The 55,868-nt window shown below is 60.5% G+C and carries 56 protein-coding genes and 1 pseudogene; 39 read left to right on the top strand and 18 right to left on the bottom strand.

The window, feature by feature from the left end:
- Positions 1 to 71: 71 nt before the first annotated feature.
- The 9 genes from phoR to ycaO form a co-directional block, all read right to left on the bottom strand.
- Positions 72 to 1,376, bottom strand: a complete 1,305-nt coding sequence (gene phoR, locus M3P88_RS08265; RefSeq protein WP_249615581.1) for a phosphate regulon sensor histidine kinase PhoR — start codon at positions 1,374 to 1,376, stop codon at positions 72 to 74.
- 7 nt (positions 1,377 to 1,383) lie between these two features.
- Positions 1,384 to 2,073, bottom strand: a complete 690-nt coding sequence (gene phoB / locus M3P88_RS08260) for a phosphate regulon transcriptional regulator PhoB (RefSeq protein ID WP_249615580.1) — start codon at positions 2,071 to 2,073, stop codon at positions 1,384 to 1,386.
- 218 nt (positions 2,074 to 2,291) lie between these two features.
- A complete protein-coding gene (locus M3P88_RS08255) occupies positions 2,292 to 3,716 on the bottom strand; it encodes a gamma-aminobutyraldehyde dehydrogenase (protein WP_249615579.1) in 1,425 nt (474 codons plus the stop codon).
- An 11-nt stretch (positions 3,717 to 3,727) separates the two neighbouring features.
- Positions 3,728 to 4,534, bottom strand: coding sequence for an ABC transporter permease (locus M3P88_RS08250; protein WP_249615578.1), 807 nt, complete (start codon positions 4,532 to 4,534; stop codon positions 3,728 to 3,730).
- On the bottom strand, positions 4,524 to 5,477 hold the full coding sequence (locus M3P88_RS08245) for an ABC transporter permease (protein WP_249615577.1): 954 nt from the start codon (positions 5,475 to 5,477) through the stop codon (positions 4,524 to 4,526). The genes M3P88_RS08250 and M3P88_RS08245 overlap by 11 nt, the downstream gene beginning before the upstream one ends.
- A complete protein-coding gene (locus M3P88_RS08240) occupies positions 5,474 to 6,490 on the bottom strand; it encodes an ABC transporter ATP-binding protein (protein ID WP_249615576.1) in 1,017 nt (338 codons plus the stop codon). Before M3P88_RS08240 ends, M3P88_RS08245 begins: the two co-directional genes overlap by 4 nt.
- A gap of 335 nt (positions 6,491 to 6,825) precedes the next feature.
- Positions 6,826 to 7,974 (bottom strand): ABC transporter substrate-binding protein, encoded by a 1,149-nt coding sequence (locus tag M3P88_RS08235; protein WP_249615575.1) that lies wholly within the window; start codon positions 7,972 to 7,974, stop codon positions 6,826 to 6,828.
- 245 nt (positions 7,975 to 8,219) lie between these two features.
- A complete protein-coding gene (gene kup, locus M3P88_RS08230) occupies positions 8,220 to 10,088 on the bottom strand; it encodes a low affinity potassium transporter Kup (RefSeq protein WP_249615574.1) in 1,869 nt (622 codons plus the stop codon).
- Between the two features lie 176 nt (positions 10,089 to 10,264).
- The gene (gene ycaO / locus M3P88_RS08225; protein ID WP_249615573.1) at positions 10,265 to 11,968 is read right to left on the bottom strand and encodes a 30S ribosomal protein S12 methylthiotransferase accessory factor YcaO; all 1,704 of its coding nucleotides are present in this window, start codon (positions 11,966 to 11,968) and stop codon (positions 10,265 to 10,267) included.
- Positions 11,969 to 12,142: 174 nt separating this feature from the next.
- Here ycaO and M3P88_RS08220 point away from each other — a divergent pair, with 174 nt between their 5' ends.
- The 3 genes from M3P88_RS08220 (at position 12,143) to M3P88_RS08210 (ending at position 16,300) form a co-directional block, all read left to right on the top strand.
- Positions 12,143 to 13,858 (top strand): proline--tRNA ligase, encoded by a 1,716-nt coding sequence (locus M3P88_RS08220; RefSeq protein WP_249615572.1) that lies wholly within the window; start codon positions 12,143 to 12,145, stop codon positions 13,856 to 13,858.
- On the top strand, positions 13,858 to 14,481 hold the full coding sequence (locus M3P88_RS08215; RefSeq protein ID WP_249615571.1) for a lytic transglycosylase domain-containing protein: 624 nt from the start codon (positions 13,858 to 13,860) through the stop codon (positions 14,479 to 14,481). Before M3P88_RS08220 ends, M3P88_RS08215 begins: the two co-directional genes overlap by 1 nt.
- 172 nt (positions 14,482 to 14,653) lie before the next feature.
- Positions 14,654 to 16,300 carry a methyl-accepting chemotaxis protein gene (locus tag M3P88_RS08210; protein WP_249615570.1) on the top strand — a complete coding sequence of 549 codons (1,647 nt, stop codon included), beginning with the start codon at positions 14,654 to 14,656 and terminating at the stop codon, positions 16,298 to 16,300.
- Positions 16,301 to 16,334: 34 nt separating this feature from the next.
- On the opposite strand, the gene M3P88_RS08205 is transcribed toward M3P88_RS08210, so the two are convergent.
- Positions 16,335 to 16,835: a MarR family winged helix-turn-helix transcriptional regulator gene (locus tag M3P88_RS08205; protein ID WP_249615569.1), complete on the bottom strand. Its 501-nt coding sequence runs from the start codon at positions 16,833 to 16,835 to the stop codon at positions 16,335 to 16,337.
- A 111-nt stretch (positions 16,836 to 16,946) separates the two neighbouring features.
- On the opposite strand from M3P88_RS08205, the gene guaD reads away from it, so the two are divergent.
- Complete coding sequence (gene guaD, locus M3P88_RS08200) at positions 16,947 to 18,245, top strand: guanine deaminase (protein ID WP_249615568.1); 1,299 nt, start codon at positions 16,947 to 16,949, stop codon at positions 18,243 to 18,245.
- A 70-nt stretch (positions 18,246 to 18,315) separates the two neighbouring features.
- Here the strand turns inward: guaD and M3P88_RS08195 are convergent, their stop codons facing one another.
- The 4 genes from M3P88_RS08195 to M3P88_RS08180 form a co-directional block, all read right to left on the bottom strand.
- Positions 18,316 to 19,605 carry an NCS2 family permease gene (locus M3P88_RS08195; protein ID WP_249615567.1) on the bottom strand — a complete coding sequence of 430 codons (1,290 nt, stop codon included), beginning with the start codon at positions 19,603 to 19,605 and terminating at the stop codon, positions 18,316 to 18,318.
- Positions 19,606 to 19,764: 159 nt separating this feature from the next.
- A complete protein-coding gene (locus tag M3P88_RS08190) occupies positions 19,765 to 20,268 on the bottom strand; it encodes an RDD family protein (RefSeq protein WP_249615566.1) in 504 nt (167 codons plus the stop codon).
- Between the two features lie 62 nt (positions 20,269 to 20,330).
- Positions 20,331 to 20,696 (bottom strand): DUF3106 domain-containing protein, encoded by a 366-nt coding sequence (locus tag M3P88_RS08185; RefSeq protein ID WP_249615565.1) that lies wholly within the window; start codon positions 20,694 to 20,696, stop codon positions 20,331 to 20,333.
- A complete protein-coding gene (locus tag M3P88_RS08180; RefSeq protein ID WP_249615564.1) occupies positions 20,689 to 21,543 on the bottom strand; it encodes a sigma factor-like helix-turn-helix DNA-binding protein in 855 nt (284 codons plus the stop codon). The genes M3P88_RS08185 and M3P88_RS08180 overlap by 8 nt, the downstream gene beginning before the upstream one ends.
- 192 nt (positions 21,544 to 21,735) lie before the next feature.
- Here M3P88_RS08180 and ilvB point away from each other — a divergent pair, with 192 nt between their 5' ends.
- The 3 genes from ilvB (at position 21,736) to ilvC (ending at position 25,101) form a co-directional block, all read left to right on the top strand.
- Positions 21,736 to 23,496 (top strand): biosynthetic-type acetolactate synthase large subunit, encoded by a 1,761-nt coding sequence (gene ilvB, locus M3P88_RS08175; protein ID WP_249615563.1) that lies wholly within the window; start codon positions 21,736 to 21,738, stop codon positions 23,494 to 23,496.
- 14 nt (positions 23,497 to 23,510) lie between these two features.
- Entirely contained in the window at positions 23,511 to 24,002 is a 492-nt protein-coding gene (gene ilvN, locus M3P88_RS08170; protein WP_124735081.1) for an acetolactate synthase small subunit, read from the top strand.
- A gap of 82 nt (positions 24,003 to 24,084) precedes the next feature.
- Positions 24,085 to 25,101, top strand: coding sequence for a ketol-acid reductoisomerase (gene ilvC, locus M3P88_RS08165; protein ID WP_124735082.1), 1,017 nt, complete (start codon positions 24,085 to 24,087; stop codon positions 25,099 to 25,101).
- A 63-nt stretch (positions 25,102 to 25,164) separates the two neighbouring features.
- Here ilvC and asd read toward each other — a convergent pair whose 3' ends face one another.
- Positions 25,165 to 26,004, bottom strand: coding sequence for an archaetidylserine decarboxylase (gene asd / locus M3P88_RS08160; RefSeq protein ID WP_249615562.1), 840 nt, complete (start codon positions 26,002 to 26,004; stop codon positions 25,165 to 25,167).
- Positions 26,005 to 26,238: 234 nt separating this feature from the next.
- On the opposite strand from asd, the gene M3P88_RS08155 reads away from it, so the two are divergent.
- Positions 26,239 to 28,032, top strand: coding sequence for a 2-isopropylmalate synthase (locus M3P88_RS08155; RefSeq protein WP_249615561.1), 1,794 nt, complete (start codon positions 26,239 to 26,241; stop codon positions 28,030 to 28,032).
- A gap of 240 nt (positions 28,033 to 28,272) precedes the next feature.
- Here the strand turns inward: M3P88_RS08155 and M3P88_RS08150 are convergent, their stop codons facing one another.
- Positions 28,273 to 28,965, bottom strand: a complete 693-nt coding sequence (locus M3P88_RS08150; RefSeq protein ID WP_249615560.1) for a PEP-CTERM sorting domain-containing protein — start codon at positions 28,963 to 28,965, stop codon at positions 28,273 to 28,275.
- Between the two features lie 284 nt (positions 28,966 to 29,249).
- Between M3P88_RS08150 and M3P88_RS08145 the strand changes: the two genes are divergently transcribed.
- Both M3P88_RS08145 and M3P88_RS08140 read left to right on the top strand, forming a co-directional pair.
- Positions 29,250 to 29,825: a xanthine phosphoribosyltransferase gene (locus M3P88_RS08145; RefSeq protein ID WP_249615559.1), complete on the top strand. Its 576-nt coding sequence runs from the start codon at positions 29,250 to 29,252 to the stop codon at positions 29,823 to 29,825.
- Positions 29,826 to 30,040: 215 nt separating this feature from the next.
- Positions 30,041 to 31,339, top strand: a complete 1,299-nt coding sequence (locus M3P88_RS08140) for an anaerobic C4-dicarboxylate transporter (RefSeq protein WP_249615558.1) — start codon at positions 30,041 to 30,043, stop codon at positions 31,337 to 31,339.
- Positions 31,340 to 31,401: 62 nt separating this feature from the next.
- Here M3P88_RS08140 and M3P88_RS08135 read toward each other — a convergent pair whose 3' ends face one another.
- Entirely contained in the window at positions 31,402 to 31,719 is a 318-nt protein-coding gene (locus M3P88_RS08135; RefSeq protein WP_249615557.1) for a hypothetical protein, read from the bottom strand.
- Positions 31,720 to 31,919: 200 nt separating this feature from the next.
- Here M3P88_RS08135 and coxB point away from each other — a divergent pair, with 200 nt between their 5' ends.
- From coxB to M3P88_RS08110, 5 genes are read left to right on the top strand one after another with little or no spacing between them, the layout of a single operon-like run.
- Positions 31,920 to 33,032, top strand: coding sequence for a cytochrome c oxidase subunit II (gene coxB, locus M3P88_RS08130; RefSeq protein WP_249615556.1), 1,113 nt, complete (start codon positions 31,920 to 31,922; stop codon positions 33,030 to 33,032).
- Between the two features lie 9 nt (positions 33,033 to 33,041).
- Positions 33,042 to 34,673 (top strand): cytochrome c oxidase subunit I, encoded by a 1,632-nt coding sequence (gene ctaD, locus M3P88_RS08125; RefSeq protein ID WP_249615555.1) that lies wholly within the window; start codon positions 33,042 to 33,044, stop codon positions 34,671 to 34,673.
- A gap of 11 nt (positions 34,674 to 34,684) precedes the next feature.
- A complete protein-coding gene (locus M3P88_RS08120; RefSeq protein WP_249615554.1) occupies positions 34,685 to 35,212 on the top strand; it encodes a cytochrome c oxidase assembly protein in 528 nt (175 codons plus the stop codon).
- Positions 35,209 to 35,397, top strand: coding sequence for a DUF2970 domain-containing protein (locus tag M3P88_RS08115; protein ID WP_249615553.1), 189 nt, complete (start codon positions 35,209 to 35,211; stop codon positions 35,395 to 35,397). Before M3P88_RS08120 ends, M3P88_RS08115 begins: the two co-directional genes overlap by 4 nt.
- A gap of 1 nt (position 35,398) precedes the next feature.
- Positions 35,399 to 36,283 (top strand): cytochrome c oxidase subunit 3, encoded by an 885-nt coding sequence (locus M3P88_RS08110; RefSeq protein ID WP_249615552.1) that lies wholly within the window; start codon positions 35,399 to 35,401, stop codon positions 36,281 to 36,283.
- 10 nt (positions 36,284 to 36,293) lie between these two features.
- On the opposite strand, the gene M3P88_RS08105 is transcribed toward M3P88_RS08110, so the two are convergent.
- Positions 36,294 to 36,485, bottom strand: a complete 192-nt coding sequence (locus M3P88_RS08105) for a twin transmembrane helix small protein (protein WP_249615551.1) — start codon at positions 36,483 to 36,485, stop codon at positions 36,294 to 36,296.
- Between M3P88_RS08105 and M3P88_RS08100 the strand changes: the two genes are divergently transcribed.
- The 24 genes and pseudogenes from M3P88_RS08100 to M3P88_RS07985 form a co-directional block, all read left to right on the top strand.
- A complete protein-coding gene (locus M3P88_RS08100; protein ID WP_249615550.1) occupies positions 36,484 to 37,185 on the top strand; it encodes an SURF1 family cytochrome oxidase biogenesis protein in 702 nt (233 codons plus the stop codon). The two genes, M3P88_RS08105 and M3P88_RS08100, sit on opposite strands and share 2 nt — an antisense overlap.
- Positions 37,182 to 37,667 carry a redox-active disulfide-containing membrane protein gene (locus tag M3P88_RS08095; RefSeq protein WP_249615549.1) on the top strand — a complete coding sequence of 162 codons (486 nt, stop codon included), beginning with the start codon at positions 37,182 to 37,184 and terminating at the stop codon, positions 37,665 to 37,667. Before M3P88_RS08100 ends, M3P88_RS08095 begins: the two co-directional genes overlap by 4 nt.
- Before the next feature lie 39 nt (positions 37,668 to 37,706).
- Complete coding sequence (locus M3P88_RS08090) at positions 37,707 to 38,750, top strand: COX15/CtaA family protein (protein WP_249615548.1); 1,044 nt, start codon at positions 37,707 to 37,709, stop codon at positions 38,748 to 38,750.
- Positions 38,747 to 39,646 (top strand): heme o synthase, encoded by a 900-nt coding sequence (gene cyoE, locus M3P88_RS08085; protein ID WP_249615547.1) that lies wholly within the window; start codon positions 38,747 to 38,749, stop codon positions 39,644 to 39,646. Before M3P88_RS08090 ends, cyoE begins: the two co-directional genes overlap by 4 nt.
- The gene (locus tag M3P88_RS08080; protein ID WP_249615546.1) at positions 39,646 to 40,224 is read left to right on the top strand and encodes an SCO family protein; all 579 of its coding nucleotides are present in this window, start codon (positions 39,646 to 39,648) and stop codon (positions 40,222 to 40,224) included. Before cyoE ends, M3P88_RS08080 begins: the two co-directional genes overlap by 1 nt.
- A 41-nt stretch (positions 40,225 to 40,265) precedes the next feature.
- On the top strand, positions 40,266 to 41,027 hold the full coding sequence (locus M3P88_RS08075) for a flagellar brake protein (protein ID WP_249615545.1): 762 nt from the start codon (positions 40,266 to 40,268) through the stop codon (positions 41,025 to 41,027).
- A 21-nt stretch (positions 41,028 to 41,048) separates the two neighbouring features.
- Entirely contained in the window at positions 41,049 to 41,690 is a 642-nt protein-coding gene (gene hisG, locus M3P88_RS08070) for an ATP phosphoribosyltransferase (RefSeq protein ID WP_249615544.1), read from the top strand.
- 9 nt (positions 41,691 to 41,699) lie between these two features.
- Entirely contained in the window at positions 41,700 to 42,998 is a 1,299-nt protein-coding gene (gene hisD, locus M3P88_RS08065) for a histidinol dehydrogenase (protein ID WP_249615543.1), read from the top strand.
- An 84-nt stretch (positions 42,999 to 43,082) separates the two neighbouring features.
- Positions 43,083 to 44,153: a histidinol-phosphate transaminase gene (gene hisC / locus M3P88_RS08060; RefSeq protein ID WP_249615542.1), complete on the top strand. Its 1,071-nt coding sequence runs from the start codon at positions 43,083 to 43,085 to the stop codon at positions 44,151 to 44,153.
- Between the two features lie 3 nt (positions 44,154 to 44,156).
- Positions 44,157 to 44,750, top strand: a complete 594-nt coding sequence (gene hisB, locus M3P88_RS08055) for an imidazoleglycerol-phosphate dehydratase HisB (RefSeq protein ID WP_249615541.1) — start codon at positions 44,157 to 44,159, stop codon at positions 44,748 to 44,750.
- Complete coding sequence (gene hisH, locus M3P88_RS08050; RefSeq protein WP_249615540.1) at positions 44,747 to 45,388, top strand: imidazole glycerol phosphate synthase subunit HisH; 642 nt, start codon at positions 44,747 to 44,749, stop codon at positions 45,386 to 45,388. Before hisB ends, hisH begins: the two co-directional genes overlap by 4 nt.
- A gap of 21 nt (positions 45,389 to 45,409) precedes the next feature.
- Entirely contained in the window at positions 45,410 to 46,150 is a 741-nt protein-coding gene (gene hisA, locus M3P88_RS08045) for a 1-(5-phosphoribosyl)-5-[(5-phosphoribosylamino)methylideneamino]imidazole-4-carboxamide isomerase (RefSeq protein WP_249615539.1), read from the top strand.
- Between the two features lie 219 nt (positions 46,151 to 46,369).
- Positions 46,370 to 47,134, top strand: coding sequence for an imidazole glycerol phosphate synthase subunit HisF (hisF, locus tag M3P88_RS08040; protein WP_249615538.1), 765 nt, complete (start codon positions 46,370 to 46,372; stop codon positions 47,132 to 47,134).
- Between the two features lie 87 nt (positions 47,135 to 47,221).
- Positions 47,222 to 47,623, top strand: coding sequence for a phosphoribosyl-AMP cyclohydrolase (gene hisI, locus M3P88_RS08035; protein ID WP_249615537.1), 402 nt, complete (start codon positions 47,222 to 47,224; stop codon positions 47,621 to 47,623).
- 107 nt (positions 47,624 to 47,730) lie between these two features.
- Positions 47,731 to 48,060 (top strand): phosphoribosyl-ATP diphosphatase, encoded by a 330-nt coding sequence (locus tag M3P88_RS08030; RefSeq protein WP_220789313.1) that lies wholly within the window; start codon positions 47,731 to 47,733, stop codon positions 48,058 to 48,060.
- Between the two features lie 17 nt (positions 48,061 to 48,077).
- Positions 48,078 to 48,401 carry a histidine triad nucleotide-binding protein gene (locus M3P88_RS08025; protein WP_249615536.1) on the top strand — a complete coding sequence of 108 codons (324 nt, stop codon included), beginning with the start codon at positions 48,078 to 48,080 and terminating at the stop codon, positions 48,399 to 48,401.
- 65 nt (positions 48,402 to 48,466) lie between these two features.
- Positions 48,467 to 48,673: a Sec-independent protein translocase subunit TatA gene (gene tatA / locus M3P88_RS08020; RefSeq protein WP_249615535.1), complete on the top strand. Its 207-nt coding sequence runs from the start codon at positions 48,467 to 48,469 to the stop codon at positions 48,671 to 48,673.
- A gap of 12 nt (positions 48,674 to 48,685) precedes the next feature.
- Positions 48,686 to 48,830, top strand: a pseudogene (locus tag M3P88_RS16075) (Sec-independent protein translocase subunit TatA/TatB); the annotation flags it as partial.
- Between the two features lie 368 nt (positions 48,831 to 49,198).
- The gene (tatC, locus tag M3P88_RS08010) at positions 49,199 to 49,936 is read left to right on the top strand and encodes a twin-arginine translocase subunit TatC (RefSeq protein ID WP_249615533.1); all 738 of its coding nucleotides are present in this window, start codon (positions 49,199 to 49,201) and stop codon (positions 49,934 to 49,936) included.
- The gene (locus M3P88_RS08005) at positions 49,933 to 50,292 is read left to right on the top strand and encodes a DUF2069 domain-containing protein (RefSeq protein ID WP_249615532.1); all 360 of its coding nucleotides are present in this window, start codon (positions 49,933 to 49,935) and stop codon (positions 50,290 to 50,292) included. The genes tatC and M3P88_RS08005 overlap by 4 nt, the downstream gene beginning before the upstream one ends.
- A 229-nt stretch (positions 50,293 to 50,521) precedes the next feature.
- Entirely contained in the window at positions 50,522 to 52,690 is a 2,169-nt protein-coding gene (locus M3P88_RS08000; protein WP_249615531.1) for a type I secretion system permease/ATPase, read from the top strand.
- Positions 52,690 to 54,093, top strand: a complete 1,404-nt coding sequence (locus tag M3P88_RS07995) for an HlyD family type I secretion periplasmic adaptor subunit (RefSeq protein WP_249615530.1) — start codon at positions 52,690 to 52,692, stop codon at positions 54,091 to 54,093. The genes M3P88_RS08000 and M3P88_RS07995 overlap by 1 nt, the downstream gene beginning before the upstream one ends.
- Before the next feature lie 3 nt (positions 54,094 to 54,096).
- Complete coding sequence (locus M3P88_RS07990) at positions 54,097 to 54,690, top strand: helix-turn-helix transcriptional regulator (protein ID WP_249615529.1); 594 nt, start codon at positions 54,097 to 54,099, stop codon at positions 54,688 to 54,690.
- A 191-nt stretch (positions 54,691 to 54,881) separates the two neighbouring features.
- A partial coding sequence (locus M3P88_RS07985) for a retention module-containing protein (RefSeq protein ID WP_249615528.1) occupies positions 54,882 to 55,868 on the top strand: 987 nt, incomplete at its 3' end.

Genomic DNA, 55,868 nt, shown 5'->3' with positions numbered 1-55,868 from the left:
TGGCTGTGGCGTAAATCCCCATTGGCATCAATGTTTGCTGTTTTAAATGCCAAAAGCCAGGCGTGAAGCACTTAGTCAGTGGCGGTGGCGATATGCTCGCGTCCGAAGTTCACGCTGAAGGTGCTGCCCTGTTCGGGCAGGCTATGCACTTCAAGGCGGGCGCGGTGGCGGGCAACGACATGCTTGACGATGGCAAGGCCAAGACCGGTGCCGCCGCTGGAGCGCGAGCGACCCCGGTCGACGCGGTAAAAGCGCTCGGTCAGGCGCGGGATATGCTCGCGCGGAATGCCGATGCCGGTATCGCTGACGCTGAAGCGCGCGCCATCGGCATCGGTCTGCCAGGCCAGCGTGATGCTGCCGCCTTCGGGGGTGTAGCGTACGGCATTGGACACCAGATTGCCGAAGGCCGAGTGCAGCTCCTGAGTATTGCCCCACAGCCAGTCGGGGCTGCGCTGGGCCAGCGTAATCTGGTGACGGCCGTGGGACAGTCCTTCGGCCTCGACCAGCAGGGTGTCCAGCAGCATATTCATGTCGACCTTGTCGAATTCGATTGCTTTGGGTTCGTTTTCCAGCCGGGACAGAACCAGTAGGTCTTCCACCAGCCGCTGCATGCGGCGCGACTGCTCCATCATCATCGGCAGGAAGTGCTTGAGGGTGGCGTGGTCGACCTCTTCCATATCCGACAGCGTTTCGATAAAGCCGCCGACAACGGTGAGCGGTGTTCGGAGTTCGTGCGACACATTGGCGACGAAATCGCGGTGTACGGTCTGCACCCGCTCAAGCGAGGTGATATCGCGCGACAGCAACATTTTGTGCGAGAGATCAAATGGCACCAGCTGGATGGACAGCACGCGTTCGCGCGCATGGCCCGTCACCATGGTCAGCGGCTGGCTGAAGCTGCCGGCTGCCATATAGCTGTGAAAAGCGGGGTGGCGGATCAGGTTAAGCAGCTGGCTGCCGACATCCCGCTCGCGCTCCAGCGCAAAATGCTCGACCGCCATCGGGTTCATCCAGTCGATGCGGTCATGGCCGTTCAGTACGATCACCCCGTCCGGCATGGCTTCGCCGGCACTGGTAAAGCGCTCCAGCGCCGAGGCCAGGCGTTTGCGGCTTTCATCCTGTTTGCGCGACTGGCGGTAAAGCGCCATGAAGATGCCGGACCATGAGCCATAGCCTTCCGGAATGTGGCGGCTGCTGGGGTGGTGCAGCCAGGCGGTGAGCCTTGCCACATGCCACAGATGAAAAAACAGCCAGAAACCGAGCAGGATCAGCGCGCAGATCAGCGCGGCGGTGAGCCCCAGCAGCAGGGTGCACGCCAGAGACAGGATGGTGATCAGGGCCGCGTAAAGCAGCGAGCGTTGCAGGAATTCGCGCAAAACAGTCTCACATCTGGGTAGAGAAACGGTAGCCGGTGCCGCGCACAGTCTGGATCAGCGCATCGTGGCCAGTCGCCTCCAGCGCACTTCTGAGGCGGCGGATATGCACATCGACGGTGCGCTCTTCGACAAACACATGGTCGCCCCAGACCTGATCCAGCAACTGGGTACGCGAATGCACGCGCTCGGCATGGGTCATAAAGAAGTGCAGCAGGCGGAATTCGGTCGGCCCCAGATCCTGCGGCTTGCCGGCAATGGTAATGCGGTGGGTGACCGGGTCCAGACGCAGACCGTTGACTTCGATGGCGTCATCGGTCATTTGCGGTGCACGCCGGCGCAGCAGCGCCTTGATGCGCGCCAAGAGTTCGCGCGGCGAGAACGGCTTGGTGATGTAGTCGTCAGCGCCGGTTTCCAGCCCGGCGACCTTGTCCTGCTCGTCCGAGCGAGCGGTGAGCATGATGATGGGGATGGTGCGGGTGCGCTCCTCGGCGCGCAAGCGCCGGGCGATATCGACGCCGGAGGCGCCGGGCAGCATCCAGTCCAGCAGCACCAGATCGGGCAGTGCCTGCCGGATCATGGCATGGGCGGTTTCGGCGTTATCGGCGCGCAACACATGATGGCCGGCCTGGGTCAGGTTGAAGGCGATCAGTTCCTGAATGGCGGGCTCATCTTCGACGAGCAGGATAGTAGCAGGCATAAATAGGCGTCCCCAATCTCTGTTCGGCACAAGGATAGGGGGAAAGCATGACATCAATATGACAGTTTGACGCAAAAGCGGGGAATGGGGAATGGCTGATGGGGAATAGGAGACAGGGAGTGGAGAGTAGGGAGTAGGGAGTAGGGAGTAGGGAGTAGGGAGTAGGGAGTAGGGAGTAGGGGGGGGACTCACTACTCCCCACTCCCTATCCCCGTCGTTTAATGCTTGATCATCACATGCCGTACCACGCTGTAGTCTTCCAGCGCATAGACCGACATGTCCTTGCCGTAACCCGACTGTTTCAGCCCGCCATGCGGCATTTCGCTTGCCAGCATAAAGTGGGTGTTGACCCAGGTGCAGCCATATTGCAGGCGGGCGCTGGCATCCATTGCGCGGCCGATGTCACGCGTCCATATGCTGGAGGCGAGGCCGTAGTCGGAGTCGTTGGCCCAGGCGATTACATCATCGTTGTCATCGAACGGGGTCATGCTGACCACCGGCCCGAACACTTCGCGGCGAACGATTTCATCGTGCGGGTGCGCGCCGGCCAGCAGCGTGGGCTGGAAAAAGTTGCCCGGCCCGCTGATGCGGTTGCCGCCGGTCAGGCATTCGATATGGCGGTTGGCGCGGGCGCGCTCGACATAGCCTTCGATGCGGTCCAGATGCTCGGCGCTAATCACCGGCCCCATTTCCACCCCTTGTTCGCGCGGGGTACCAACCTTGATGCCGGCGACGGCATCGGCCAGATCGGCAGCGAAATGCTCGTATACCTTTTTATGCACATACAGGCGACAGGCGGCGGTGCAGTCTTGGCCGGCGTTATAGAAGCCGAAGGCGCGCACCGCTTCTATCGCCGCGTCCAGATCGGCATCGGCGTGGATGATCACCGGCGCCTTGCCGCCCAGTTCGAGGTGGGTGCGCTTGATGCCGTGCTGGGCGGCGGCCAGCACATGGTGGCCGGTGGCGATGCTGCCGGTGACCGAGACCATGCGTACGCGTGCATCGGAAATCAGCGGGCTGCCGACTTCGGCGCCGCGGCCAAACACCACATTGACCACGCCGGGCGGAAAAATATCGGCAAGAAGGTCGCATAGCCTGAGCGTGGTCAGCGGCGTCAGCTCGGAGGGCTTAAGCACGACGGTGTTGCCGGCGGCCAGTGCCGGCGCCAGTTTCCACGCGGCCATCATCAGCGGGTAGTTCCACGGTGCAATCGAGGCCACCACGCCGATGGCGTCGCGGCGAAGATAACTGGTATGGCCGGGCAAATACTCGCCGGCCGCCGTGGCGTTCAGGTTGCGGCAAGCGCCGGCAAAATAGCGGAAGACATCGATAATGGCCGGAATCTCGTCGGCCAGCACCGCGGCGTAGGGCTTGCCGCAGTTGGCCGACTCCAGCATGGCCAGCTCTTCGCCGTGGGTGAGCAGCTTGTCGGCCAGGGCCAGCAGGCGTTCGCTGCGCTCTTTCGGCGCGGTGGCGCGCCAGACCGGGAAGGCCTGTTCGGCGGCCGCGACCGCCGCTTCGACCTGCTCGGCGCTCGCTTCGGAGATATGGGTCAGTACTTCCCCGCTTGCCGGCGAGCATACTGCCAGCGATTCCCCCTGTCCGGCAACGCGTTCGCCGGCTATCAGCATTCTGGTTTGCATGGTGTCTCCTGTTATTTCCCGCCGCCGGCGGTATCGCTTGTGTCTCGGGTCAGATACCACGCGCCCAGAATCGGCAAGGTGGTAATCAGCATTACAGTCATGGCCACCACATTGGTGATCGGTACATCACGCGGCCGCCCCAGCTGGTTGAGCAGCCAGATCGGCAGCGTCACTTCCGCGCCTGCGGTAAAGGTGGTGACGATGATTTCGTCGAAAGACAGGGCAAAGGCCAGCATGCCGCCGGCCAGCAAGGAGGTAGCCAGACCCGGCAGCACGATATGGCGGAAGGTCTGCCAGCTGTCCGCCCCCAGATCCATTGAGGCTTCGATGTGCGACATCGGCATGCGCCGCAGTCGCGCCACCACATTGTTGTAGACCACCACCACGCAGAAGGTGGCGTGGCCCACGATAATGGTGAGCAGGCCGGGGTTGATGTCGGCCACTTTAAATGCCGTCAACAGCGAGATGCCGGTGATGATGCCGGGTAGGGCGATGGGTAGCACCAACAGCAAGGTGATGGCGTTTTTGCCGAAGAAGGGGCGTCGTGACAGCGCCATGGCCGCCAGCGTACCCAGGGCCAGTGCCAGCACGGTTGCGGCGCTGGCGACCTTTAGCGACAGCACGATGGCGGCAAAAATATCCGGCCGCGCCCAGGCATCGCTAAACCAGTGCAGGGTAAAGCCCTGCAGCGGGAAGGAGAATGCACTCTCTTCGGTGTTGAAGGCATAGGCAAAAATCACCAGCAGCGGGAAGTGCAGGAAGGCGAGCCCGCCATAGGCGGCCAGGCGCAAGGCCCAGGGTGTGCGCTCAGAGTGCATCGAAAGCCCCCAGTCGTTTCGAGATCGCCAGATAAATGCTGATCAGCACAATGGGCACCACGGTGAAGGCCGCCGCCATCGGCATATTGCCGATCGAGCCTTGCATGGTGTAGACCATATTGCCGATATAAAGGCCTGATGGGCCGATCAGCTGCGGGATGATGAAGTCGCCCAGCGTCAGCGAGAAAGTGAAGATGGAGCCGGCAATCACGCCCGGTATCGCCATGGGCAGGATGACGTAGCTGAAGGTCTGCCACGGGCGTGCGCCCAGATCGCTGGAGGCGGCGATCAGGTTGTCCGGTACCCGCTCCAGCGCCGCCTGTATCGGCAAAATCATAAACGGCAGCCAGATATAGACGAACACCCAGAAACGACCGAAGTTGGAGGTCGCCAGTGTGGTACCGCCCACATGCGGCAGCGCAAGCATCCACTCGTAAGCCGGGGTTATGCCCAGCTTTTCGATCAGCCACCAGCTGATGCCGCCCTTGGCCAAAAGCACGGTCCAGGCATAGACCTTGACGATATAGCTGGCCCACATCGGCAGCATCACCGCCACATAGAAAAAGGCCTTTTCGGCCCCGCGCGCATGGCGCGCCATATAGTAGGCCAGCGGAAATGCCAGTAGCGCGCTCATTAATGACACCGCCAGCGCCATCAACAGCGTGCGCAGGATGATGTCGAGGTTGGTGCTATCGAAGAGCGCCTGGTAGTTGGCCAGCGTCCAGACCGGCGTCACCTGCATGGTGAAGTCGTCGAAGGTGTAGCCGCTTTGCAGCACCAGTGCAAACAGGGAACCCAGATAAACCACGCCGAACCACAATAGCGGCGGGGTCAGCAGCAGTAGCAGGGTCAGCACCGGCTTGCGGTAGAGCAAGGCCGAGATCCGCCGCCCTAGCCCGTTTTTTGCCGCAGTGTCGTTTCGGGTGATGGCCATGCTGCTCATGCCGCCTCCGTGATCCAGTGCATGGCGTCCTCGCGCCATGCCAGCTCGACTTCGCTGCCGATCAGGGGTAGCGCGCTGCCGAAGCTGGGCGTCAGTGCGGTGAGTACGGCCTTGTCCGCCAGCTCGACTTCGACGCGGTTGACCGCGCCGAGAAAGGCAATGTCGCGCACCACGCCTTTGGTGCGTACGGCAGATTCTGTCGTGACGGCTTCGCCTCCGAGCCGGATGCGTTCGGGGCGGATGGCAAATACGCGGCGCTGGCCGGTCAGGCTGTGCGCCAAAGGCGCATCGACCACATTGCTGGTGCCGACAAAATCGGCGACGAAGCGGCTGGCCGGCTTGTCGTACAGATCTTGTGGCGTGGCGATCTGCTCGATGCGGCCCTTGGCGAAAACGGCCACGCGGTCCGACATCGACAGCGCTTCGGACTGGTCGTGGGTGACAAAGACAAAGGTAATGCCCAGCTTGCGCTGCAGGCTCTTGAGCTCGCTTTGCATCTGTTCGCGCAGCTTAAGGTCGAGCGCACCCAAGGGTTCGTCCAGCAGCAGGACGCGCGGGCGGCCGACCAGCGCACGCGCCAGGGCCACGCGCTGGCGCTGGCCACCGGATAGTTCGCCCGGCTTGCGGCTGCCATAGTCGGCCAGCGCCACCATGGACAAGGCCTCTTCGGCGCGCGCCAGACGCTCTTTCTTGGCTACACCCTTGACCATCAGGCCATAGGCGACGTTATTCAGTACATCCATGGTGGGAAAGAGCGCGTAGTCCTGAAATACGGTATTCACATCGCGCTCGAAAGGCGCCAGCGCACTGGCGTCCTGGTCGGCGATCAGGATGCGGCCCGAGCTTGGCAACTCGAAGCCGGCAATCAGGCGCAAGCAGGTGGTCTTGCCCGAGCCGGAGGGGCCGAGCATGGAGAAAAACTCGCCTTCATTAATGGTGAGCGAGACATTGTCGACGGCACGCATCTGGCCGAACAGGCGGCTGACGTGGTCGAAGGTGACGGCGTGGGGCATGGTAGAGCCTCATGGTGCGCTTTTTATGTACATCAACCCAGATGTAAAGCAGCAGGCGTTATACGTTTCACCGCTGTTGCCGCCAGCCACCTGTCCCGTAGGCGCGAGCCGGGCAAAAGTTTGGCCCCAAGGTTTTAAGCCGCCTTTTGTTTGAGCGATTTGCGGTAGCAAATCGCGAGTTTGGCGGCGCCTTGGGGGCGAATTTTTGCCCGGGGTTTCGAGTGGCTTCGGGTCGCCTTTTCCTTGGTTTCTTCCTTTTGGCGAGACAAAAGGAAGAAACCCGTCCGCCGCGCGGAAGCGGCAAGTAAAAAAACATCCGCGCAGCGGATACATACTTATTTGCCACCCATCACGCCGATATAGTCGCGCGTCCAGGTGCTGTAGGGTACGCAGCTGCCTTGCGAAGCGCACTTGGCTTGCGGCGTTTTCCAGAAATGCACCTTGTCGAAGCGATCGAAGCCGTTGGTCTTGCAGACATCGCTGCCGCCCGGGGTTTTTTCCTTGCACGCCGCCGGGGTGACCGGGTTGGAGCCGAACCATTCGGCCAGAGCCGATTGCAGCTTGGGATTCAGCGAGTATTCCATCCACTGGTAGGCGCAGGACGGGTGTTTGGCCTCGGCGTGCAGCATGGTGGTATCGGCCCAGCCGGTCACGCCTTCTTTGGGAATGGTCGATGCGATAGGCTGCTTCTCGCCCTTGAGCGCATTGACCTGATAGCCCCACGAGCCCGAAGCGGCCACGCCCTCGTTTTTGAAGTCGCTCATCTGCACGGTCGCGTCATGCCAGTAGCGGTGCTTGAGCAGGTTTTGCTGTTTCAGCAGCTTGATCACTTCGGCGTACTGCTTTTCGTTCAGCTCGTACGGATCTTTGATGCCGAGGTCCGGGCGTTTGTTTTTCAGATAGAGTGCGGCATCGGCGATATAGATCGGGCCATCGTAGGCTTGGATACGGCCCTTGTTCGGCTTGCCGTCGGGCAGGTTTTGCGGCTCGAACACCACGGCCCAGGAGGAGGGCGGCGTCTTGAATACCTTGGTGTTATACATCAGCACATTCGGGCCCCACTGATAGGGCACGCCATAAGTCTGACCGGCCACCGTGTACCACGGCGCACCCTGCAGGCGCTTGTCGACCTGTTTGTAGCTTGGAATCAGTGCGAGATTGATCGGCTGCACCTTCTTGCCGTATACCAGACGCAGACTGGCATCGCCGGAGGCGGTGACCAGATCGTAGCCGCCTTTATTCATCAGGCTGACCATCTCGTCCGAGGTGGCGGCCGTCTTGACGTTGACCTTGCAGCCGGTGGCCTTTTCGAATGGCGTCACCCAGTCATAGCTCTTGTCGGTTTCGCCGCGCTCCAGATAGCCGGGCCAGGCGATGATGTCGAGCCGGCCTTCGCCTTTGCCGATCTGGCTGAGGGGGGCGGCGATGGCGGTGAGTGTGGTGGCGGCCAGTGTCAGGCCGATCAGCTGCGAAGTCGCTTTCATTAATTTCTTCTCCGATTTTTTTAAGGCAAAGGCAAGCATGCCTACGCATCTTTGTGCGCATGTCATGTGTTTAATTTATCGGGCACAGCAGACGAAAAAGAAAGTTTCTTGTGGATTTTTTTTGTGTGGCCAGGTGCGGGTGGGGGGCGGGCTGTTGAATTCTTGCATCAAAAAAGCACGCCACACCCTGCAAAAGGATGTGGCGTGCCTGATGGGAAAGCGGCTGTTTAAAAAATCGACCGCAATTAAAGCTCGACCTGGGCGCCCAGTTCCACCACGCGGTTGGTGGGGATCTGGAAGAAGTCGGTGGCCTTGAGCGCATTGCGGCTCATGCCGACAAACAGTTTTTCGCGCCAGCGTGCCATGCCCGGACGGTCGGTCGAAATCAGCGTTTCGCGCGACAGGAAGAAGGAGGTATCCATCACCTCGAAAGCCAGGCCCTGTACCTCACACTGCGCGAGGATGGCGTTGACGTCGGGCGTCTCCTTATAGCCGTAGTCGGCCAGCACCTGCCAGAACGAATCCGACAGCCGGGTGATGGCCAGGCGCTCTTCCGGATCGACATAGGGCTCGTCCTTGGTGCGTATCGTCAGCAGCACCACGCGCTCATGCAGCACCTTGTTGTGCTTGAGGTTGTGCAACATGGCATGCGGTACGCCATAGCTGGAGCTGGTCATGAATACCGCGGTGCCGGCTACGCGCGTTGGCGGGTAGGCTTCCATATTCTCGATAAAGCTATCCAGCGGAATGGCCTGCTCGTCCAGCCTTTCTGCCAGCAGGCTGCGGCCGCGCTTCCAGGTGGTCATCAGGATAAACATGACTGCGCCTATCACCAGCGGCAGCCAGCCGCCGGCGCTGATCTTGTGGATATTGGCGGCAAATAGCGGCACATCGATAAACAGGAAGAGCGCCGTGGCCGGTGCGACCGCCCACAGTGGCCAGCGCCAGTTACGGCGGGCGACGGTGGCGGCAAGCAAGGTGGTAATCACCATGGTGCCGGTCACCGCGATGCCGTAGGCCGCCGCGAGGTTGCTCGAGCTGCCGAAGGCCACCACCACCACAATCACGGCCGCCAGCAGCGCCCAGTTGATCATCGGGATATAGATCTGGCCGATTTCTTTTTCCGAGGTGTGCAGGATAGAGAGGCGCGGAATATAGCCCAGCTGTACCGCCTGGCGCGTCAGCGAGAAGACGCCGGAAATCACCGCCTGCGACGCGATCACCGTGGCGAAGGTTGCCAGACCCACCAGCGGATACATGGCCCAGTCCGGCGCCAGATTGAAGAAGGGGTTTTTCACCGCGGCCGGCTCGGCCAGAATCAGTGCGCCCTGACCGAAATAGTTGAGCACCAGTGCCGGCAGCACCAGCGCAAACCAGGCACGGCGGATCGGGCTTTTGCCGAAGTGGCCCATATCGGCATACAGCGCCTCGGTGCCGGTAATGGCCAGCACCACCGAGCCCAGCGTCAGAAAGGCGATCATGCCGTTATCCAGCATAAAGCGCACGCCCCAGACCGGGTTGAGTGCGCCCAGTACCTCGGGGTTATCCATGATGCCGCCCACGCCCAGCGTGGCCAGCGTCAAAAACCAGATGCCCATTACCGGTCCGAACAGGGTGCCGACACGGGCGGTGCCGTGTTTCTGAATCAGGAATAAGCCGCTTAATACCGACAGCGAAATGGGCAGGATATAGGGGGTAAAGGCCGGGGTAATGACCTCCAGACCCTCGACCGCCGACAGCACCGACATGGCCGGGGTGATGATGACTTCGCCGTAGAAGAAGCCGGCCCCCATGATGCCCAATATCATCAACAGCCAGCCCGGCGTGCCGCGCACCTTGCGCTTGGACAGTGCCATCAGCGTCAGGATGCCGCCTTCGCCGCGGTTGTCGGCCTTGAGCACAAAGCTCAGATACTTGATCGAGACCACCAGAATCAGTTCCCAGAACACCAGGGACAGCACGCCCAGCACATTGTCGTGGGTAGGCAGCAAGCCGTAGTGGCCGGAAAAACATTCTTTCAGGGTGTAGAGCGGGCTGGTGCCGATGTCGCCATAGACGACGCCCAGTGCGGCCAGCGTGATGCCGGCCATGGCTTTATTGTTGTGAACCTGCATAGTAACCAGACTTGATCGTGGTTGAGAAGGTTGCAATGCAGCAACCCATAATGAATAGCGCGCAGCTTACTCTCAAGCATTCTGTGCGCCAAGCATCGCCTGCAGCGTAGCAGAAAATTTCCCCCGCCCTATGGACGGGGGGCTTGTACCCCTGTCGCAGGGGCAGGGCGGGCGGATCAGAACAGCTTGTCGTAAGCCTGCAACAGGCGCTGGTGCAGTTCCAGCCCTTCGAGCGCCAACCCCGGCGCGGACAGGCCGAAGAAGCGCTCGCGTCGTGCCAGCAGGTCTTCGGCCAGTGCCAGCGTGTCGGCGCCATACAACAGCGCCAGCGCAGGACGGAAGTCGCCTTCGCCGTCCAGATCGAGCAGGGTCTCGATGCAGCGGTAAACGTGATAGCGTGTGTCGGCAATCTGGCGGAAGTGGTGTATCCATTCCAGCCCTTCGCGGATGGCCGCCTTATCACCGCAAGCCAGTGCCAGCAGGGTTTTCAGCTCGCCCATGCGCAGGGTTTTCCAGGCTGAACCTTCCGGCACGGCCAGCCCCAGAATCTCCCACAGCGAACGGTGGTCGGCCAATCCCAGCACCTGCAGTTCGCGCAGCAGCCCGGCACAGCCCGCCTCGTCCAGCGCATGCAGGTTCAGGATGGCAGGGCGGACGCTATTGCCCACGCTATTGTTTTCCCACTCCAGATCGTCGACCTGATAGATCTCGGACATGCCCGGCACTAGAATGCGGCAGGCGTAGACGCCCAGTTCGGTGAAGTCGGAGACATAGATCTCGAATTCGTCCTCGTGGATGATGGCGCACAGGCGTTCGTAGTCCTCGCGGGTGCTGCCCTTGAAGTCCCAGTCGGCGAAGGCGAAATCGGGCTGGGCGGCCAGGAAGGGCCAGCCTATGATGCCGGCCGAGTCGACAAAGTGGGTTTCCAGATTGGACGGGCTGGCGACCTCGTCCATATCCATGCCCGCCTCGGGGAAGCCGGCCAGCGCATCCAGCGCGCGGCCTTGCAACAGCTCGGTCAGGGCGCGCTCCAGCGCCACTTCAAAGCTCGGATGCGCGCCAAAGCTGGCGAATACACCCTGATCGTGCGGGTGCAGCATGGTGACGTTCATCACCGGGTAACGCCCGCCCAGCGAGGCGTCTTTTACCAGAATGCCGAAACCTGCGTCGCGCAAGCCCTGAATGCCGGCGGCGATGCGCGGGTAGCGGGCAATCACCGCCTCCGGTACCTCCGGCAGGCAGATGCCTTCGGCGATGATGCGGAACTTGATATGGCGCTCGATGATTTCCGACAGCGCCTGGGTGCGCGCCTCCGGCTGGGTATTACCGGCAGACATACCGTTGCTGACATACAGGTTGCCGATGATATTGACCGGTATCCAGCTTTGCGCGCCGTCCGATACGCGGGTGTAAGGCAGGGCGCAGATGCCGCGCTCGCCATTGCCCGAGTTCAGGTCCACCAGCGTCGCCGCATCGATGGCGTCGTCCGGATTGTAGAAGGCCAGCAGGTCCTGGTTCAGCAGGCCCTCGGGCCAGCTGCCATCTGCTGGCAGCGCAAACCAGCGCTCTTGCGGGTAATGGACGAAGGGGCGCTTGGCACGTGTTTCACCCAGATAGAAGTGAGTCCAGAAATAATGGCAGGACAGGCGCTCGAACATCTCGCCCAGAGCGCTGGCGCGTGCCGCCAGCTCGCTGGCGCCCTTGCCGTTGGTGAACAGCAAGGGGCAATCGCGGTCGCGGATATGTACCGACCAGCAGTTGTCGACCGGATTGAGCCAGGATACTTCCTCGATATTGAAGCCGCGCGCAGCCAGTTTGGCCTGCATGGTGGCGATGGAGTCTTCGAGGGCGGCGTCTTTGCCGGGGATGAAATGTTGCATGATCGGTACTTCCTGCGCAGGAGATGCTTAAATGGTCGCGCAGCTTAGCACGCAGGCCGCCAGGCAGGGAAACCGGATGGCACCGGCCGGCTTAGGCGCACGCCCGGCTTCCACCTTGCACCCCGCCGGCGCTACAATCGCGCCATCTAAGCCATTTCTAAGGACGTTTTCACCATGCGCGCTTCGCAGTTTTTCATCTCTACCCTTAAGGAAGCTCCGGCCGACGCCGATATCGTCAGCCAGAAACTGATGCTGCGCGCGGGCATGATACGCAAGGTCGCTGCCGGCGTTTACAGCTGGATGCCTATGGGGCTGCGCGCTTTGCGCAAGGTCGAGGCCATCGTGCGCGAGGAAATGAACCGCGCCGGTGCCATCGAAATTGCCATGCCGGTGGTACAGCCGGCCGCGCTGTGGCAGGAAACCGGGCGCTGGGACAAGATGGGCGAGGAGCTGCTGCGCTTCAAGGACCGCCATGATCGCGACTTCGTGATCCAGCCGACCTCGGAAGAGGTGGTGACCGACATCGTGCGCGGCGAACTGAAAAGCTACCGCCAGCTGCCGAAGAATTTCTACCAGATCCAGACCAAATTCCGCGACGAGCGCCGTCCGCGTTTCGGCGTGATGCGTGGCCGCGAGTTCACCATGAAGGACGCCTACTCCTTTGACCGCAGCGCCGAAGATGCGCTCAAGAGCTACGACAATATGTTCGCCGCCTACCAGCGCGTGTTTGACCGCATGGGCCTGAGCTATCGCGCAGTGGCGGCCGACACCGGCGCCATTGGCGGCGACCGCTCGCACGAGTTTCAGGTCATTGCCGATACCGGCGAAGACGCCATCGTTTACTGCCCGGATTCCGACTACGCCGCCAATATCGAATTGGCCGAGGCGGTGGCCCCGGCCTGCACGCGTCCGGCGCCAGGCGCTGCGCTGCAGAGGGTCTCCACACCCGGCGTGAAAACCATAGACGAGCTGGTGGCTTTCCTGTCCTGCGACATCAAGCAGACAGTCAAGGCGGTGGTGGTAGAGGGGGATGGCGAAGACAAACTGCCGGTGCTGCTCCTGGTGCGCGGCGATCATGAGCTGAATGAAATCAAGGGCGAGAAGCTTGCCGGTGTGGCCAAGCCGCTGACTTTTGCCGCGCCCGAATCCATCGTGGCTGCCTTTGGTGCCAATCCGGGCTCTTTAGGCCCGGTCGGCTTCAAGGGCAAGATCTACGCCGACCGCAGTGTGGCGGTGATGGCCGATATGGTGGTCGGCGGCAACGAGAATGATGTGCATCTGACCGGGGTGAATTTCGGTCGCGACCTGCCCGAGCCGGAAGTTGCCGATATCCGCAATGTACTGGAAGGCGATGCCTCGCCGGACGGCAAGGGCGTGCTGGCGATCCAGCGCGGCATCGAAGTGGGTCATGTGTTCTATCTGGGCAATAAATACTCCAAGGAAATGAACGCGACCTTCCTCGACATGGACGGCAAGCCCAAGCATTTCGAGATGGGCTGCTACGGTATTGGCGTGTCGCGCATTCTGGGTGCCGCCATCGAGCAGAACCACGATGAGCGCGGCATTATCTGGACCGATGCGCTGGCACCATTTAGCGTGGTGATCGTGCCTATGGGCATGAAGCGCAGCGAAGCCGTGGCCGAAGCGGCCGAGGCGCTGTATCAGGGCCTGCTGGCCCAGGGTGTGGATGTCTTGCTGGACGACCGCGACGAGCGCCCGGGCGTGTTGCTGGCCGACTCCGAGCTGATCGGCATCCCGCACCGCGTGGTGATTGGCGAGCGCAGCCTGAAGGAAGGCAAGGTCGAGTACCAGCATCGCCGTGATGCCGACAAGACCGAGCTGGCTGCCGATAATGTGCTCGCCTTCGTGCTTGGCAAACTGAGCGCCTGATGCATCGCGCCGCGATAGCCTTGCTGCTCGCTACGCTGGCTTTGCCTGCGTGGGCGGGCGCGCAGCGCGAAGAAGATCTGTCGCACACCGTCGCTTCGGCCCTGCGCCGCAGCGTCGGTGATGTCAATGCGCCACGGCTGGTGTTTGATAGTCCGCAGGAAGGGCAGGCGTGGCTGGCGGAAATGTCGCGGCGGCTGGAAAAACGCATACCGGACGCGTGGACGCGCGAGCGCCTGCTGACCGCCATCCATTACGAGGCGACCCGTGCCGGACTGGACCCGCAAATGGTGCTGGGGCTGATTCAGGTGGAGAGCGGCTTCAAGAAATATGCGGTCTCCAGTGCCGACGCGCGCGGCCTGATGCAGGTGATGCCGTTCTGGACACGCAGCATCGGGACGCCGGAGCACAATCTGTTCGACCTGACCACCAATCTGCGCTACGGCTGCGCCATTCTGCGCCACTATATCGACCGCGAACGCGGCAACCTGTTTCTGGCGCTGGGGCGCTACAACGGTAGTCGCGGCCGCGCCGAATATCCGGATCTGGTGCGTGGCGCCTGGCAGAAGCACTGGGCATGGACACCGCCTGCCGGCTTGCAAAAAGCCGCGTCTATCCGCCCCTGATCCCCACGTCTAATTACGCTGTTTTTTAGCAGGCCCGCCATCGTGCGGGCTTTGTCTTTAATAAATAACGAACTCTAAATATATATTTTATCTATATGGATTGATTTGATGGCATGATTCGCAAATGGCGCTTTGCGCCAAAGCATCACGTTTGGCCGAGTCAGGAGAGAACATGCTGGAAAGAATGCGTATAGGGCAAAGAGTGGCCTTGCTGGCCGCTTGTTTGTTGCTGTTTGTCGGAATGGTGGGCGGGGTCGGCTGGTACGCTTTTCGCGTGGTGGATGCCAACCTGGAAGACTTGTTGGCCGGTGATGTGGCATTCAGCCAGCAGATGCATAGGGTTGAAGCCAGCTTGTTGAGCGTGCGGCAGTATGAAAAGGATATCTTTCTGAGCATCGGCAACCCGGCCGATGCGGAAAAAAACCTGCAAAGTAGCAAGCAGAAATTCGACAAGCATGTGACCGAGCTTGCCGCCTTGCTGCAGGCGTCCAAGAGTCAGCCGCGCGCGGCTGGCAGGCAAGCGGAGTTTGATGTCTTGCAGGGCAAGCTGGAGGTCTATCGCAAGGGAATGGATGCGCTATTTGCGCGTATCGTTTCTGGTGAGATCGCGGCTGCCAATATGGCCGATGCCGCCATTATGCCTTTCAAGTCCGAGCTGTATGCCCTGCGTGACCAGATTGAGAATATGAATCAGCAGGCCAATGCGGATATTGAATCGGCGGATCAGCGGCAAGAAGCCATGCTGGCACAGATGCGCAATTTGCTGCTGGTGGCGGTACTGGCCGCGCTGTTGTCTGGTGCCTTGCTGTCCATCCTGATTGCGCGTTCGATTACCCGTCCGCTATCCCTGTTGCAGGCCCGTATGCGCCATACGGCGGAAAATAATGATCTGACGAGGGGGGCGCAGGTAACCGGCAAGGATGAGGTCAGCGAGACGGCGCGTGCACTCACGGATTTGCTGGGTAATCTGGCCGCCTTTATCGAACGCACCCGTGAAGACTCGCAGCGTGTCAGCGCGACCTCGCATGCCATGTCGCAAGTTGCATCGCGCATTACCGAGGCTTCGCGTGCCCAGGCTGATGCCTCTTCGTCGACGGCGGCGGTGGTCGAGCAGATGACTTCCGGTATCAGCCGTGTGGCCGAGCATGCGTCACAGATGGCGGATGAAGCCCGTTCCAGTATGGAAATGTCGGTTCAGGGTAGTCAGGTAGCGGGGCAGGCTGCCGGGGAAATGTCGGAAATTGCTCAGGTGATCCAGGCTTCCGAGCGTAGCATTGCCACCCTGAGCCAGCGCTCCAGCGAGATTGGCAGCATCGTCGGCGTGATCCGCGAGATTGCCGAGCAGACCAATTTATTGGCGCTGAATGCTGCGATCGAGGCCGCTCGTGCCGGTGAAAGCGGACGTGGTTTTGCCGTCGTCGCGGATGAGGTGCGCAAGCTGGCCGAGCGTACGGCACAGGCGACCAACGAGATTTCCTCCAAGATTTCGCAGGTGCAGGGCGAGACCCAGACTGCGGTTGCCAGTATGCAGCAGGCGGCCGGGCGCATGAGTAGCGGGGTCGAGTTGAGCCAGGCCGTTGCAAAAACGCTGGAAAACATACGCAGCTTGTCGGCCCAGGTGCTGGGCAAGACGGATGAGATTGCCGCTGCCATGCGTGAACAAAGTCATGCCAGCCGCGAAGCGGCCGGTAATGTAGAGCGCATTGCCGAGATGAGCTCAAGCAATAACCAGGCGGTGGTCGAGTCGGCCGCCATGGCCGGCGAGTTGTCTAAACTGTCCAGCGAGCTGGATCTGGAAATCGGCCGTTTCCGTACCTGAGCCTGTCCCTGAAGCGGCCGGCTTGCCCGGCCACTTAATCCTTTTGCGCCAGCAGTAGCTTCTTCAATAGCGCCGCCAGTTGCACGCGTTCGGCTTGATCCAGCGGCGTCAAAAGCTCCGCCTCGGCGGCCAGATGATGGCTGACCGCATCCTCGATCACCATCAGTCCCTTGTCGGTCAGCGTGACTATCACGCCGCGCCTGTCGTTCGGATCGGTGCGGCGTGTCACCAGTTCTGCCTTTTCCAGCCGGTTGATACGGTTGGTCAGCGCGCCGGACGAAATCAGTACCATATTCTGCAATTGTCCCGGTGACAGCTGGAACGGCGCCCCCGAGCGTCTGAGCGCGGCCAGCACATCGAATTCGCCGACATTGATGGCGTGTAGCGCCAGATCCTGCAGCACGCGCCGGGTAATGAAATATTCCATGCGTGCAATGCGGCCGATAACTTCGGTCGATGAGGGATCAAGGTCGGGGCGAACCGCGCGCCACAGGGCAACGATCTGGTCTATCTGATCGGGAGAGGAGACGCTCATACAGGCAGGCTTAGGATGGATTAATAATGTCGTAAGCTTAACACGAGAGGGTTTTTTTGCGTCTGTTGAAGAATTTTGATAGAAAGATTCTTTGCTTGAAGATATGTAACGATGAAAACAGCCATTCGCGGCGCACTCTTGACCTTTAAGGACGACCCGTTCGTGCGCGAACTGCAGGACTGCATGGTGTATGAAGAGGATGCCATCGTAGTGATGGAAGATGGCAAGATCGCCGCCGTCGGCCCCGCCTCCACGCTCCTGCCTACCCTGCCCGAAGGGCTTGAAGTTACGCGCTACACCGACGGCGTGATCTTGCCCGGCTTTATCGACAGCCACGTGCACTACCCGCAGACCGAGATGATCGCCGCTTACGGCGAACAGCTGATCGACTGGCTGAACAACTACACCTTTATCACCGAGCAGGGTTTTGCCGATAAGGCGCACGCCGCCGAAGTCGCGGCGCTGTTCCTCAAAGAGCAGCACAAGAACGGCGTCACCAGCTCCTGTGTGTTTGGTACGGTATTTCCGCAGTCGGTCGATGCGCTGTTTGAAGAGGCCGCCCGCTACGATATGCGCATCATGGCCGGCAAGGTGTGCATGGATAGAAATGCGCCCGCAGCCTTGCTCGACACGCCGCAGCGCGCTTACGACGAATCCAAGGTGCTGATTGAGCGCTGGCACGGCAAGGGCCGCGCCGAATATGTCATCACGCCGCGTTTTGCCCCGACCTCCAGCCACGAGCAGCTGGAAATGGTCGGTGCTTTGGCGGGCGAATTCCCGACCACGCTGATCCAGTCGCACCTGTCGGAGAATCGTGGTGAAGTGGAATGGGTGAAGTCGCTATTTCCCGCATGCCGCGACTATACCGACGTCTATCACCGCTATGGTCTGCTGCGTGAGCGCGCCATTTACGGCCATGGCATCCATCTGTCCGAAGCCGAACTCGAGGTGCTGTCCGGCACCGGCACCGCGATTGCGCACTGCCCGACTTCCAACTTCTTTCTTGGCTCCGGCTACTTCAATGTGAAGCAGGCGCGCGCTGCGCATCGCCCGGTCAAGGTCGGCCTAGCGACCGATCTGGGGGCCGGCACCAGCTTTTCCATGCTGCAGACCATGAACGAAGCCTACAAGGCGGCGCAATTGAACGGCTACGCGCTGTCTGCTGCGCATGCCTTCTACCTCGCCAGCCGCGGCACGGCCGAGGCCTTGGGTTTGCAGGACAAAATCGGCAGCGTCGAAGCGGGTAAGGAAGCCGACTTGTGCGTGCTGAACCTCAAATCGACACCGATCATCGAGTACCGCATGCGCTACGCGCGCGACATTCACGAGGCCTTGTTCATCCAGATGACCTTGGGCGACGACCGCGCCATCGCGGCGACCTATATCGCCGGACGCAAGGTGCATGGCTGAGGCTGGGGAGTAGGGAGTAGGGAGTAGGGAGTGGGGATACTCCCCATTCACTACTCCCTACTCCCTGTTTTTACAGGAACAGATAGCGCGCGATAAACAGGGCGGCGATCACCACGATAGGCAGCGACAGCTGTTTGCCTTGGCCGGTAGCCAGCTTGGTGATCACATAGGTGATGGCACCAAAGGCGATGCCGTCGGCGATGGAGAAGGTGAAGGCCATGGTGCTGATGCAGGCGATGGCCGGTGCGGTTTCGGTCAGCTCGTCCCACTCCAGATGGGTCAGACTCCTGAGCATCAGGATGGCAACGTAAAGCAGTGCCGGTGCGGTGGCGTAGCCCGGCACCATCGCCGCCAGCGGCGCGAAGACCAGCGCGGCGATAAACAGGCCGGCAATCACCACGGCGGTAAGACCGGTACGGCCGCCGGCGGCGATGCCAGTGGTCGATTCGATATAGCTGGTGGTGCTGGAGGTGCCCAATAGCGCGCCGGCGCTGATCGCGGTCGAGTCGGCCAGCAGCGCGCGCTTGAGGCGCGGCAGGTGGCCGTCCTTGTCGAGGAAGTTTCCGCGCTCGGCGATGGCGATCAGCGTGCCCGAGGTTTCAAACAGGCTCATCAAAAAGAAGGACAGCACTACGCCCAGCACCGCCGGGTGCAAAGCGGCGAGGATGTCGGCCTTGAGGAAGGTCGGCGCCAGCGAAGGCGGCGCCGAGACGATGCCGCCATACGGGGTGTAACCCAAGCCAACCGAGATCGCGGTCACCGCAAGAATGCCGATGATGATGGCGCCAGGCACGCCGCGGCGGTCGAGTACCACCATCAGCAAAAAGCCAAATGCAGCCAGCAGCACCGATGGGGTGCCCAGCGGCCCCAGCGCCAGCATGGTGTCCGGGCTGGCCACGACGATACCGGCCTGTTGCAGCGCAATCAGCGAGATAAACAGGCCGACGCCGGCCGAGATCGAGTGTTTGAGGCAGGCGGGAATCGCGTTGACGAACCATTCGCGTACCTTGAACAGGCTCACCAGAATAAACAGGATGCCGGACAAAAATACGGCACCCAGTGCCGTTTCCCACGGCAGGCCCATGCCCTTGACCAGGCCGAAGGCGAAGAAGGCGTTGATGCCCATGCCCGGCCCCTGGCCGATCGGGTAGTTGGCGAGCAAGCCCATCAGCAGGCAGCCAATGGCACCGGCGAGGCAAGTGGCGACGAACACGGCGCCATGGTCCATGCCGGCGGCGGCGAGGATGTCCGGGTTGACGAACAAAATGGCCGACATGGTGAGGAAGGTGGTGAAACCGGCGAGGATTTCGGTGCGCACGGACGAGCCTTGCGCACGGATGTGGAACAGTTTTTCCAGCATGCGTGATTCCGGAGAGAGTTTGCAGGAACCCGGAGACAACCGGGCGCTAGGCGGGCAGCCGGCAGATATCCGGCGCCCGCTCCGTCGGGCGAAGTATAGAGGAGATGGGGGGCAGGGAACAGGGAGTGGGGAGTGGCAGGCCGTGCCCGCCAGCGGGTATTACTTCTTGCCCAGCCACAGCACGCGGGTGCCGGCCAGCCTATCGTGCAGGCTGCGTTTTTCCGGATCGATGCCGCGGGCGATAAAGGGGAGCGGCAACCAGACCAGGGCGAGCCAGAAGGGCGCGCTTTCTCCCAGACTGCGGCTCCAGCCGGCATAGGCCAGCGCCGGCACGCCGACAAACAGCGCCAGTGCAATCAGGTAGCGGCGCAAGGCCAGCGGCCAGTCTAGCGCCGCGCCATCGGCACGCACCAGCTTCAGGCGCCAGGTTTTCATCGCCAGCGTCTGCCCGCCCTTGACCCAGCACCAGCCGTAATAGGCAAACAGCAGGCCGGCCAGCAAAAGACGGAACAGCAGCTCGGCCAGCGGGCTTGCACCCAGTACGGCCTTGAGGGGGGTTAACAGGGTGGCGATCGCCAATAGTACGGCGGCGGTGAGCAGCACTTCATACAGTAAGGCGGCCAGCGTGCGACGGGCGCTGGGTGAAGTGGGGTGGGCGGGCATGCAGTATCCGGGCGCAAGAGTGAGGACGATATTCTACCTGAATGATGGCGGGGTACGCAGGCTCAGCGTGGTGCCAGTGAACCCGGTGAGTGTTGTTGGCGCCAGTATTGTTGTTGTGCGGGCGGCATCGCCTGCAATTTGTGCCAGTTCTGTCTTGCCAGCTGGCGCTGTGCCGGCGTGAGCTCGGCCCAGCGTTTAAGCCTGCTTTGCAAGCGGGTCCGCTTGGCGGGGGGGAGTGCGTTGCCATTCGGAACCAGAGCCAGCATGTCCTGTTTTTTGGGGGCGGAGTAGCGGTTCCAGTCGCGGGCCAGAGGGGCAAGCAATTGGCGCTCGTGTTCGGCCAGCTCGTTCCAGTCGGGTGAAGCGGGCGTGCCGGCACTGGCTTGCAGGGTATACAGGCAGATACACACAAGCAGGCATCTAGTCATGATTTTGTTCCAGGGCCGGATCGAGCAGGGTGTCTAGTGACCAGGTATCGGCGAGCAAGGCGGTGTCGTCCGGGCTGTCGGTCTGCGTTTGCCATGGCATTTGCGGCAGGCTGGTGCTGATCAGGACGAGCAGCAATAAGGTGAATGCCGCGCGGCGCAGGGGCTGCAGATGGAGCGTCAGCCAAGGGCGCAGACGGGCAAGCCGGCGCGGGCCTTGCCGTTCGGCGGCATCCAGCGCAGCGAGGCACACAGCAGGTAGCTGAGTCTCATTCTTGGGCAGGGCCGCCGTCAATACTGCGCAGATGGCAGCATCCAGGCTGGTGTAGCCTGCAGGCAGGCTTAAGCCTTTTAGTGACAGCAGGGTATGCAGGGCATGACGGCCAGCGTGCTCATGCCGGGCAAGGGCTCGGGACGAAAGCGCCATGCTTTGTGCCGCTTGCTGTGGGCTGAACCCCAGCCAGTGGCGCAATAGATAAGCTTGCCGGTCGGTGTCGGGCAATAAGGCCAGTGCGGCATGGATGAGTGCGGGCGCTTCGCTGCTCGCTGGCCAGTGCTGTTCCGGCGTGGGAGTGGCCAGCATTTCCAGCAGGATGGGCGCATCCGCATCCTCTAGTACCGGTTGGCGCCAGGGGGGCCGCGCGCGGCGGCAGGCTTGTGCCAGCATGCGCTGGAATAGCAGCGGTAGCTGCTCGGGCCTTGCCACGCCATGACGGGTGATGGTGAGCAGCACGGCGCGCGTCAGCGCCTGCTGGGCCGTCTGCGTGTCCGGCAGCACCAGCATGGCTTGATACAGGGCTTTGGGCATGGCCGAAACCAGAAAACCGGACAGTTGCTTGCGGGTCGCCATCAATAGTATGGAATAAGGGTAAGACGCTATCTTAACAAAGCGCAGTCCATCAGGGTATGTATGCAGCAAAGGCCGGTTTTTCCAGCCTGTCCATGCCTTGTGCGGCCGCACAAAAGCGCTTGACCGTGTTTTGGCAGATACGCTATGGTCATTAACTGCAACGGGACGCAATAGAGATAAGTAGAGGCCAAGATGCAAATATCGGGCGCGGAAATACTGGTCCGCAGCCTGCAGGAAGAAGGTGCCGAGTATATTTTCGGCTACCCCGGCGGCGCGGTTCTAGAAATATACGATGCTATCTTCAAGCAGAACCAGTTCAAGCATGTACTGGTGCGGCATGAGCAGGCAGCCATCCATGCGGCGGACGCGTATTCGCGTTCCAGCGACAAGGTCGGCATTGCGCTGGTGACCTCCGGTCCCGGCGCGACCAATGCCGTGACCGGTATTGCGACCGCTTACATGGATTCGATTCCGCTGGTGGTGATTTCCGGTCAGGTCGCGACGCCGGCCATCGGCATGGACGCTTTCCAGGAAGTCGACATGGTGGGCATCACCCGCCCGTGCGTGAAGCACAACTTCCTGGTCAAGGACATCAAGGATCTGGCCGAGACCATCAAGAAGGCGTTTTATATCGCCAGAACCGGCCGTCCAGGACCGGTGGTGGTGGATATTCCCAAGGATGTGACTCAGGCGGTGGCCGAGTTTAGCTATCCGGACAGCGTGCATATCCGCTCCTATCTGCCGGTGACACGCGGCCATCCAGGGCAGATCAAGAAGGCTGTCGGCCTGTTGATGGGTGCCAAGCGTCCGTTTGTCTATGTGGGTGGCGGGGCGGTACAAGGTGGCGCGGCCGCAGAAGTGACCGAACTGGTGCGTGCTTTGGGCCTGCCTTGCACCAATACCCTGATGGGGCTGGGTGCCTATCCGGGCTCGGATCCGCAGTTCCTCGGCATGCTGGGCATGCACGGCACTTACGAAGCCAATATGGCGATGCAGAACTGCGACGTGCTGATTGCTATCGGCGCGCGCTTTGATGATCGCGTAATCAGCGTGCCCGAGCATTTCCTGTCATCCCCGAAAAAGATTGTGCATATCGACGTCGACCCAAGCTCGATCGCCAAGCGGGTCAAGGTGGACGTGCCTATCGTCGGCGACGTCAAGCATGTGCTCAAAGAGATGCTGGAGCTGATTCGCGCTTCCGGCGAGCGCCCGGACGCCGCAGCGCTGGCCGAGTGGTGGCAGCAGATCGAAGCCTGGCGTTCCCGCGACTGCCTGCTGTACAAGCCGTCCAACGAATTCATTAAGCCGCAGTCCGTGGTGCAGGCGCTGTACGAGATTACCGGTGGCAACGCCATCGTGACCTCCGATGTGGGGCAGCACCAAATGTGGGCGGCGCAGTACTACAAGTTCGATCGACCCAAGCAGTGGCTGAACTCGGGGGGGCTTGGCACCATGGGCTTTGGCTTGCCGGCCGCCATGGGGGCGCAGCTGGCTAACCCGGATGCCACCGTCGCCTGTATTACCGGCGAAGGCTCGATCCAGATGAATATTCAGGAGCTGTCGACCTGCAAGCAGTATCACACGCCGGTCAAGGTGATCTCGCTCAACAACCGTTATCTGGGCATGGTGCGCCAGTGGCAGGAGTTCTTCTACGGCACGCGTTATTCCGAGTCGTATATGGATGCGCTGCCCGATTTCGTGAAGATTGCCGAGGCCTATGGTCACGTCGGCATGAAGATCGAAAGCCCATCCGATGTCGAGCCGGCACTGCGCGAGGCGTTCAGTGCCAAGCTCAAAGAGCGGCTGGTGTTCATGGATTTCCGTACCGACCAGTCGGAAAACGTGTTCCCGATGATACGCAACGGCAAGGGTCTGGATCAGATGGATCTGCCGCCGCATATGCGCGAAGACGATGCGCCGCCGGCCAATCGTGACTACGGCAACCTATGCTGAGCGGAGAGATCACTATGAAACACATTCTTTCCATTTTGCTGGAAAACGAAGCCGGTGCCTTGTCCCGCGTAGTGGGGCTGTTTTCGGCACGCGGCTACAATATTGATTCGTTGACGGTATCGACCACCGAAGACCCGACGCTGTCGCGCATGACCATTGTGACGCACGGGTCCGATGACGTGATCGAACAGATTACCAAGCAGCTCAACAAGCTGATCGAGGTAGTCAAGGTGATCGACCTGAACGAGTCCGAACACATCGAGCGCGAGCTGATGCTGATCAAGGTGCGTGCGACCGGCAAGGAGCGCGAGGAGATGAAGCGGATGGCGGATATTTTCCGTGGCCGCATTATCGACGTCACCGAAAAGACTTACACCATAGAACTGACCGGAACCACGGAAAAGCTCGGTGCCTTTATCGAGGCCATAGACCGTGCGGTGATTCTGGAAACGGTCAGAACCGGTGCCTCCGGCATCGGTCGTGGTGAACGCATTCTGAAGATTTAACGGGGGCCGGCAGACGCGCCGGGGAGCGCTAGCGGCGCTCCGCTTTCCTCATCCATAGCATAACGACACAAGGAAAAACAAAATGAAGGTTTATTACGATAAAGACGCCGACCTCTCCATCATCAAAGACAAGCGCGTTGCCATCATCGGCTACGGCTCGCAGGGTCACGCCCATGCTCAGAACCTGAAGGAGTCCGGCGTCGAGGTGGTGGTGGGTTTGCGCAAGGATGGCGCATCGTGGGCCAAGGCCGAAGCTGCCGGTCACAAGGTGAAAGAAGTCGCCGAAGCGGTGAAAAAGGCCGATGTGGTGATGATTCTGCTGCCGGACGAGAGCCAGCCTGACGTCTACGCCAAGGACATCGCGCCTAACCTGAAAAAAGGCGCGGCACTGGCCTTCGCTCACGGCTTTAACATCCATTACAACCAGATCGTACCGGCTGCCGATATCGACGTGATCATGGTTGCCCCTAAAGGCCCTGGCCACACCGTGCGTTCCGAGTATGTGAAGGGCGGCGGCGTACCGACCCTGATCGCCGTTTATCAGGATAACTCCGGCAAGGCGCGCGACATCGCGCTGTCCTATGCCGCAGCCAACGGCGGTACCAAGGGCGGCGTGATCGAGACCAATTTCCGCGAAGAAACCGAAACCGACCTGTTCGGCGAGCAGGCCGTACTGTGCGGTGGTGCCGTCGAGCTGGTAAAAGCCGGTTTCGAGACGCTGACCGAAGCCGGTTACGCACCGGAAATGGCCTACTTCGAGTGCCTGCACGAACTGAAGCTGATCGTTGACCTGATGTACGAAGGCGGCATCGCCAATATGAACTACTCGATCTCGAACAACGCCGAGTACGGCGAGTACGTGACCGGGCCGGAAGTGGTGACCTCCGCCACCAAGGAAGCGATGAAGAAGGCGCTGTACCGCATCCAGTCGGGCGAATACGCCAAGATGTTCATCCTGGAAGGCAAGACCAACTACCCATCGATGACCGCGCGCCGCCGTCTGAACGCCGATCATCCGATTGAAAAAGTAGGTGCCGAACTGCGCGCGATGATGCCGTGGATCGCCAAGAACAAGCTGGTTGACCAGTCCAAAAACTAAGCCTGTTTAGTGCATGAAAAAAGCCGGGATGCATGCCCGGCTTTTTTGCGTCTGGCGGCAGGCTTAATCCGCCATCGCCTCGCCCATGCGCACCGCGCGCGCCGGCGCCCATTCGGGCTTGAAGGCACACTGGCCTTCGGGAAAGAGCAGCACTACGGTCGAACCCAGCAGGAAGCGGCCCATCTCCTCGCCCTTTTTCAGACGGATATCCTGATCACGGTAGTCCCAGTGGCGCACATCCTTGCTGCGCGGCGGGTTGACCACGCCATGCCATACGGTGGCCATGCTGCCGACAATGGTGGCGCCGACCAGTACCAGTACGAACTCACCCTCGGGGCCGTCGAAGACGCACACCACCCGCTCGTTGCGGGCGAATAGCGCATCGACGCCGCGTGCGGTGGCCGGGTTGACCGAGAACAACTCGCCCGGCACATAGCTCATGGAGCGCAGGCGGCCATCGCATGGCATATGGATGCGGTGGTAGTCGCGCGGGCTCAGGTAGATGGTGGCGAACTGGCCGTGCTCGAAGCGCTTGGCCAGCGCGGCGTCGCCGGCGAGCAAGGCGGTGGCGCTGTAAGACTTGCCCTTGGCCTGAAAGATCTGGCCGGATTCGATGCGGCCAAACTGGCTGATGGCGCCGTCAACCGGGCAGACGAGCGCGCTATCGGCCAAGGGCCGTACGCCGGGCTTGAGTGCACGGGTAAAGAATTCGTTGAAGCTTGGGTAGGCGGCGGGGTCCGACTGCGCTGCCTCGGCCATATTGACCTGATAGCGGGCAATAAAGTCGCGGATCAGTTTCTGGGTCAGGCTGCCTGCTTGGCACCCGGCAATAAAACCGGACAGGCGGGTAATGGCCAGCTTGGGCAGTGCATGCTGCAGCAGCACGAATAGGCGCTCGGACAAGGGCAATCCCCGAAAGTCAAAAGGAGTGAATTATATCCTATCTGCTTGTTTGGGGTGGCTGACATGACTTTACCGGGTAGTTTCCATGCATAAAAAAGGCATAAAATCGGACTAAATGTCTAATTTGCCTTATTGGACACAGTTTTTTGTGAACATTTGAAATTCTTTGGCATATTATTTGACGTTGTGTCTTTTTCTTTCTAATCTATGACAAACAGTCAGCAGGAGAGCGCAATGCAGTTGGACATCGAACGATTGATCGCCGATTTCGGCGGTCCCGGAATCATCGCCGAGGCCTTGAGCCTGGCTTTTCCGGATGAGCCGGTGTCGCGGGCCGCAATCTATAAGTGGCGCGAGCGGGGCAGTTTGCCGCTGGCGCAACTGAACAAGCTGGCGCAACTGGCAGCAAGCCAGGGCAGGAGATTTGACTACAGCGACTATCTGGTTGGCGTAAAGCTGACTGGCGGACAGAGGAGAGCACTCGATATGGGCGACCGTTTGATCATTTTTGATACCACCTTGCGTGATGGCGAGCAGTCGCCGGGTGCATCCATGACCCGCGAAGAGAAGCTGCGTATTGCACGCCAGCTCGAGCGCTTGGGCGTCGATGTGATCGAGGCCGGCTTTGCCGCGGCCAGTGCCGGGGATGCCGAATCCATCCGCAGCATTGCCGAAGCCATTCGCGAGTCGACCGTGTGCTCGTTGGCGCGTGCCAATGAACGCGACATCCGCGCCGCAGGCGAGGCCATTACGCCGGCCGCGCGTGGCCGCATCCACACCTTTATCGCCACCAGCCCCATCCATATGGAGAAGAAGCTGCGCATGAGCCCGGACGAGGTGATCGAGGCCGCGGTGAAGGCAGTGAAGCTGGCGCGCGAATATACCGATGATGTCGAATTCTCGGCCGAGGATGCGCTGCGCTCCGATCCTACCTTTCTGGCCCGTATTTTCGGCGAGGTGATCGCGGCAGGGGCGTCCACCATCAATGTGCCCGATACCGTCGGCTATGCGGTTCCGCGCGTGACCGAAGCCTTTTTCCGCGATCTGATCGGCGCCACGGTGGGCGGTCAGCGCGTGGTGTGGTCGGCGCATTGTCACAACGATCTGGGCATGGCGGTCGCCAACAGCCTGGCGGCGGTGCTGGGCGGGGCGCGTCAGGTCGAGTGCACCATTAACGGCCTGGGCGAGCGTGCCGGCAATGCCGCACTGGAAGAAATCGTCATGGCGGTCAAAACGCGGCGCGATGTCTTTAATCTGGACACCCGTATCGATACCTGCCAGATCGTGCCGGCCTCGCGTCTGGTGTCGACCATTACCGGCTATCCGGTGCAGCCGAACAAGGCGATTGTCGGTGCCAATGCCTTTGCTCACGAGTCCGGCATTCATCAGGATGGCGTGCTCAAGCATCGTGAAACCTATGAAATCATGTCGGCCGAGTCGGTTGGCTGGAGCGCCAACCGCCTGACGCTGGGCAAGTTGTCCGGACGCAATGCCTTCAAGACCAAGCTGGCGGCGCTGGGCATCATTATCGATAGCGAAGAAGCGCTGAATGCCGCCTTTACCCGCTTTAAAGAGTTGGCCGACAAAAAGCGCGAGATTTTCGACGAAGACCTGCATGCACTGGTATCGGATGAACTGGTTGCCATCGAGCAGGAAGACTACAAATTCGTTTCGCTGAAAGTCGCGACCGAAACCGGCGAGCCGCCGCTGGCATCCATTGTGTTTGCCCAGCATGGGGCGGAGCAGCGTGCCGAATCCAGTGGTTCCGGCCCGGTAGATGCCGCCTTCAAGGCGATAGAGAGCGTGGTGAACAGCGGGGCGGAGCTTGAGTTGTATTCGGTCAATGCCATTACCAAGGGGACCGAGTCGCAGGGCGAAGTGACTGTGCGTCTGGAAAAGGAAGGGCGCATCGTCAACGGCCAGGGGGCCGACACCGACATTATCGTGGCCAGCGCCAAAGCCTATCTGTCGGCACTGAACAAGCTGTCGCACAAGGACGAGCGCTTGAAGGCACAAGGAGACGTTTGATTCTGCTGATTTTTTAATCCGGTACGCCGTTGCCGGACACTGTGGGGTTCCCGACCCTTTCCGTCCCGTTGCAAGTTCGGATAACACGGTGTTTAGCGCGGCAAGCCACAAGGTTTCATTACACCCTTTTGATTGAAACCCCAGGCCCACAAGGCCGCCCCACAAGCACACCGGCTCATAAGGCGCGGACGCAAGACAAACCGACCCAGGAGGTCGGCTTTGTCGCGTCGGTTAATGGTGCTAGCTCAGAATAATGCCGCTTTTTTTGCCAGCATTTTTGTTGCGGCGGCGCGTGATAGCCGCCATCAGTCCCAGTCCGGCCAGCATCATGGCATAGGTTTCCGGTTCGGGAACTTGTGCGGCGAGCACATAATCCTGGTAATTGCCATTGGTTAGCTTCTGGGTGGACCAGGTGATTTTGGATGCATCCAGACTCTTGGCCTCGGCCAGCCATTGGTTGGCGCTCTGGTAGGCCGATTGGTGGGTGCTGGACAAATTGGCTGCACCAAACTGGCCGGAAGCTCCCGGTGCATACTTGACCTGGAAATTGTCTTTGGCTTCATTGACGATTTCCCATACTGCCAGCTGGAAGGCAAGGCCTGAGGTCAGGTCGGTCACCTTATGGTTAGCGACGGTATATAGCCGGTTGAGCATGTCTCCATCGGCCGGCGAGAAGCTGGCCAGCGAATATTTTTGCGCGCTCCAGCTTAGCGGCTGGTTCAGCTCGACGCAGTAGGTTGAGAACGATTTGCCATCCAGCGTACCGTTTAAGGTGCCGGCTCCGACATTCTGCCAGCTCCAGCCGGCATTTTGGGTGATGGAAGCATTGGCGAGCGGGGTCTTGCTCTGATTCAGATCCAGCGTCATATTGGCCTGCGCTGCCAAGGGCAGGCAGAGCATGACGGCTGCGCCAGCTCTAAAGAGATGTTTCATGGGTTTCTCCTGCTACAGTTTCTATGGTTTATGCTGTGTGGGGGAATGAACACCTCTTCAGGTCTCCCCGCTGCTAATATCTAGCCGGTCATTTTTATTTAGTCAACGTGTGTTTAAATTGTTTAAATGGTTGTATTTGTCCTGCCATTATTTGAATAGCCGATGATGATGCTTGAGTCGTAACCGTATTGAACTCTTCATTAGCATATGTAATGGCTCTGACATTGCATGCGTGTGCAGTGTTACAATGGCGCGCATTTTCATGCACCCGCCTCCTTCACACCATGCAGCTACTCAAAGATAAAATCCTCAGCGACGGCCGTCTGCTCGATGGTTATGTACTCAAGGTCGACAATTTCCTTAATCACCAGCTGGATGTGGCTTTGCTGGATGCGATGGGTGCCGAGTTCGCCCGGCGCTTTGCCGGGGTTAAGGTCGACAAAATCCTGACGGTTGAAGCCTCGGGGATTGCTGTCGCCGTGATGGCGGCACGTCATTTCGGCAATGTACCGGTCGTGTTCGCCAAAAAGACCGAGAGCCTGACGCTGGATCAGGATGCCTACGAGAGTGATGTGTATTCGTTTACCAAGCAGAAGACATATCGCGTGCGTGTCTCGCGTCGTTATCTCGCGCCGGGCGAGAACGTGCTGGTACTGGACGACTTCCTGGCCAACGGCCATGCGGCCTGTGGTCTGATCGACATCGTGCATCAGGCTCAGGCCGAGGTGGTGGGGGTGGGTATCGTGATCGAGAAGGGCTTCCAGAGCGGGCGCAAGCTGATAGAAGAAGCCGGTGTGACACGGGTCGAGTCGCTGGCTATTCTGAGCAGCATTGCGGATGGCAAGATCGCGTTTGCCTGAGTCTTATCCCCGCGTCTGAGGGCGTGCCTGACGCGCTTGATATGGGTCTGCCGCATGGTGCGGCAGGCCCATTTTACTTTTTCCTGCCTTTTCAATGCGTAAAGCATTACTTGTCTGCGCCAAATCAAAAAAAAATCTGCCTATTACCATAGGATGGCAAGCAATGCATTTATCGGGTGCAAGTGGTTTCTATTTGCAATAAAGGGAAGTCAATAATGATAGGGCTAGAATTAGCAATTGTGCTGGGTGCCATCTTTTTGGGTGCCAGACTGGGCGGGATAGGCATTGGTTTTGCCGGCGGGCTGGGGGTGGTGGCTCTGGCCGTGCTGGGGGTGGCGCCGGGGAATATCCCATGGGATGTGATTCTGATCATCATGTCGGTGATTGCCGCCATTGGCGCCATGCAGGTCGCCGGCGGGATGGATTATCTGGTGGGACAGGCGGAAAGGCTGCTGCGCAAACATCCGAAGTACATCACTTACCTTGCGCCTGTGGTGACCTACTTTATGACGCTGATGGCCGGCACCGGCCACACCGCGTTTTCCACCTTGCCGGTGATTGCCGAAGTGGCGAAGGAGCAAGGCATACGGCCGTCACGCCCATTGTCCATTTCGGTGGTGTCTTCGCAGATTGCGATTACCGCCTCGCCTATTTCTGCTGCGGTGATTTTTGTCTCCGGCATTCTCGAGCCGCTGGGCGTGGGCTATTTGCAGCTGCTGGCCATCACGATACCGACTTCGCTGGCGGCGGTATTGCTCACCTCGGTGGTGGCCAACCGTCTGGGTTGCGAGCTTAAGGATGACCCGGTCTATCAGGAGCGTCTGGCCAAGGGGCAGGTGACGATACGCGGCGAGCAGAAGCTGGAAATTCTGCCGCATGCCAAGCTGTCGGTCGGGTTATTCCTGATCGCCATCGTGGCGGTGATGCTGTACGCGACCGCCATTTCGCCGACCGTGGGCCTGATTGAAAAGCCGGTGATGCCGCGTAACGACGCGATTATGGCGATCATGCTGTCGGCAGCAACCGTGATTACCCTGTTGTGCAAGGTGGATACCGGCAAGGTATTGAATGCAGCGACCTTCAAGTCCGGCATGTCGGCCTGTGTCTGTGTCATGGGGGTGGCCTGGTTGGGGGACACCTTTGTTGCCGCCCATATCGACGGCATCAAGGAAACCGCCAGCACCTTGCTCGACAGCTATCCGTGGATGCTGGCCGTGGTGCTGTTTTTTGCCTCCATGCTGCTTTATTCGCAAGCCGCCACGGCCAAGGCCTTGCTGCCTGCCGCCTTGTTGCTGGGGGTCAGCCCGCTGACGGTGATTGCCTCGTTTGCGGCGGTGTCGGCCCTGTTTGTGCTGCCGACTTACCCTACGCTGCTGGCCGCGGTGGAGATGGATGAAACCGGCTCGACCCGTATCGGCAAGGCCGTATTCAACCATCCGTTTATTATTCCGGGTGTGTTGGCCATCAGCCTGTCGGTATTGTTCGGCTTCTTGCTGGGTGGGCTGGTGCTGTAAGCGCGCGGCTATCAAGCAAAAAAGGCACCTCGTGGTGCCTTTTTTGCGTCTATGGCCGGGACTCAGGGCATATTGGCGGTAAATACGCGGTTGCCACCGACGGTACCGATGAAGGGGGCGCCGGCATTTTCAGCCGAGGGAATGACGCCGCTCATGGTGGCGGCTTTACCGCTGGCGGTGGTGCCCTGACAAACCAGCGTATTGGTATTGCCTGCATTTTCGCACGCCAGCGGACCGGCCAGCGGGTGGCCGGCATCGGCAAACCATTGCGTGCCGTAGGCGGCAACATTATTGCGTACGGTTGGCGCCATCATGGTCTGGCAGGCGGATAGCAGCAGGGTGGCCAGTAGCAGGCTGGTCAGGCGTGAGGTTTTTTTCATTTTGAACTCCATGGCAGGATGAATGCGCCACCCCTGAACAGAGTGGCTACCATTCCATTTTATGTTAAGCGCAATGCAACATCGGTAATTCTTGCGCACACCGGATTCTGTCCTAGCATCAGTGAATCAACCGTCATTTTAAGGGTTGTGTTTGCATCCATTAGGCCTGATTGGGCCAGGGTTTATGCTGAGGGGACATCATGCTGCCATTGCGCCTAGCCTTGATCGTGTCTGCGCTGTCGCCGGGCGTGGTGCTGGCGGCCGAGCTTAACTTGCAGCCGCCGGTAACCAGCGTGGCGCGCAGCATTTACGATCTGCATACACTGCTGCTGTATATCACGGTCGCCATCGTCGTCATCGTCTTTAGCGTGATGTTTTACGCCATCATCCGCCACCGCAAATCGGCGGGGCGCAGCGCCAAGCAATTTCACGAAAACACCACGGTCGAGATTATCTGGACGGCCATTCCCTTGCTGATTCTGGTCGGCATGGCATGGCCGGCCACGCAAGCCATTCTGGCGCAAAAAAGCACGCGCGGCGAAGACATGACGGTCAAGGTGACCGGCTACCAGTGGAAGTGGCAGTACGACTATCTGGATGATGGCGTGGCTTTTATGAGCCATCTGACGACGCCGCGCGACGGCACGCTCAAAACTGCTGGCGGGCCGTATTTGCTGGAAGTCGACGAGCCGCTGGTGGTGCCGACCGGCAAGAAAGTCAGGCTGCTGCTGACTGCCAATGATGTGATCCATTCATGGTGGGTGCCGGCGCTGGGGGTGAAGCAGGATGCGATCCCGGGCTATGTGCGCGATACCTGGTTCAAGGTAGACAAGCCCGGTGTTTACCGTGGCCAGTGTGCCGAATTGTGCGGCAAAGATCATGGCTTTATGCCCATTGTGGTCGATGCGCGTAGCCCGGAAGACTACCAGCAGTGGCTGGCGGCGAAAAAAGTAGCGGCTGCGGCCAAGGCGGAAGACCCGAACAAGGTCTGGACCCTGCCTGACCTGATGGCGCGCGGCGAGAAGGTTTACCAGCAGAACTGTGTCGCTTGCCATCAGGCAAACGGCAGCGGTGTGCCCGGTACCTTCCCGGCGCTGGCCGGCTCCAAGATGGCAACCACGGACAAGGCCGGCCATATCGATATCGTGCTGAACGGCAGCAAGAAAAATGCGGCGATGGCGGCCTGGGGCAAGCAGTTGTCCGATACCGAGATTGCGGCGGTCATCAGCTACGAGCGCAATGCCTGGGGCAATAACACCGGCGATGCGGTTCAGCCCAAAGATATCAAGGCCGCGCGCGGCGGCAAGGTTTAAGGAGGCAGTATGAATATCGCCGATGGCGCCCAGGTCGCCTCCCATATCCAGCACGACAAGCCGCGCGGTCTTGCCCGCTGGCTGTTCGCCACCAACCACAAGGATATCGGCACGCTGTATCTGTGGTTTTCCTTCGCCATGTTTATCTCCGGCGGAGTGATGGCACTGGGCATACGCGCCGAGCTGTTCAGTCCGGGGCTGCAGTTCTGGCAGCCCGAACTTTTTAACCAGCTCACCACCCTGCACGGTCTGGTGATGGTGTTCGGTGCCATCATGCCGGCCTTCACCGGCCTGGCCAACTGGATGCTGCCCTTGATGATAGGCGCGCCGGACATGGCATTTGCGCGCATGAATAACTGGAGTTTCTGGCTGTTGCCGCCAGCGGCACTGTTGCTGATGATCTCGTTCTGGGTACCCGGTGGTGCGGCCGCAGCCGGCTGGACGCTGTACGCCCCCTTGTCCACTCAGGGCGGCATGGGCACCGACCTGACCATTTTCGCCATCCATATTCTCGGGGTGAGTTCGATTATGGGCGCGATCAATATTGTGGTGACGGTATTGAACCTGCGCGCGCCGGGCATGACGCTGATGAAGATGCCGATGTTTGCCTGGGCCAGCCTGATCACGGCCTATCTGATCATCGCCGTGATGCCGGTGCTGGCCGGGGTGGTGACCATGGTGCTGACCGACCGCCATTTCGGTACCCACTTTTTCAATGCCGCCGGCGGCGGCGACCCGGTGATGTACCAGCATATCTTCTGGTTCTTCGGCCACCCCGAGGTTTATATCATGGCGCTGCCAGCGTTCGGCATCGTCAGCCAGGTGATTCCGACCTTCGCCCGCAAGCCCTTGTTCGGCTACACCTCCATGGTGTATGCCACTTCCAGCATTGCCATCCTCAGCTTTATGGTGTGGGCACACCATATGTTCACCACCGGCATGCCGGCCACCGCCCAGCTGTTCTTTATGTACGCGACCATGCTGATTGCGGTGCCGACCGGGGTAAAGGTGTTCAACTGGGTGGCCACCATGTGGGAAGGGGCGATGACCTTTGAAACGCCGATGCTGTTTGCCATCGGTTTCGTGATGCTGTTCACCATAGGCGGCCTGTCCGGCGTGATCCTGTCGGTGGCGGCGGTCGATATCCAGTTGCAGGACACGTATTACGTGGTGGCGCATTTCCACTATGTACTGGTGGCCGGAGCGCTGTTCAGCCTGTTTTCCGCCGTTTATTACTGGTTCCCCAAGATGACCGGCAAGATGTATTCGGAGAAGTTGGGCCAGCTGCATTTCTGGTGGTCGCTCTTGTGGTTCAACATCACCTTCTTCCCGATGCACTTTCTCGGTCTGGCCGGCATGCCGCGCCGCATCCCCGATTACGCCCTGCAGTTCACCGACTTTAACGCCATCGCCAGCGTCGGTGCCTTTATGTTCGGCTTCGGCCAGCTGATCTTCTTTTACAACATGGTGCGCTCCATCCGCCATGGTAAGGAGGCAGCGCAAAAGCCATGGGAAGGCGCCAATACGCTGGAGTGGGCGATTGCCACGCCGGCGCCGTATCACAGCTTTGTGGTCGCGCCGCAGCTCAAGGTGGGCGACAACGGCGTGATTCTTGAGATGAAGGGCGGCGAGCACCATTGAGGGTGAGGGCCATGCACGACAACCGCATCCTGTTGAAAAAGCTGCTGCTGATTGCCTGTCTGATGTTCGGCTTTGCCTGGGCGCTGATTCCCATGTACCGGGTGATCTGCGAAGTCACCGGCATCAACCGCGTGGTCAAGGCCGATGAGGCGCCGGCAGCCGCCAGCAGCATCACGCCGGGCGTGCCGGTCAGGCTGGTATTCGATGCCAATGTCCAGGCGGGTTTGCCGTGGCAGGTCAAGCCGCTCGTGCGTAGCGTGATGGCGCGTACCGGCGAGTTTGTCCGCGTCGACTACGAAATCACCAATGCCAGCACGCGGCGCGTGGTCGGCCAGGCCATTCCGCGTTATCTGCCGGCCGCTGCGGGGCCTTATGTGCACAAGCTCGATTGCTTTTGTTTCAAGGAGCAGGCTTTTGCGCCGGGCGAGACGCGGCGCTTTCCGGTGGTGTTCGTGGTGTCGCGTGATTTGCCGGCCGAGCTGAGCGAGTTGACGCTGGCCTACACCGTGTTCGATGTGCCGGGCAAGGTGGCGCCATGAGGTTGTGGGCCGCACTCGTGGCGGTGCTGTCGGCCTTTGGCGGGGTGAGAAAAAGGCAGGCGGCCGAGTCTGACCGGCGCTTGAAAGCGTATGAAATCATTGCCGCCGCCTTATTGTTGGCGCTGCTGTTGATCGTATTTTTACTGTGGGTTGTGCGCCGGGTGATACATGGCGCGGGAGGCTGAGATGCAAGGACATGGCACAGCGGCAGGCGAGGAATCGGCCGCACAGCAAACACGCTATTTTGTTCCGCCACCATCGCGCTGGCCGCTCATCGGCGCGGTGGCCTTGTTCTGTATCGGGCTGGGGGCGGCCTTTGCGCTAAACGGCATGTTGCTGGGGCCCTTATCGCTGGGGGCCGGGGTTGCCATTCTGGTGTGGATGCTGGTGGGCTGGTTTCGCGACGTGATACGCGAGAGCCGTGCCGGCAGCTATCGCGCGCGCGAAGACATGTCGTTCCGCTGGGGCATGGGCTGGTTCATTTTTTCCGAAGTCATGTTTTTTGCCGCCTTCTTTGGTGCGCTCTACTACGTGCGTGTGATTGCCCTGCCCGAACTGGGGGACGAGACGCACAAATTGCTATGGCCCGATTTCAACCCGGCCTGGCCCTTGCAGACCGCACCCGGCATCGATGCCGTTTATCAGGCGATGGGTGCATGGGGCTTGCCGGCCATCAACACCGCCATTTTGTTGAGTTCGGGTGGCACGCTGACCTGGGCGCACTGGGGCATGATCGAAGGCAAGCGTAGCCAGCTAGCCTGGGGGCTGGGCATCACCGTGCTGCTGGGCATGTTGTTTCTCAGCCTGCAAGCCTATGAATACCACCATGCCCTGAGCGAGCTGGGGCTGTCCTTTGCTTCCGGCGCTTATGGCATGACTTTCTACATGATGACCGGCTTTCACGGCATGCATGTGCTGGTCGGGACGCTGATTCTGGCGGTGATCTGGGTGCGCGTATTGCGCGGCCATTTTAGCGAGCACAACCACTTTGCCTTCGAAGCGGCCGCCTGGTACTGGCACTTTGTCGATGTGGTGTGGCTGCTGCTGTTTGTCTTTGTGTATTGGCTGTGATCAGGGCGGGCTAATGGCTGCCCCAGACGCCGAGCAGACGCGAGGCGATGAGTAGCAAAAACAGGCCGATGGATAGCGCAATGCGCAAGGTGAGGGCGCGTACCGTACGGGTTCGCTCAGCCCCAGGGCGCAGCAGGCCAAACAGCGCGGAAAACAGCGCCAGCACAATGGCCAGCAAGGCCAGGAGGATAAGGGTTTTCATGAGATTTGCGCTCAACAGTCTGTCTTTGAAGACTAGTGTCATTATCGGCTGCTGTCTGCTGCCGTTTGTGCTTAGCCTGTGGCAGTGGCAGCGCGGCATCACGCGCAGTGCCGAGCTGGCTGCGGTCGAGGCGGCGGCCTTGCAGTCGCCGCAGGCCATGACGACGGCGGATCCGCTGGCGACAGCGGACAGGCGCCGGGTTCGGGTCGAAGGGCGGGTGGTGGGCGATGTGTTGCTATGGCAGGGCACGGGTCTGGGCGGGCGGCCGGACTACCGCGTATGGCTGCCAGTGAGTCTGAGCGATGGCAGCATGGTGATGGTGGATGCGGGACGCGTCGCGCCTGACGGTCGCTTGCCGGTGCTGCCGCAGCATGTGTATGGCAACGGGCGCTGGCAGCCATGGCCACAGCTGCTGACCCTGTCCGGTGCGCGTTTGGGGCATCAGGGCGTGGTCGATGCGCCTTCGCGCGAGGTGTTGGTGTCCCGTTATGGCACCAGCCTGCGTGCCGGTGTGGTGGTGCTGGAAGTCCCGCTAGCCGGTTTGCTGGCTTCGCCATTCAAGCCAGCATTCGATCCGCAGCGCCATTTTGCCTATGCCTTGCAATGGCTGTTGCTGGGGGTGTTGCTACTGGCACCCGCGTGGCGTTTGCTTAAACCCGGTATGCGCGCGCATACGCTGGCGATGGAGGAAGTGCAATGAAAGCGCGTAGCAAGTTGTGGCTGATTCTGGGCATGTGTGTGGCACCGGTATTGGCGTCCACCCTGACTTACTTTGCCGCTCCGCCTGACGGCGGCAAGAGCTACGGCACATTATTGGCGACGCAGACGCTGGCGGTCAGCCGGCAAGCGGGTTGGCCCAAGGGCAAGTGGGTGCTGCTCAATGCCGCGCGTGCGCCCTGTGATGCCGAGTGTAGCCGCCAGCGTTTCAATCTTGGCCAGATTCAGCTGGCGCAGGGCGAGGCGGGCGAGCGGCTGGTGTCCTTGACGCTGTTTGATGCCGCTGCGCCGGTGGATACGCGCCAAGTCGCGATGCTGATCGGGCAAGAGCCGACCTTGCTGAGCGGCCTGACCCTGGTCGACCCCTTGGGCAATCAGGTGCTGAATTATCCGCCGGGAGCAGAGCCGACCCGCATCATCCGTGAAGTGGCCAAGGTGATGAAAACCAATAACGGTCTGGGCTGAGCGGGCGCTGGCGGCGCATCGATACCGGGAGGGGGGAGCATGAAACCATTACCGCGCAGCATCCAGCGCCTGCTGATGCTGGCTCTGCTGATTGCCTGTGTCGTGGTGCCCTTGGGCGCTTTTGTTCGCCTGTCCGATGCCGGGCTGGGGTGTCCGGACTGGCCGGGTTGTTACGGACAGCTGTCGCCGGCCCATGCGCGGGATGTGATTGTCGACATTCACAGCGCAGACCCATACGGGCCGGTCAGCATGGCCAAGGCGTGGAAGGAGATGATACACCGCTATCTGGCTGCCGGCCTGGGCGGGGTCATTCTGCTGTTATGTATTACCGCCTGGCGGCGCCGGCTGTCGCTGTCCAGCCGCATGATCAGCACGCTCTTGTTGCTGGCGGTGGTGGTGCAGGGTTTGCTGGGCATGTGGACGGTCACCTTGCTGCTCAAGCCGGTGATCGTGTCCTTGCACCTGATCGGCGGCATGCTGATTGTGGCCATGTTGGCGGCGCTGGCCAGCCAGCGGTTTTTGCCGCCGCATGGTGCGGCATGGTGGCAGCGGGTTTTGGCATGGGCGCTGGTCGTGGCTCTGATCGCGCAAATCCTGCTGGGGGGCTGGGTCTCGTCCAATTATGCCGCACTGGCCTGCGAGGGCTTTCCGCAGTGCAACGGGCAGTGGCAGCCGGCTGAAATGCGCTTTGACCATGCTTTTCATCTGACTCGCGAGCTGGGTATGGCCCCCGATGGCGGCTTGCTGTCATTCGGCCATCTGGTCGCCATTCACTGGATACACCGCATCGGGGCAGTGCTGGTGTCGCTCTTGTTGTTGTTGCTGGTGTGGTGCGGCCGCCATCAGCCTGACTGGCAGGGACAGCGCCGCATCTTGTTGTCGCTGTGGCTGCTGCAAATCGCGCTGGGCGTGGCCAATGTCGTGCTGGGTCTGCCCCTGGCGCTGGCCGTGGCGCACAACGCCGGTGCCATGTTGTTGCTGGCCAGCGCCTTGACGCTGGCGTTGCGTTTCACTTCGCCGCTATCGGCCGCTGTTGCCGTGCGCGCCCGCCGTTTTGCCCGACTGTCCGGAGAGCAAGCATGAGCACACAAATCCTGAACCCTGTCCGTCCTTCCGTGCGCCAGTTGTGGCGTCTGGCCAAGCCGCGCGTGGTGTTGCTGATTGTGTTCTGCGCCGTCATCGGCATGTTGCTGGCGAGCCCCGGCTTGCCCGATATGGCGCTCATGGTGCCGGCTACGCTGGGCATTGCGCTGGTGGCCGGCGCGGCGGCGATGATTAATTGCCTGGTTGAGCGGAGTCTGGATGCGCGCATGCGCCGCACCGCCAGCCGCGCCACGGCGCGGGGTGATGCGGGCGTGGCGCTGACGCTGGTCGTGGCATTGACCGGCGGCGGTTTCGGCATGGCCTTGCTGGTGGCTTTTGTGAATGCGCTGACCGCCTGGCTCACGCTGGCGACTTTTGTCGGTTACGCCGTCATCTATACCCTGCTGCTTAAGCCCAATACGCCGCAAAATATCGTGATCGGCGGCGCCAGTGGCGCCATGCCGCCGCTACTTGGCTGGGCCGCGGTGACAGGCGAAGTCAGCGCCATGGCCATGGTGCTGTTTCTGATTATCTATGCCTGGACGCCGCCGCACTTCTGGGCGCTGGCGCTCTACCGGCGCGAGGAGTATCGCAGCGCCGGCCTGCCCATGCTGCCGCTCACCCACGGCGAGCGTTTCACCACCTTGACCATGCTGCTATACAGCATCTTGCTGGCTGCCATCTCCCTGTTGCCGGTGGCGCTGGGGGCGAGCGGCCTGCTGTATCTGCTGGCTGCCTTGGGGTTGAATGCTTATTTCATCGGGCTTGCCGCCCGTCTGCATCACAAGTATGCTGATGAACTTGCTCGGCGCATGTTTCGCGGGTCGATCTGGTATCTGACCTGGCTGTTTGCGGCGCTGATGTTCGATCACTACTGGCGGATACCCCTGTCCTGATGCTGCGCCGCGTGCTGTTTGCTTGTTGCCTGTTGGCTTTGATGGCGTGTACGCCGCAGAGCGCCGCGCCCGCATTCAAGGGCAGCGATATCAGCGGCGTTGCTTTTGGCGGCAATTTCACCCTGATCAATCAGCAGGGCAAGACGGTGTCGCTGGCGGATTTTCGCGGCAAGGCGGTGGCGCTGTTTTTCGGTTACACCCATTGTCCGGATGTATGCCCGACCACCTTGCTCGAGTATGCGCAGGCCATGAAGGCGCTGGGGCCGCAGGCGGATCAGGTGCAAGTCTTGTTTGTGTCGCTTGATCCTGCGCGCGATACCCCGGCGGTACTGGCCGCTTATGTCCCGCATTTCGACCGGCGTTTTATCGGCTTGACCGGCAGCCAGGCACAAGTCGATCGGGTTGCGAGCCAATTCAAGGTGGTGGCACAAAAGGTGGTGACAGAAGGCGGTGGCTATACGCTGGATCATAGCGCCGGCTCCTATCTGTTCGATGGCGCGGGCAATTTGCGGGTGTATCAGGCTTATGGCACGCCTTCGGCGGCGCTAGTTCATGATATTCGGGAGCTGTTGCGGTAGACTGTGCCAGTTGATGTCATGCATGTATCAGGATAAGCCCAGTGAGTACAGATTCTCCCAATAATGTGCCACGTGAACCCGGTTCGCTGGATCTGGCTCAATTTACCCTTAGCACCCGGCTGGAAATTGCCCATCATCTGAAAACGATCGCCTTGTCCGGCGCGATGGCGACCTTGTTCGCCAATCACGGCAAGACTTTTGTGCTGACCCGCTTGCTGGATGTCGATCTGGATGCCGGCCGTCTGGTGTTCGACTGGGGGGGTAACGAAGAGGCCAACCGCCAGTTGCTGGCCAGCGAGCGCAATGTGTTTGTCTGCGCGCCCGAGGGCGTGAAGACCCAATGTGTACTGGGGCCGGTGCAGCGCATAGACTACGAGGGCCGCGTGGCGCTGGCTGTCGATCTGCCTGATGCAGTCGTTAAATTACAGCGCCGCGAGTGCTTCCGCATCCAGACGCCGCGGGTTAATCCCTTGCTATGCCGTATTGGCGACTATCCTGGTGCGGCACTGGAACTGGCTCTGTCCGATATCAGCCTAGGGGGCATGGCCTTATTGCTGCCGCAGCCTGCGGTGGCCGGTTTTGCCGTGGGTGATGCTTACCGCGATTGCCATGTCGAGCTTAAGCCTTTTGGCATGCTGGATGTGGCATTCGAGGTGCGCTATAGCCAGACCCAGCTGCAGCGCAACGATGTCGAAGTGACCCGCATCGGTTGCCAGTTCCTGAATATGACTTCGGCGCGCGAAAACCTGGTGCAGCGCTATATCGCCACGCTGGAGCGCGAGCGCCGCGCCTTGTCACTCTGATTCTTATTAGAAGTAACGATCATGAAACTGACCATTGCCCTGTCCAAGGGACGTATTTTCGAAGAAACCCTACCCCTATTGGCGGCCGCCGGTATTCAGCCGGCCGAGGATCCCGAGTCGTCGCGCAAGCTGGTGATCGACACCAATCACGAACACGTCAAGCTGGTGATCGTGCGCGCTTCCGATGTGCCGACCTATGTGCAGTACGGCGCAGCGGATCTGGGTATTGCCGGGCGCGATGTGCTGATCGAGCATGGGGGCGATGGTCTGTATCAGCCGCTGGACTTGAACATTGCCCGTTGCAAAATGATGGTCGCGGTATCGAACGACTTTGACTACGAGGCCGCGGTTAAGCACGGCGCCCGCCTTAAAATTGCCACCAAGTATCCACAAATTGCACGCGAGCACTTTGCGCGCAAGGGGGTGCATGTCGACATTATCAAGCTGTATGGCTCGATGGAGCTGGCGCCGCTGGTCGGGCTGGCGGATGCCATCGTCGATCTGGTCTCGACCGGCAATACGCTGAAAGCCAATAATCTGCAGGCGGTCGAGCACATTCTCGACATCAGCTCGCGGCTGGTGGTGAACCAGGCGGCGCTCAAGCTGAAATATTCGACCATACAGCCGGTGCTGGATGCTTTTGCATCGGCGGTACCGGCCTGAGGGGGACGCATGCACAAACTGAATAGTACCGAGCCTGGCTTTGACGCCAAGCTGGCCGCACTGCTGGCCTTTGAGACCGCGCAGGACCCGGAGGTGGATGCCCGTGTCGCCGCCATCTGCGAGGATGTCAAAACCCGTGGCGATGCCGCGCTTATCGAATACACCAACCGTTTTGACCGCATGCAGGCTAAGTCCATGGCCGAGCTGACGCTGACGCGCGCCGAGCTGGAAGCGGCTTTTCTGCGCTTGCCGGATACGCAGCGCGCGGCGCTTACCGCGGCGGCAGAGCGGGTGACGCGTTACCACGAAAAGCAGCGCGCCCAATCGTGGAGCTATGAAGACGAAGACGGCACGCTATTGGGGCAGCAGGTGAGCGCGCTGGATCGTGTCGGTATTTATGTGCCCGGCGGCAAGGCCTGCTATCCGAGCTCGGTGTTGATGAATGCCTTGCCGGCCAAGGTTGCCGGGGTCGGTGAAATCCTGATGGTGGTGCCCACGCCGGCCGGGGAAAAAAATGATCTGGTGCTGGCGGCCGCCTTTATCGCCGGTGTCGATCAGGTGTTTACCGTCGGGGGCGCCCAGGCGGTGGCTGCGCTGGCTTACGGCACCGAAACCATTACCCAGGTCGACAAGATCACCGGCCCGGGCAATGCCTATGTTGCCGCCGCCAAGCGTCGTGTATTCGGCGTGGTCGGCATTGATATGGTGGCCGGCCCGTCCGAGATTCTGGTGATCTGCGATGGCAGCACCGATCCTGACTGGATCGCGATGGATCTCTTTAGCCAGGCCGAGCATGACGAGATTGCCCAAGCCATCTTGTTATGCCCGGATGCGGCCTATATCGCGGCGGTCGAGGCCAGCATCGCGCAGCTGCTGCCGCTGATGCCAAGGCGCGCCATTATCGAAGCCAGCCTGAGCAATCGCGGTGCACTGGTACAGGTCAGCGATCTGGCCGAGGCTTGCCGCATTGCCAACTATATCGCCCCCGAGCATCTGGAACTATCGGTGGCCGAGCCTGAAGCCTGGCTGCCGGCGCTCAAACACGCCGGTGCGATCTTTATGGGGCGTTTCACTTCCGAGAGTCTGGGCGACTATTGTGCCGGCCCCAACCATGTCTTGCCGACCAGCCGCACCGCCCGTTTTGCCAGCCCCTTGGGCGTTTACGATTTTCAGAAGCGCAGCAGCCTGATCCGCGTCTCGCGCGCGGGCGCGCAGCAACTGGGGCAGATTGCCAGCGTGTTGGCCCATGGCGAAGGGCTTACCGCCCATGCGCGTGCGGCCGAGATGAGGATGGAGAGCAAGGCGTAGGACTCGCGCTCTATGTCATATCGCGATACGATATGGACATAACAAGGTTCGTGCAGTGATGACGGATCGAAACTCAAGATCGAGATGAAATTGTCAGTACAACAATGGATCAGGCCGGAAATTGCGGCGCTGCAGGCTTACCATGTCGCTGACGCCAGCGGCATGGTGAAGCTGGATGCGATGGAAAACCCGTTTCCTTTGCCGCCGGCTTTGCAGGATGAACTGGGTGCGCGTCTTGGCCGTGTCGCCATTAACCGCTATCCCGACCCGGCCGGTGCCGGCCTCAAGCCACGGCTTAAGGCTGCGTTTGGCATCCCTGATGCGGCGGAAGTCTTGCTGGGCAATGGTTCGGATGAGCTGATTACCCTGATTACCCAGACGCTGGCCCGCCCGGGCGCCAAACTGCTGGCGCTTGAGCCCTCGTTCGTGATGTACCGCATGAACGCCATCCTGTCCGGCATGGACTATGTCGGCGTCCCCTTGAATGCCGACTTCAGCCTGAACCTGGCCGCCACGCTGGACGCGATTGCGGTGCAGCAGCCGGCGGTCGTCTTTCTGTCCTACCCGAATAATCCGACCGGCAACCGCTATCCGCGCGCGGCGGTCGAAGCGATTATCGCCGCCGCACCGGGGCTGGTGGTGGTCGATGAGGCCTATCAGGCTTTTGCCGACGACAGCTGGATGGCGCAGGCCGGTACCGTGCCGAATCTGCTGGTTTTGCGCACCGTGTCCAAAGTGGGCCTGGCCGGCATCCGTCTGGGATATGCTGCCGGCCATCCTGCATGGCTGGCTGAAATCGACAAGGTGCGTCCGCCTTACAATATCAATGTGCTGACGCAGGAAGCGGCCCATTTCGCGCTCGACCATCTGCCGCTATTCGATGAACAGGCCAGGATCCTGCGCGCCGAGCGCACGCGTCTGGCCGCGGCGCTTGCCGCCTTGCCGCAGATGACGGTGTTTGCCAGCGAGGCCAACTTCATCACCTGCCGTTTGCCGGGGGCTTTGGCCGTATTCGAGGCGCTCAAGGCGGACAAGATCTTGATCAAGAAACTGGATGGCGCCCATCCGCTGCTTCAGGACTGCCTGCGCTTGACCGTCGGCAGCCCGCAAGAGAACGATGCGCTGCTGGCCGCCCTTTACGACATTCTGAGCTGAACCATGCGTACCGCGACTGTTACCCGTAATACTTCCGAAACGCAGATCACCGTCTCGCTGAATCTTGACGGCAGCGGCATCGGCCGCTTCGAGACCGGCGTGCCCTTTCTTGACCATATGCTGGACCAGATTGCGCGTCACGGCCTGATCGACCTCGATATCCATGCGGTCGGCGACCTGCATATCGATGCCCATCACACGGTAGAAGATCTGGGCATTACGCTGGGTCAGGCTTTTGCCCGCGCCATCGGCGACAAGAAGGGCATACGCCGTTATGGCCATGCTTATGTGCCGCTGGACGAGGCCTTGTCCCGTGTGGTGATTGATTTGTCCGGTCGCCCGGGTCTGGTTTACAACCTTGATTTCACCCGCGCCTGCATCGGCAGTTTCGATGTCGACCTGTTTTCCGAGTTCTTCCACGGTTTCGTCAACCACAGCATGGTCACGCTGCATATCGACAATCTGCGCGGGATCAACAGCCACCATCAGGCCGAGACCGTGTTCAAGGCCTTTGGCCGTGCGCTGCGCATGGCGGTCGAGTTCGACGAGCGCATGGCCGGGCAGATGCCCTCGACCAAGGGGACCTTGACGGCATGAAGGTCGCCATTATCGATTACAGCATGGGCAACCTGCACTCGGTGTTGAAATCGGTGCAGGCAGTCAGCGACAGCGGCACCGAAGTTTTTTTGACCTCCGATCCGGATCGTGTGGTCAAAGCCGACAAGGTGGTGTTTCCCGGACAAGGCGCGATGCCGGACTGCATGCGCGAACTGCGCGCCCACGGCCTGGCCGAGGCAGTGCTGGAAACCACGCGCAGCAAGCCGTTTTTCGGCATTTGCGTCGGCGCCCAGCTCCTGTTTGAACACAGCGCCGAGGGGGGTACCAGCGGGCTGGGCATTTTCCCGGGCCATGTGCTGCGCTTTGGCCATGACTTGCACGATGCGCACGGCGAGCGCCTGAAAGTGCCGCATATGGGCTGGAACCGCGTGTTTCAGACCCGGCCGCACCCCCTGTTTGCCGGCATCGAAGACGGCGAGCGCTTCTATTTTGTCCACAGTTATCACTTTGCGCCTGACGATGCGGCCTTGACGCTGGCCGAGAGCGAGTATCCCGAACGGTTTTCCTGTATCGTCGGGCGTAACAATATTTTTGCCACGCAGTTCCACACCGAAAAGAGCCACCGCGCAGGGCTTCAGATGATGAAGAACTTCCTTGCCTGGGATGGCTGTGTTTAACCTTCTGTAGATGAATGCATCATGTTGCTGATACCCGCTATCGATCTTAAAGACGGCCAATGCGTACGCCTGAAGCAGGGCGTGATGGACGACGCGACCGTGTTTTCCGATGACCCGGTCAAGGTCGCGCTGCACTGGCGCGATGCCGGTGCCGAGCGCCTGCATCTGGTTGACCTCAACGGTGCTTTTGCCGGCAAGCCCAAGAATCGCGGCATCATCCGCGATATTCTGGGTGCGGTCGGCAAGGATATGGTGGTGCAACTGGGTGGCGGCATCCGCGATCTGGACACCATCGAGGCTTATCTCGATATGGGCCTGAAGTATGTGATTATCGGTACGGCTGCGGTGAAAAACCCGGGCTTTCTGCACGATGCCTGTGATGCCTTTCCCGGCCACGTCATTGTCGGCCTGGATGCCAAAGACGGCATGGTCGCCATCGATGGCTGGGCCAAGGTGACGCCGCACAAGGTGATCGATCTGGCCAAGCGCTTCGAGGACTATGGCGTGGTGTCGGTGATTTACACCGATATCGGTCGCGACGGCATGATGAATGGTGTCAATGTCGACGCCACCGTCAAGCTGGCACAGGCGCTGACCGTGCCGGTGATCGCTTCGGGTGGCCTGACCAATCTGGATGATGTCCGTGCCCTGTGCGCGGTACAGGCCGAGGGTATCGAAGGTGCCATCACGGGCCGTGCCATCTACGAAGGCAGCATCGATTTTGCCGAAGCGCAAGCGCTGGCGGACGAGTTGTCGGACTGACAGACGGCGGGGTGGGGAGTAGAGGGCAGGGAGTAGGGCGTGATGGGGAGTGGGGAGTAGGGAGTAGGGAGTAGGGAGTAACGTCCCCAGCTCCCAGCTCCCAGCTCCCGGTTCCCCGCTCCCAGCTCCTAGCTCCTAGCTCCTAGTTCCCCGCTCCCCAGCCCCTACTCCCCACTCTCCACTCCCTATTCACCTCCCACCCTTCCCGGTTCTACGCCCATGCTCGCCAAACGCATTATTCCCTGTCTCGATGTCAACGCCGGCCGTGTGGTCAAGGGCGTCAATTTCCTTGGCTTGCGTGATGCCGGCGATCCGATCGAGATTGCGAAACGCTACAACGATCAGGGTGCCGACGAGCTGACTTTTCTTGATATCACCGCCAGTTCCGACGAGCGTGATCTGATTTTGCATGTGATCGAAGCGGTCGCCGATCAGGTCTTTATTCCGCTGACAGTGGGAGGCGGCGTGCGTAAGGTCGATGATATCCGCCGTCTGCTGAATGCCGGTGCCGATAAGGTCGGCATCAATACGGCGGCCATCACCGATCCCGATCTGGTGCGTGAGGCGGCCGCGCGTTTCGGTTGTCAGGCCATTGTGGTGGCGGTGGACGCCAAGGCGGTCAATGCCGACAACAGCCGCTGGGAAATCTTTACTCACGGCGGACGCCGCGCCACCGGCATCGATGCGGTCGAGTGGGCGGTCAAGATGGCCGATTATGGCGCCGGTGAAATCCTGCTCACCAGCATGGATCGCGACGGAACCAAGGCCGGCTTCAATCTGGCACTGACGCGTGCGGTCGCGGATGCCGTGTCGGTGCCGGTCATTGCCTCCGGCGGCGTCGGCAATCTGCAGCATCTGGTCGATGGGGTCACCCAGGGCAAGGCCGATGCGGTGCTGGCGGCCAGTATCTTTCACTTCGGCGAGTACACGGTGCGTCAGGCGAAAGAGGCCATGCGCGCGGCGGGGATAGAGGTGAGGTTGTAGGCAGGGAGTAGGGAGTAGGGAGTCACACCACTCACCGCCTTTTACTCCCCACTCCCAATTCTCTACTCCCCAAAAAGGAACACGCAAATGACTCAAGACACGAACTGGCTGGATGAAATCAAGTGGGATGCGGCGGGGCTGGTGACGGCGATTGCGCAGGATGCGCGCACCCAGCGCGTGCTAATGGTCGCATGGATGAACCGCGAAGCGTTGCAGCTGACCGCAGACAGCGGTATTGCGCACTACTACAGCCGCTCGCGGCAGAAGTTGTGGAAAAAAGGCGAGGAGTCCGGTCATTTGCAAAGCGTGCACGAACTCAGGCTGGATTGCGACGGGGATGTGGTGGTGTTGCAGATCGAGCAGGCCGGCGGTATCGCCTGCCACACTGGGCGCGCCTCCTGTTTCTACCGGCGTTTCGAGCAGGGTGCTTGGGTGAGTGTGGATGCGGTATTGAAAGACCCTGCGGCCATTTATGCGGCGGGAAACTGAGCGGCAGTTTGATCCGGCGCAAAGCTAGGGTTTTTCCTTATCAAGTTTTCGTAAATTTGCAATAAAATCGACTTATACTTTGGCCGATTCTTCTTGAGGGCAGTCTGATGATCAACACCGAGATACTCAGTCATCTGGCTGATACGCTGGAAGCGCGGCGCGAAGCCGCCGCCGGGTCGTCCTATGTGGCGTCCTTGTTCAAGCAGGGCGAGGATGCGATCCTGAAAAAAGTGGCCGAAGAAAGCGCGGAAGTGCTGCTGGCCGCCAAGGATGGCGATCGTCTGCATCTGGTGCGTGAAATGGCGGATCTGTGGTTTCACAGCATGGTGTTGCTGGCCCATCACGGCCTGCGCCCCGAAGACGTATTGATGGAACTCAAGCGGCGCGAGGGCATCTCGGGCCTGGATGAAAAATTGGCGCGCAAGCCGCAACCATAAACCCCGGGAGTGATGCAGTGAGCGACTGCCTGTTTTGCAAGATTGCGGCGGGAGAGATTCCGTCGAACAAGGTGTATGAAGACGAAGACTTCCTCGCTTTTCACGATATCCGCCCGATTGCACCGGTGCATTTTTTGATCATTCCCAAGCTGCACGTTGCCAGCCTGGCTCAGTGCGATGCCTCGCATCAGGCCTTGTTGGGGCGTATGCTGCTGCTGGCACCGCAGCTGGCGGCCGAGCAGGGCATGGCCGACGGTTTCAAATGCGGCATCAACACCGGTGTCGGTGGCGGACAGGAAGTGTTCCATCTGCACCTGCACGTATTCGGCCACAAGGCCTGAGCATATTTAATCTGCACGTCTGCCAGCATGGCGGCGTGCCATACATTTTTTAAGGTAGAGTCATTATGGGTTCCTTCAGCATCTGGCATTGGTTGATCGTTCTGGTGGTTGTCGTGCTGGTTTTCGGCACCAAGAAGCTGCGCAATGTGGGCGAAGATCTGGGTAGCGCGGTCAAGGGCTTTAAGGACGGCATGAAAGAGGGCGACGACAAGAGCAAGACGCCGGAAGCCGGCCGCGTGATCGATGTCGACTCCGATACCGACAAGAAATAAGCGCGCTTAGCCGTGTTTGAAATCAGCTTTGGCGAAATCATCCTGATCAGCGTGGTGGCGCTGGTGATACTGGGGCCTGAACGCCTGCCGGCCGTGGCGCGCACGCTAGGTGCGCTCATCGGGCGCGCGCAGCGTTTTGTCTCCAGTGTGAAGGCCGATGTGCAGCAGCAGGCGGCGGATAGCGGCTTGTTGGGTATCTCGCAGGACATCCGCGGCGCAGCCGACAGCTTCCGCTCGCAGATGCAGGAGCAGGTGGACGAGGTCAAAAACGTGGTGGCCGAGCAGCAAAATGCGCTGCACGAGGTGGCCAGCAGCGCGGCCGCGCCATTTGACGAGGCCCGCCGCAGCCTGCATCCGGATGTGGCACTGGCGCCCGCTGCCGATACCGATCCGCATGAGCTGATTGCTGCCGCGCACCGCGATGATGCAGATGACACTTTGCCGCTGGTCAATGATAAGCAGCTTGACCTGTTTGATCCTCCCGCGTCGGCGCCAGCCGACAAACCCTCCGCATAACGAGCATCAATGACTGAACAGCCGTTGCTTGCGCATCTGATCGAGTTGAGAAACCGACTGGTGCGCGCCGCAGCCGGCATCGTGATCGTATTTATCGCCCTGTTCCACTGGGCGGGGGATATTTATCACCTGCTGGCCAAACCGATGATGGACGTGCTGCCTGCCGGTGCGCAGATGATAGCCACCGACGTGACCGCACCATTTTTCGTGCCGGTCAAGGTCACCATGCTGGTTGCCTTCCTGATTTCCCTGCCCAATACCCTGTATCAGGTATGGGCTTTTATTGCGCCCGGCCTGTATCAGCACGAGAAAAAACTGATTGTGCCGCTGGTGGTCTCCAGTGTGCTGCTGTTTTTTATCGGCATGGCCTTCGCTTACTATCTGGTGTTTCCGGTGGTGTTCGGCTTTATGAGCGCGGTGACGCCGACCGGCGTCGCCATGATGACCGATATCGATAAATACCTGTCTTTTGTACTGGGGATGTTTGTCGCCTTCGGCGTGACGTTCGAAGTGCCGGTGGTGGTGATTGTGCTGACGCGCATGGGTATTGTCAGCGTGGAGCAGCTGCGCCAGGGCCGGCCTTATGTGATTGTCGGTGCTTTTGTGATCGCCGCCATTGTCACGCCGCCGGATGTGCTGTCGCAGATCATGCTGGCAGTGCCGCTATGGCTGCTGTACGAGTGCGGCATTCTGCTGTCGGTTTTTCTGGGCAAAGCGCCAGAGCCTGGCAGCAAGGAGCCGACATGAAGCAGAGCTGGTTTCATTGGGGCGCCATTGTCAGCCTGATCGCGCTGATCCTGCTGAATCTGGGTTGGGAGCTGTGGTGGGCGCCGCTGCGCGAAGGCGGCTCATGGCTGGTACTTAAGGCCGCGCTTTTGCTGCTGCCTCTGCCTGGCATCCTTAAAGGGCGGGTCTATACCTACCAGTGGTCGTGCATGTTCATTCTCGCCTTCTTTGGCGAGGGGGTGATGCGCGGCTGGGGCGATAGCGGCCTGAGCCAGCAACTGGCCTGGGGTGAAATCGCGCTGAGCAGCCTCTATTTTGTATCGGTATTGATGTTTATCCGCTGCGGCCGTCCGGCTGCCGCACCCGCGACGTCTTAATCCCGCCAGGCCCTTGCGGCCTGGCTTTGTTTTCCCTTATCCCCCTCTCATTTCCCGTGCTGAATTTGGCTGGCCATGCGTCGTCATGGCGGGTATCTGTTGCGCCAGAAATAACAGAGTCATTAAAAAGCCACGGTGCTAAATTTATTTGGGTTATTATTACGTGAAACTATAGTTAATACATAAAACTCTATATGAGCATGAGTCGTATCCCGGCTCAGAGGTTATCATGGCTTATCACGGCGCATCTTCTTCCAGCGATAGTGGCGGCTTTAGCCAACAGGCTACCCACCTCGATCCCTTACTCGACTGTCTGTTTTCCCTGGCGCGCGGCTTTGGCCTGAATGCGACGCGCGAGTCGCTGCTGGCCGGCATCCCGCTGGCCGATAACCGCCTGTCGCCCTCGATGTTTGCCCGCTCGGCGCGGCGCATCGGCCTCGCGGCCCGGGTGGTGCGCCAGCCGCTGGCCAGCCTGCGCAGCGAACTGTTGCCGGCGGTGTTGTTGCTGGAAAACAACGATGCCTGCATCTTGCGTAGTGTCGATGGCGACAAGGTGGCGGTCAGCTATGCCGAATTGCCGGATGCGGTGGTCGAGCTGTCGCTGGCCGAGCTGGATGCGCGTTATGCCGGCATCGGCATTCTGGTCAAGCCGCGTTTCCAGTATGAGAAGCGTGCCCCCGAGCTTGCCCATATCCGCTCGCGCCACTGGTTCTGGCAGACGGTCTTCGCCAGCTGGCCCCTGTATCGCGACGCTTTGATGGCGGCCTTCCTGATCAATGTGTTTGCGCTGGTCTTCCCGCTGATTTCGATGAATGTGTACGACCGGGTGGTGCCGAATATGGCGACCGACACCTTATGGGTGCTGGCCATAGGCGGGGCGCTGGTGCTGATTTTCGATTTCCTGCTCAAGCTGTCGCGCGGCTATCTGGTCGATCTGGCCAGCAAGCGCGTCGATGTCACCTTGTCGGCGCTGATTATGGAGCGGGTGCTGGGCATACGCATGGAGGCGCGCCCGGCATCGGTCGGCGCATTCGCCGCCAACCTCAGGGCATTCGAGACCATACGCGACTTTATCGCCTCGGCCTCCATTACCGCGCTGATCGATCTGCCGTTCTTGCTGGTCTTTATTCTGGTGATTATGTGGATCTCGCCGATGATGGCCATTCCGGTGGTGCTGGGCACCGTGGCCATGCTGCTGTTTACCCTGCTGGTGCAGGGCAAGATGCAGGAAATGGCGGAAACCACCTTGCGCGCCGCTTCGCAGCGCAATGCGCATCTGGTGGAAAGCCTGTCCAATCTGGAGACGGTCAAGGTGCTGGCGGCCGAAGGCGAGCTGCAAGGGCGCTGGGAGCAATCGACCCTGTTTTTGGCGCAGGTGGGCTCGCGCCTCAAGCTGCTGGCCTCGTCCACGCAGAACTTTGCCGGCTTGATCCAGCAACTGGTTTCGGTCGGCATGCTGGTGATGGGGGTGTACCAGATCATGGCCGGCAATGTGTCTATGGGCGGGGTGATTGCGGCGGTGATGCTGTCCGGCCGCGCCATGGCGCCGCTGGGGCAGGTGGTGGGGCTGATGACGCAATACCACAATGCCAAGACGTCCCTGGCTTCGCTCGACGGCTTTATGAAAATGCCGGTCGAGCGCGAGAAGGATGCCAGCTTCTTCCATCGCACCCATTTCAAGGGTGAAATCGAATTCAAAAACGTCAGCTTCAGCTACCCGGCCAACCCGATGGTGGCGTTGAGGGATGTCTCGTTCAGTATCCGCGAGGGCGAGCGGGTGGCGATTATCGGCCGCGTCGGCTCGGGCAAGAGCACCTTGCAAAAGCTGATTCTGGGTTTGTTCCAGCCAAGCGAAGGCGCGATCCGCGTCGACGGCATCGACATCAAGCAGATTGATCCGGCCGAATTGCGGCGCAATATCGGCTATGTACCGCAGGACGCGGTCTTGTTCTACGGCAGCATGCGGCAGAATATCGCCATGGGCTCGCCACATGCCTACGATGCCAGCGTCGCGGCCGCCGCCGAGCAGGCCGGGCTGACCGGCTTTATCAACAGCCATCCGCAGGGCTTCGACATGCTGATTGGCGAACGTGGCGAGTCGCTGTCCGGCGGGCAGCGCAAGTCGGTCGCCATTGCGCGGGCCTTATTGAATGCCCCGCCCATCCTGCTGCTGGATGAGCCGACCAGCAATATGGACCACACCTCGGAGTCGCAGATACGCGCAACCCTGAAGACCATTTTGCCGGGCAAGACGCTGATTCTGGTGACCCATAACAACAGCCTGCTGGATCTGGTCGACCGCCTGATCGTAATCGATCAGGGACGCATCGTGGCGGATGGCCCTAAGGCGCAGGTGGTGGAAGCCTTGCAGCAGGGTCAAGTCGGGAGGGCCGCGTAATGGACTGGAAAACACGTTTCAAAACCTGGAGTGAACGCGGCCAGGCTAAGACGGCACCCTACTGGGACCGGCTGATGGACTGGGCGGCGGCCAAGGATATTGCCGACCGCAACGATTTTGCCGCCGATGCGGACTGGGCCATTCTCGAGCAGCAGCCGCAGCGCCCGCGCCTGTTTATCTGGCTGATGGCGGCGGTGTTTGTGGTGGCGATTTTGTGGGCGGCGCTGTCCAAGGTGGATGAAGTCTCGCGCGGTGAAGGCAAGGTGGTGGCCTCGGGTCAGAACCAGCACTTGCAAAGTCTGGATGGCGGAGTGGTGTCGGCGATTATGGTGAAAGAAGGCCAGATCGTGAACAAGGGCGACTTGCTGCTTAAAGTCGACAACACGCGCTTTGTGTCGTCGCTGCGCGAAAACCAGGCGCAATACCTGTCGCAGCTGGCCAAATCGGCGCGGCTCAAGGCCATTGCCTCCGGCCAGCCTTTTGTGATGCCGGACGAAGTCACCCAGCGCGCACCCGATATCGCGCGTCAGGAGCTGGAACTTTACAACTCGCGCCGGCTGGAGCTGGACGCCAATGTCTCGATTGCACGCCAGCAACTGGCGCAGCGCACACAGGAGCTGAACGAAGCGCGTGCCCGGCGCGAACAGGCGGCACAGGGCTTTGAGCTGACCAATCGCGAATTGAGCGTGACCCGGCCTTTGAAGGCAACCGGCGCGGTATCCGATGTCGACTTGCTGCGTCTGGAACGTGATGTGTCGCGCTACCGTGGCGAGCGCGATATGGCCGGCGCGCAGATTCCGCGCATTCAGGCCGCGATCAGCGAGGCGCAGCGCAAGATTCAGGAAGTTGAGCTGGCGTTCCGCAATCAGGCCAGCATCGAGCTATCGGAGACCATGGGCAAGATGGGCAGCCTGTCCGAGGGCAGCGTCGGGCTGGAGGACAAGGTTAAACTGTCCGAAATCCGCAGCCCGGTGCATGGCGAGGTCAAGCGCTTGTTTACCAATACCATAGGCGGCGTGGTGCAGCCGGGTAAGGACATCGCCGAAATCGTGCCGTTGAATGAATCGCTGCTGCTGGAGACGCGCATCACGCCGCGCGATATCGCTTTCCTGCGCCCGGGCCAGCGCGCCGTGGTGCGCTACACCGCCTACGACTTCACCATCTATGGCGGCATGGAAGGTGTGCTCGAAGGCATCGGCGCCGACACCATTACCGATGAAAAAGGCAATGCCTTTTATATCGTCAAGGTGCGCACCAAGGGCTCGCGACTGGGCGAGGCCAAGCTACCGATTATTCCGGGCATGGTGGCGCAGGTCGACATCATGACCGGCAAGAAATCCATCCTGTCCTATATGCTCAAGCCGGTGCTGCGCGCCAAGGCCGAAGCATTAAGCGAGCGTTGAATCATGCCCATTTTGCTTTTGACCCTGAGTGAAGCCCTGGCCGACAGCTGGCGCACGGCACTGGGGCGCGCGCACTGCTGGCGCGTTGCCGACGTGGCCACATTGGCGGACAGCCTGCAGGACGGCCAGCTGGTACTGGCCGATCTGGTCTTGCCCGGCATCGAGGCGGCGAATTGGCCTGCCTTATGCCGCCAAGGCCGGGTGATTGCCATGAGCTCAGACCCCGACAACGGCGAAGGCCTGCGCTGGCTGCAACAGGGCGCGGCCGGCTATGCCCATGCCTATTCCACCGCCGATTTGCTGCAACAGATTGTCAGCACGGTAAAGACCGGCTCCAGCTGGGTCGGGCGCGATCTGTTGGCGCTATTGTGCGGCCAGTTGGGCAGCAAGTTGCCCGATTCGGGGCAGGAGGCCTGGCGCAGTCAGGTCACCGCGCGCGAAGCCGAGGTCATCGCCGCGCTCAAGCGCGGCATGGCCAACAAGGAGATCGCCCGCGAACTCGATATTGCCGAGCGCACGGTCAAGGCCCATCTCAGCAGCCTGTTTCATAAATTCGGCGTCGACGACCGCCTGCAGCTCCTGCTCAAGCTGGCCTGAATAAGTTTGGCGCGCCGGTAGGAGCGGCTTTAGCCGCGATACCTTGAAAATCCCGGGCCCTGATCCCGGGATTTTCAATCCCGTTCCGAGTTCCTGTCTCCGTTTAACCACACTGCCCTTAAGTACAATATCTACGCCATAGCCAAACCCTTAACCTGACAACATCAGCATATTGTCACTTGGGGTTTATCATGGCGAATCAGGCACAGGGTCAGGTTGTTTCCATTCAGGGCATGGTTAAGGCGATTGCCGCCGACGGCAGCATCCGCCAGCTCAAGGCCGGCGATGTCATTCTTGCTGGCGAGCGTATCGAACTGGCACAAGGCGCCGCGCTGGCCTTCTCCCGTCCCGACGGTCAACTGGTCAATCTGGATGGTGGCCGCACCGTTCTGCTGGCCGAAGAAACCCTGCTGCCCAATGCCGTTGACGCCAGCGAAGCCCGCATCGCCCCGCTGAATGCCGAGGCCGAACGCGTCATCGCCGCGCTGAACAATAACCAAGACCCGCTGAATGTGCTGGAAGAAACCGCCGCCGGCCTCACCGGAGGCGGCACCAATGATGGCGGCTTCGGCTTTGTGCGCCTGGAGCGCGTTGTCGAAGTGCTCAACCCGTTAAGCCTCGAGCGCCAGAACATAGAAACCCGCGAGATTCCGCGTATTGAGGGGACGCAAGGCGGCGTTGCCGCTGAGGCCGGATTGCCGCCGGACACGACCGCGCCGACCATCAGCGTCATCGCACCGGACAACAGCAACGACAGCACACCTACGATTACCGGCAAGACCGATGCGCCAGTTGGTAGCACCGTCACCCTGGTGGTGACCGATGCCGCAGGCAACAAGCAGACGCTGACCACCACCGTGAAACCGGATGGCAGTTACAGCGTGGATGTGAAAGATCCGTTGGCCGAAGGCAGCTACAAGGCCGAAGCCAGCGTGACCGACCCGGCCGGCAACAAGGGCAACGCACAGGACAATGGCAGTGTCGACACGACCGCGCCGACCATCAGCGTCATCGCACCGGACAATACCCAAGACACCACCCCGACCCTCAGCGGCAAGACCGATGCGCCAGTTGGCAGCACCGTCACCCTGGTGGTGACCGACGCCAAGGGTAATCAGCAAACGCTGACTGCCACCGTGAAGCCGGACGGCAGCTACAGCGTGGACGTTGAAAAGCCA

Source organism: Craterilacuibacter sp. RT1T, assembly GCF_023502145.1.
GTDB lineage: Bacteria > Pseudomonadota > Gammaproteobacteria > Burkholderiales > Chromobacteriaceae > Craterilacuibacter.
The sequence above is the reverse complement of the archived record's forward strand: the minus strand, read 5'-3'. Positions and strand labels throughout refer to the sequence as shown.

Excerpts from the sequence above, each read along its gene's own strand:
- tatC (WP_249615533.1), top strand. The coding sequence starts at position 49,199 with ATGACTGAACAGCCGTTGCTTGCGCATCTGATCGAGTTGAGAAACCGA.
- ilvB (WP_249615563.1), top strand. The coding sequence starts at position 21,736 with ATGCAAATATCGGGCGCGGAAATACTGGTCCGCAGCCTGCAGGAAGAA.
- M3P88_RS08220 (WP_249615572.1), top strand. The coding sequence starts at position 12,143 with ATGCGCGCTTCGCAGTTTTTCATCTCTACCCTTAAGGAAGCTCCGGCC.
- kup (WP_249615574.1), bottom strand. The coding sequence starts at position 10,088 with ATGCAGGTTCACAACAATAAAGCCATGGCCGGCATCACGCTGGCCGCA.
- M3P88_RS08115 (WP_249615553.1), top strand. The coding sequence starts at position 35,209 with ATGAGGTTGTGGGCCGCACTCGTGGCGGTGCTGTCGGCCTTTGGCGGG.
- M3P88_RS08145 (WP_249615559.1), top strand. The coding sequence starts at position 29,250 with ATGCAGCTACTCAAAGATAAAATCCTCAGCGACGGCCGTCTGCTCGAT.
- M3P88_RS08090 (WP_249615548.1), top strand. The coding sequence starts at position 37,707 with ATGAAACCATTACCGCGCAGCATCCAGCGCCTGCTGATGCTGGCTCTG.
- M3P88_RS08105 (WP_249615551.1), bottom strand. The coding sequence starts at position 36,485 with ATGAAAACCCTTATCCTCCTGGCCTTGCTGGCCATTGTGCTGGCGCTG.
- M3P88_RS08205 (WP_249615569.1), bottom strand. The coding sequence starts at position 16,835 with ATGAGCGTCTCCTCTCCCGATCAGATAGACCAGATCGTTGCCCTGTGG.
- phoB (WP_249615580.1), bottom strand. The coding sequence starts at position 2,073 with ATGCCTGCTACTATCCTGCTCGTCGAAGATGAGCCCGCCATTCAGGAA.
- M3P88_RS08235 (WP_249615575.1), bottom strand. The coding sequence starts at position 7,974 with ATGAAAGCGACTTCGCAGCTGATCGGCCTGACACTGGCCGCCACCACA.
- M3P88_RS08245 (WP_249615577.1), bottom strand. The coding sequence starts at position 5,477 with ATGAGCAGCATGGCCATCACCCGAAACGACACTGCGGCAAAAAACGGG.
- hisD (WP_249615543.1), top strand. The coding sequence starts at position 41,700 with ATGCACAAACTGAATAGTACCGAGCCTGGCTTTGACGCCAAGCTGGCC.
- M3P88_RS08000 (WP_249615531.1), top strand. The coding sequence starts at position 50,522 with ATGGCTTATCACGGCGCATCTTCTTCCAGCGATAGTGGCGGCTTTAGC.
- guaD (WP_249615568.1), top strand. The coding sequence starts at position 16,947 with ATGAAAACAGCCATTCGCGGCGCACTCTTGACCTTTAAGGACGACCCG.
- M3P88_RS08135 (WP_249615557.1), bottom strand. The coding sequence starts at position 31,719 with ATGAAAAAAACCTCACGCCTGACCAGCCTGCTACTGGCCACCCTGCTG.
- M3P88_RS08240 (WP_249615576.1), bottom strand. The coding sequence starts at position 6,490 with ATGCCCCACGCCGTCACCTTCGACCACGTCAGCCGCCTGTTCGGCCAG.
- M3P88_RS07995 (WP_249615530.1), top strand. The coding sequence starts at position 52,690 with ATGGACTGGAAAACACGTTTCAAAACCTGGAGTGAACGCGGCCAGGCT.
- M3P88_RS08080 (WP_249615546.1), top strand. The coding sequence starts at position 39,646 with ATGCTGCGCCGCGTGCTGTTTGCTTGTTGCCTGTTGGCTTTGATGGCG.
- M3P88_RS08185 (WP_249615565.1), bottom strand. The coding sequence starts at position 20,696 with ATGACTAGATGCCTGCTTGTGTGTATCTGCCTGTATACCCTGCAAGCC.
- M3P88_RS08150 (WP_249615560.1), bottom strand. The coding sequence starts at position 28,965 with ATGAAACATCTCTTTAGAGCTGGCGCAGCCGTCATGCTCTGCCTGCCC.
- M3P88_RS08100 (WP_249615550.1), top strand. The coding sequence starts at position 36,484 with ATGAGATTTGCGCTCAACAGTCTGTCTTTGAAGACTAGTGTCATTATC.
- hisH (WP_249615540.1), top strand. The coding sequence starts at position 44,747 with ATGAAGGTCGCCATTATCGATTACAGCATGGGCAACCTGCACTCGGTG.
- ycaO (WP_249615573.1), bottom strand. The coding sequence starts at position 11,968 with ATGCAACATTTCATCCCCGGCAAAGACGCCGCCCTCGAAGACTCCATC.
- hisA (WP_249615539.1), top strand. The coding sequence starts at position 45,410 with ATGTTGCTGATACCCGCTATCGATCTTAAAGACGGCCAATGCGTACGC.
- ctaD (WP_249615555.1), top strand. The coding sequence starts at position 33,042 with ATGAATATCGCCGATGGCGCCCAGGTCGCCTCCCATATCCAGCACGAC.
- tatA (WP_249615535.1), top strand. The coding sequence starts at position 48,467 with ATGGGTTCCTTCAGCATCTGGCATTGGTTGATCGTTCTGGTGGTTGTC.
- M3P88_RS08250 (WP_249615578.1), bottom strand. The coding sequence starts at position 4,534 with ATGCACTCTGAGCGCACACCCTGGGCCTTGCGCCTGGCCGCCTATGGC.
- M3P88_RS08190 (WP_249615566.1), bottom strand. The coding sequence starts at position 20,268 with ATGCCCGCCCACCCCACTTCACCCAGCGCCCGTCGCACGCTGGCCGCC.
- M3P88_RS08255 (WP_249615579.1), bottom strand. The coding sequence starts at position 3,716 with ATGCAAACCAGAATGCTGATAGCCGGCGAACGCGTTGCCGGACAGGGG.
- ilvC (WP_124735082.1), top strand. The coding sequence starts at position 24,085 with ATGAAGGTTTATTACGATAAAGACGCCGACCTCTCCATCATCAAAGAC.
- M3P88_RS08210 (WP_249615570.1), top strand. The coding sequence starts at position 14,654 with ATGCTGGAAAGAATGCGTATAGGGCAAAGAGTGGCCTTGCTGGCCGCT.
- M3P88_RS08195 (WP_249615567.1), bottom strand. The coding sequence starts at position 19,605 with ATGCTGGAAAAACTGTTCCACATCCGTGCGCAAGGCTCGTCCGTGCGC.
- hisI (WP_249615537.1), top strand. The coding sequence starts at position 47,222 with ATGACTCAAGACACGAACTGGCTGGATGAAATCAAGTGGGATGCGGCG.
- coxB (WP_249615556.1), top strand. The coding sequence starts at position 31,920 with ATGCTGCCATTGCGCCTAGCCTTGATCGTGTCTGCGCTGTCGCCGGGC.
- ilvN (WP_124735081.1), top strand. The coding sequence starts at position 23,511 with ATGAAACACATTCTTTCCATTTTGCTGGAAAACGAAGCCGGTGCCTTG.
- M3P88_RS08140 (WP_249615558.1), top strand. The coding sequence starts at position 30,041 with ATGATAGGGCTAGAATTAGCAATTGTGCTGGGTGCCATCTTTTTGGGT.
- M3P88_RS08120 (WP_249615554.1), top strand. The coding sequence starts at position 34,685 with ATGCACGACAACCGCATCCTGTTGAAAAAGCTGCTGCTGATTGCCTGT.
- M3P88_RS08030 (WP_220789313.1), top strand. The coding sequence starts at position 47,731 with ATGATCAACACCGAGATACTCAGTCATCTGGCTGATACGCTGGAAGCG.
- hisC (WP_249615542.1), top strand. The coding sequence starts at position 43,083 with ATGAAATTGTCAGTACAACAATGGATCAGGCCGGAAATTGCGGCGCTG.
- hisF (WP_249615538.1), top strand. The coding sequence starts at position 46,370 with ATGCTCGCCAAACGCATTATTCCCTGTCTCGATGTCAACGCCGGCCGT.
- M3P88_RS08110 (WP_249615552.1), top strand. The coding sequence starts at position 35,399 with ATGCAAGGACATGGCACAGCGGCAGGCGAGGAATCGGCCGCACAGCAA.
- M3P88_RS08005 (WP_249615532.1), top strand. The coding sequence starts at position 49,933 with ATGAAGCAGAGCTGGTTTCATTGGGGCGCCATTGTCAGCCTGATCGCG.
- M3P88_RS08180 (WP_249615564.1), bottom strand. The coding sequence starts at position 21,543 with ATGGCGACCCGCAAGCAACTGTCCGGTTTTCTGGTTTCGGCCATGCCC.
- M3P88_RS08215 (WP_249615571.1), top strand. The coding sequence starts at position 13,858 with ATGCATCGCGCCGCGATAGCCTTGCTGCTCGCTACGCTGGCTTTGCCT.
- M3P88_RS08095 (WP_249615549.1), top strand. The coding sequence starts at position 37,182 with ATGAAAGCGCGTAGCAAGTTGTGGCTGATTCTGGGCATGTGTGTGGCA.
- hisB (WP_249615541.1), top strand. The coding sequence starts at position 44,157 with ATGCGTACCGCGACTGTTACCCGTAATACTTCCGAAACGCAGATCACC.
- hisG (WP_249615544.1), top strand. The coding sequence starts at position 41,049 with ATGAAACTGACCATTGCCCTGTCCAAGGGACGTATTTTCGAAGAAACC.
- cyoE (WP_249615547.1), top strand. The coding sequence starts at position 38,747 with ATGAGCACACAAATCCTGAACCCTGTCCGTCCTTCCGTGCGCCAGTTG.
- M3P88_RS08155 (WP_249615561.1), top strand. The coding sequence starts at position 26,239 with ATGCAGTTGGACATCGAACGATTGATCGCCGATTTCGGCGGTCCCGGA.
- M3P88_RS07990 (WP_249615529.1), top strand. The coding sequence starts at position 54,097 with ATGCCCATTTTGCTTTTGACCCTGAGTGAAGCCCTGGCCGACAGCTGG.